The sequence below is a fragment of the Gordonia sp. BP-119 genome (genome assembly GCF_016924115.1).
GTDB lineage: Bacteria > Actinomycetota > Actinomycetes > Mycobacteriales > Mycobacteriaceae > Gordonia > Gordonia hongkongensis.
Window position 1 is genome coordinate 1 of the sequence record NZ_JAFFZF010000031.1, and the last position, 57,671, is coordinate 57,671.

A 57,671-nucleotide genomic window follows, 5' to 3' on the forward strand; every position below is an offset into this window, starting at 1 on the left:
CCACCCACGACCAAGGAACCCCAGTGAAAAGGCTGACACAGGTCAGCGAATACCACACGCCCACAACACAATCAGGCGATCACGCGCCCCAACCCCACCCCACCTGAACTCCTTCCACGGATCCAGGCTCAGGGACCAGGGGTTTGCGGTTCTTTCGGATCAGGAAGCATGCGTACGCTTCCCGCACCTCGGACGCGCAGGCGTCTTGTCGTGCACCTCGGTCGCAAGGGTTTGTCGCTTAGGGCGGCTGGATGTGTGTGAGATGCTCACCGATCGGGGGTGTGAAGAGATGACGAACAGCAACACAGCGCGGTCGGGTGGCGATGACGCCGGTGACGAGACACCGTTGAGACTCTTCGGTTTCGAGTACGACGGGGCCGGCTACCGCGCGGAGGTCCTCGACTACTCCGGATGTGATGTGACGACGGTGATCTCGGACGCCGATTACTTCTTCACCGATCAGGGCAAGTTGTGGTCGCTCGCTGTCGTCGTCGACGATCGAGCCGACCATGAGCGATTGGTGTGGCTGTCGGGGTACGACTATCGGGAGCCCGCTCGAACACGGGTCGAGCGGGCAGGGCGAGCCGAGATGCAGCTGCGATATCTCGCCTCCCGCTCCGCACAATCCCGACCTGTGGTGCTTCCCGACGGCCTGCGGCTCATCCGCATGTTCCCCGAGTGGAGCGCCGGACCACTCTGGGAGAGCTTCACCGAGAACTACCCCGCCGACCCATTGCGCCTGGGCCTCGACCCCGAGCTGGCAGCGGAGCTCACCGAGTGGAACGACGTGTGGAACGCGCGTCCACACGACGCCGACCTCGACGACGAACCCGGATGGACAGCCGCCGGAGTCGCGCTACACGCTCGCGTCCAGTCCGCGCTGGCCGGTGTCGCCGAGGTGGCCGCGCAGTTCGTGTTCTAGGCAACTTCCCACGGACGCGACCAGCGAAACCCCACGCCACAAGCACATCGCGCCGGATTCGTATGCATCCGGCGGGAGTTTTCCTCTCGGAGAGGAAAACTCTGGTCGCCGGGGTTCGCGATGTCTAGACATGCACGGTGACCTTGTTTGTGGACATCACCCCGGACGAAGCGGGTGGTGGGGCGGAGCGCACGTCGTCCGGCGGTTCGTCTCGCGCGCGATCACTGTTGACCCGGGTGGGACTCCCGTTGCTCTCGGTGGTGCTGTTCGCCGCGGTGTGGCAGGTCGTCGCCGTCAGCGGGATCTGGAGTGAGACCTTCGTGCCGCGCCTGGGCACCGTGTGGCAGGCCTTCGTCGACATGTCCACGACGCACGACGGAATCCGCGGCTATGCCGACTATTACTGGTGGGAACACCTGTACATGACGCTACGCCGGGTCTTCGCAGGTGTGGCGATCGGCGTGATCCTCGGCGTGCTGCTCGGTCTGGCGATGGGAACGGTGGGGTGGTTCCGACGCCTGCTCGAACCGTGGCTGACGTTCCTGCGCGCTCTACCGCCGCTGGCCTACTTCTTCCTGTTGGTCATCTGGCTCGGCATCGACGAGGCGCCGAAGATCACGCTGCTGGCATTGGCCGCGCTACCGCCCGCGGCGGTGGCGACCACCGCCGCCGTCAGTGCCGCGCCGGTGAGTCTCATCGAGGCGGCGCGCGCGCTCGGGGCCTCGCGGTCCGAGGTGATCCGCGACGTCGTCGTACCGTCGGCGCTGCCCGAGACCTTCACCGGCGTACGGCTTTCGGTCGGCATCGCGTATTCCTCCGTGGTCGCGGCCGAGCTGTTCAACGGCATCCCCGGAATCGGTGGCGTGGTCAAGGACGCCAGCAACTACAACAACACCCCCGTCGTCCTGGTCGGCATCATCGCCATCGGTCTGTCCGGACTGATCATCGACGGGCTCCTACGAACAATCGAGCACCGAGTGGTGCCGTGGCGCGGAAAGGCCTGAAAGACATGACAATCACACGCAAGAGGGCCGGTTCGTACCGGCTGCGCCGGTCGCGCTTCGGTGCGGTGCTCGGGATGATCGCCGCAGTGGCGCTGGTGCTCGCCGGTTGCTCGGTCGACAACTCCGGGGACGACAGCAAGCCGACGATCCGGCTCGCCTACCAGTCGTTCCCGAGCGGCGACCTGATCGTCAAGAACAACGGGTGGCTCGAAGAAGCGCTGCCGGACTACAACATCAAGTGGACCAAGTTCGACTCCGGTGCCGACATCAACACCGCGTTCGTCGCCAAAGAGGTCGACTTCGCCGCCATCGGCTCCAGCCCCGTGGCCCGTGGACTGTCCGCGCCGCTGAACATCCCGTACCAGGTGGCTTTCGTGCTCGACGTCGCCGGCGACAACGAGGCCCTTGTCGCGCGCAACGGAACCGGCATCGAGACCGTCGCCGATCTCAAGGGCAAGCGGGTGGCGACAGCGTTCGCCTCGACCGCCCACTACAGCCTGCTGGCCGCGCTGAACCAGGCCGGCGTGAACCCGAAGGACGTGAACCTGATCGATCTGCAGCCGCAGGCCTCGCTGGCGGCCTGGCAGCGCGGCGACGTCGACGCGGTCTACACCTGGCTGCCCACGCTCGACGAATTGCGCCAGGACGGAACGACTCTCATCGCCAGCCGGCAATTGGCCACCGCTGGCAAGCCCACGCTCGACCTCGGTGTGGTCTCCAGTGAATTCGCGACGGCGAACCCTGAGGTCGTGAACACCTGGCGGCAGGTCCAGGCCCGCGCGCTCACCCTCATCAAGGACGACCCGCAGGCCGCTGCCGACGCCGTCGCCGCACAGCTGGGCACGACCCCGGAGGATGCGGCCAACCAGTTGAAGCAGGGCACCTTCCTCACCGTCGCGGAGCTGACCAGTCCGACGTGGCTCGGTACCCAGGGCAACCCGGGCAATCTCTCCGAGAACCTACACAGCGCGGCGGTGTTCCTCGCCGAGCAGCAGCAGATCCCGGCCGCACCGCCGATCGAGACCTTCCGCGAGGCCATCTACACAGAGGGATTGCCGGGTGTCCTCGAACAGCAGTAGTCCGCCGGACCGACCCGAGGGGCGACGCGTCTCGATCCGTCTGCACAACGTGTCCCAGAGGTACGGGACAGGTGCGGACGCCGTGACCGCGGTCGGCCCGGTCGACCTGGACGTCCCGCCGGGCGAGTTCCTGGTGCTGGTGGGTGCGTCCGGATGCGGCAAGTCCACCCTCCTGCGACTCATCGCCGGGTTCGAACCCGCGACGGTGGGGAGGGTGGAGGTGTCGGGAGGCGCCCCGGTACCCGGGGTGACCTCCGGAGTCGTCTTCCAGCAACCGCGCCTGTTCCCGTGGAAGACGGTGGGCGGCAACGTCGATCTCGCGCTCAAGTACGCGAAGGTCCCCAAATCCGAACGGGTGGCACGCCGCGCCGAACTCCTCGAACGCGTCGGTCTGGACGACACCGCCGGCCGGCGCATCTGGGAGATCTCCGGCGGGCAACAGCAGCGGGTGGCCATCGCCCGTGCGCTGGCGGCCGATACGCCGTTGCTGCTGCTCGACGAGCCGTTCGCGGCGCTGGACGCCCTCACGCGGGAACGGTTGCAGGAGGATGTGCGGGCGGTGAGCGCGGACAGCGGACGCACCAACGTCTTCGTCACCCACAGCGCCGACGAGGCAGCGTTCCTGGGAAGTCGGATCATCGTGCTCACCAAACGACCGGGACAGGTCGCACTGGACCTCACCTCGACGTTGCCGCGCACCGGCGTCGAACCCGACGAACTACGCGGTTCACCCGAATACGCCGCCCTGCGCGCCGAGATCGGTGCCGCGGTGAAGGAGGCCGCCGTGAAAGATGCTGAGGTGAAGGATGCCGCGGTCGCATGAGCGGCCGGGCCTTTTCCTCAGCGTGGGCTCAACCCTGTGCGGTGGCGCGGCGTCCGGTTAGGAAGTGGGGGTGTCCTCCGTTCCAGCGTCGTCCGCCACCGCAGTGGCTTCGACTCGGCTCGTCGACCTCGACGCGCTCCTTCGTCGCTTGCTCGGCCCGGCGGCTCCGCTCCTCGCCGGCTCAACCAGCGGAAATACGCGAGGCGCGTTCGGCTCGATCAGCGCACACCAGGGCACCCTCCACTCGATGAACTGGGCGGACGGATCGCACCACGGTTCGCCGCCGGCGCACCCCGCTCCGACCCCCGCCTTCATCGACCTGGAGAACAATCCTCATGACCACCACCTCTCACCCCGTCGCCACCACGCACCGTCCTGACGCCGGAACCATCTCCGGCGGAGTCGAATTCGACATCGACGAGTTCGGCCCGAGTTTCGGTGCCGAGATCCGCGGCGTCGATGTCGCATCCGCCACCGACGCACAGGTGTCCGCGTTGCGCCGGGCGCTGATCGACTACAAGGTCATCGTCCTGCGCGATCAGCACCTCGACGACGAGGCGCACATCCGGTTCGGAAATCGGCTGGGAGACCTGACCTTCGGGCATCCGGTGTGGAACAGCGGCGACGTCCCCGGCGAGGTCTACTCGCTCGACAGCGCCGACAACGGCTTCGCCGACGTGTGGCACACCGATGTCACCTTCATGCCGCGTCCGCCGATGGGCTCGATCCTGCGTCCGGTTGTGTTGCCGCGCAACGGCGGTGACACCAACTGGGCGGACGCCGAGCTCGCGTACCAGTCGCTGTCGGAACCGGTTCGGCGGATGATCGACGGACTCAGCGCGGTACACGACGGCAACCGCGAATTCGGTTACTACCTCAAGCAACGACGCAACGGCCGCGGCAACACCTGGGACGGTGAGGAGGTCACCGAGCTGGTGCCGGTCACCCATCCGGTGGTGCGCATCCATCCCGAGACGGGCCGGAAGTCGTTGTTCGTCAATCCCGGTTTCACGTCGCACATCGACGGCGTCTCCGAGGCGGAGAGCCGCGGCATCCTGGACCTGCTCTACGCACACCTCACCAAGCCCGAACACATCGTCCGGCACCGTTGGCGTCTCGGCGATCTCGTCCTCTGGGACAACCGGAACACGCTGCACTACGCGAACCGCGACTACGGCGACGCCCGCCGGGTGATGCACCGGATCACCCTGCGCGGCGAGGCGCCCATCGGACCTGCCTGACCGCGACGTCCCGACGATCCCGAACTCCCACCATCGGCCACCCGGCCGGCGGTGGGAGTTCTCGTATGCCACTCAGTGCGTCGTACACGAGCCGGGACCAGCTTATTCAACCGAGGGGTTGACAAGGTCGACGATCCGGCGCACCATCGTATTCAACCAAACGGTTGAGGAGGTCGGATGGCAGACGAGTTGTCCAAGGTGTTCGCCGCACTCGCGGACCCGACGCGGCGCGACATGGTTGCGCGGCTGGCGGTCTCGGATGCGACGGTCAGCCAACTCGCCGAACCGTACGACGTCAGCATCCAGGCCATCTCGAAGCACCTGAAGGTGCTGCAGGACGCCGGCCTGGTGACCCGAACCCGGGAGGCCCAAACCCGTCCGGTCCATCTGGAAGCAGAGGTGTTCGACCTCATGACCAAATGGATCGAGCGGTACCGGAAGCGGGCGGAGGAGCGCTACCAGCGCCTCGACGCGTTGCTCGCCGAGATGAACGACGGCCCCGAGGCCCAGCATCCGACGGTGTCGGACCCCGAGGTCGAACAACCACTCCACAAGGAAGGAAAGGTGTCATGACCGCAACCCAGACCCGCTATCCCGAGGCCGCCATCGAAGCCGATCAGGAGGTGCCGCTGATCCGGATCACCCGCGACTTCCGCGGGACGCCCGCGCAGCTGATGAAGGCCCACACCGACCCCGAACTCTTCGTCCGGTGGGTCGGGCCGGACGCGATCAGCAGCCGGGTCATCGAGTGGGACGTCCGCGACGGCGGCAGCTGGAGCTATGTCTCCACCCACGAGGGGCAGGAGTTCGGATTCCGCGGGTGCTTCCACACTGTGGGCGAAGACAAGATCGTGCAGACGTTCACCTTCCTCGGCATGCCCGATGCGGTGTCGCTGGAGACCCTGTGGTTCGAGGATCTGGGCGACGGCACGACGCGGCTCCACGCCCAATCGCTGTGCGACAGCTTCGAAGCGCGCGACGGTTGGCTCGCCTCGGGCATGGAGGTCGGCGTGAACGAGGGATACGCCGCACTCGACCGCATGCTCACCGAGGGCGAGATCTGATCGTGTCTGGCGTGACCCTGCCGGAACTGGGTGCATCGTCGCGTCACCGAGAGGTGGCCTCCGACTTCGCGGAGGCCATCGCCGACGTCCGCGACTGGGAGGTGCCGACGCCGGTCGACGGGTGGGTGGTACGCGACGTCGTGGCCCACCTCGTCGACTGGTTCACCGGCTTCCTCGCCGCCGGTGGGGTGGCCCTGCCCGCGGGACCCGCTGTCGCCGACGATCCGGCCGGGGCGTGGTCACAGCACGCCGCCTCGGTGCAGGCACTCCTCGACGGACCGACCGCCGAGGACACGTTCACCCACCCGATGGCGGGCGAGCATCGACTTTTCGAGGCAATCGACCGGTTCTACACCGCCGACGTGTACATGCACACGTGGGATCTCGCCCGATCCCAGGGCGTCACCCCCGACCTCGACCCCGGATTCGCCGGACAACTGCTCGAGGGCATGGCGTCCATCGACGACATCCTCCGCAGTTCGGGTCAGTACGGTCCGAAGGTCGAGGTGGACGCCGATGCCGACCCGGTGAGTCGCCTCATGGGATTCATCGGCCGGGACCCGCGGTGGACGCCGGCGACGAGGAGTGATGACGAGCACGCGCTCGACAACGCGGAGTAGCCTCGATGAGGTGCCAGACGACAACTTCACCACGCATGGCTCCCAGTTGACCGAAACCCGGCATCCGTCACCCCGAACCCTGGGTGAACTGCGTGCCAGTGGTCACGTGCAGCGCAGTGTGCGCGACGAGATCCGCAACAACCTCCTGTCCGCACTCCGCGAGGGGCGCGACCCCTGGCCGGGCATCGTGGGCTTCGAGGCGACGGTCATCCCGCAGTTGGAACGGGCCCTGATCGCCGGCCACGACGTCGTCATGCTCGGCGAGCGCGGCCAGGGCAAGACCCGCATCCTGCGCACCCTCGTCGGGCTCCTCGACGAGTGGACGCCGGTCATCGCGGGTTCCGAGCTGGCCGAGCATCCCTACGAACCCATCACCCCCGGGTCGATTCGGAAGGCCGCCAACCTGCTCGATGATCTGCCGATCGAGTGGCGTCACCGTTCGCAGCGCTACAGCGAGAAGCTGGCCACGCCGGACACCTCCGTGGCCGACCTCGTCGGTGACATCGACCCGATGAAGGTCGCCGAGGGTCGCAGCCTCGGCGACCCGGAGACGATCCACTTCGGGCTCATCCCGCGCTCGCACCGCGGCATCGTGGCCATCAACGAGCTGCCCGACCTCGCCGAGCGCATCCAGGTGTCGATGCTGAACGTGATGGAGGAGCGCGACATCCAGGTCCGCGGGTACACCCTGCGACTGCCGCTCGACGTCCTGGTGATGGCCAGTGCCAACCCCGAGGACTACACCAACCGCGGCCGGATCATCACCCCGCTCAAGGATCGCTTCGGCGCCGAGATCCGGACGCACTACCCGCTCGAGCTCGACGACGAGGTGTCGGTGATCGAGCAGGAGGCGGATCTGACCGCCAGCGTCCCGACCTTCATCACCGAGATCCTGGCGCGGTTCACCCGCTACGCCCGTGACCACCCGTCGATCGACCAGCGATCGGGAGTTTCCGCCCGCTTCTCGATCGCCGGTGCCGAAACCGTTGCGGCCGCGGCGCTTCACCGGGCGACGGTGACGGGCGAGGACCAGGCGGTGGCACGCGTGGTCGATCTCGAGTCGGTGATCGAGGTGCTGCGCGGCAAGATCGAGTTCGAGTCCGGCGAAGAGGGCCGGGAACTCGAGATCCTCGAGCACCTGATGCGCAAGTCCATCGCCGACGCGGTGCGTGCCCACCTCGGCGGCGTCGACATGGCGCCGCTCGTCGCCGCCCTCGAGAACGGCGAGCCGGTGGTCACCGGTGACCGGGTGCGTGCCGACGACCTGCTGGGTTCCATCCCGTCGCCGGACACCACCTCCGGCGTTCTGGACCAGATCGCCGAGCGCCTCGAAGCGGACTCGGACGGGGAGCGTGCCAGTGCGGTCGAGCTCGCGCTCGAGGGACTCTTCCTCGCCCGTCGGATCGGCAAGGAGGCCGACGAGACCGGGCAGACCATCTACGGGTGACCCTTCGTGGCTCGCTTCGCTCGCACCTCAGGGGGCAGGGGCTCGCTGCGAGAGCGAGAGTGCAGGAACCGCCTTTGCTCCCTGAGGTGCGAGGAGCGTTAGCGACGAGCCACGAAGGGTTCGCGACAAACGAGGAGAACACATGGCGCGCAAGAGCTTCCACCGTTCGCGCTACCAGCGGTACAGCGGCGGACCCGATCCGCTCGCGCCGCCGGTCGATCTGCGCGAGGCGTTGGAGACGATCGGCGACGATGTCATGGCCGGCGCGTCGCCGCAGCGGGCGCTCCGAGAGATGCTGCGTCGCGGGACACCGAACATGCGCGGACTCGACAAGTTGCGCGAGCAGATCAACCGTCGCCGGCAGGAACTGCTGAAGAAGCGCAACCTCGACGGCACCTTCGCCGAGATCCGTGAACTCCTCGACCGTGCGGTACTCGAGGAGCGCAAGCAACTCGCCCGCGATCTCGACGACGACGCCCGCTTCGCCGAGATGCAGATCGGAAGTCTGCCGCCGTCGACCGCCCAGGCCGTCGAAGAGCTGTCGGAGTACAACTGGCGCAGTCCGCAGGCGCGTGAGGACTACGACAAGATCAAGGACCTGCTCGGCCGGGAGTTGCTCGACCAGCGCTTCGCCGGCATGAAGGAAGCGCTCGAGGGGGCGAACGAGCAGGATCGGCAACGGATCTCGGAGATGCTCGGCGACCTCAACGAGCTCCTCGCCGCGCACAACCGGGGCGAGGACACCACCGAGGCATTCGACGAGTTCATGGCCAAGCACGGTGAGTTCTTCCCGGAGAACCCGCGCAACACCGAGGAACTCATCGATTCCCTCGCCCAGCGCGCGGCCGCGGCCCAACAGTTCTACAACTCGCTGACCCCTGAGCAGCGCGCCGAGCTCGACCAGCTGGCGCAGCAGGCGTTCGGGTCGCCGGACCTCATGAACCAACTGGCGCAGATGGATTCGCAGCTCCGGGCGGCTCGACCGGGTCTGGACTGGGACGACGCGCAGTCGTTCTCCGGCGACCAGCCGATGGGACTGGGCGAGGGGGCCGCGGCACTACGCGACATCTCCGAACTCGAGGCGCTCTCCGAGCAGCTGTCACAGCAGTATGCCGGCGCGCAGATGGACGACATCGATCTCGACGCGCTCGCCCGGCAGCTCGGCGACGACGCGGCGGTCGACGCGAGAATGCTGGCCGAGCTCGAGAAGGCGCTGTCCGAGCAAGGCTTCTTCGACCGCACCGCAGACGGTCAGCTCCGGCTGAGTCCGAAAGCGATGCGCCAGCTCGGTCAGTCGATCTTCCGCGACATCGCCGAGCAGCTGTCGGGCCGCCGGGGCGATCGCCAGACCCGCCAGACCGGACTGCTCGGCGAGCCTACCGGCGCTTCCCGGGAGTGGGAATTCGGCGACACCGACCCCTGGGACGTCACCCGGACCGTGTCGAATGCGGTGCTGCGCACCGTGTCCGAGACACACGAACCGTCGCTCGCGACGTCGGAGATGGCGCGATCGGGAGTGCGTATCGACGTCCGCGACGTCGAGGTCTCGGAGACCGAGAGCCGTACGCAGGCAGCGGTGGTCCTGCTCGTGGACACGTCCTTCTCGATGGAGATGGAGGGCCGGTGGACGCCGATGAAGCGCACCGCGATCGCCCTGAATCATCTGATCTCCACGCGCTTCCGCAGCGACGAACTCCACCTCATCGCGTTCGGAAGATACGCGCGGTCGATCGACATCGCCGAGCTCACCGGTCTGCAACCGCGGATGGAGCAGGGGACCAACCTGCATCACGCACTGTTGCTCGCCCAGCGGCACCTCCGGCGGTTCCCGAATGCGCAGCCGGTGGTCCTGGTGGTCACCGACGGAGAGCCGACCGCGCATCTCGATCCGAGTGGGGAACCGTTCTTCTTCTATCCGCCGCACCCGCAGACCATCGCGCTGACGGTTCGGGAACTCGACCATGTCGCGCGAATCGGCGCCCAGGTCACGTTCTTCCGTCTCGGCGAGGATCCCGGGCTGGCCCACTTCATGGATCAGATCGCCCGCCGGATCGGCGGACGCGTGGTGGCGCCGGACGTCGACGGTCTCGGTGCCGCCGTGGTCGGCGACTATCTGCGGGCCCGGAAGGGGCGTCGGCGCGGCTGATCGACGCCCCGTCGATGAGCGCCGCGGCGACGTCGGCGCGAATGTGTCGGCGCGAGAATGTCAGACGGTCTTCGGCTTTCGGCCGGCGATGATCCAGAGCACGATGCCCACCAGTGCGAGCAGGCCGCCGAAACCGCCGCCGACAACGGCCAGCAGCACGCCGCCGACGCCGCGGAGGATGCCGGACGCGTCGATGGATGCGACGACGGCCGGCGAATCGCACTGGAACGAGTAGGTGCCGGATTCCACGACCTCGAACGAATCGAACGATTCGACCCCGGAACCGTCGAAGGTGAACTCGGTCGTCGAGTTCGTACCCGACGCCAGCGCAGCGGGACCGGTGATCTCGCAGGCGGGTACGCCGTTCGTGCTGCTGCTGCTGAACAACTGGAACTCGTCACCGGCGTCGTAGTACTGCTCGGCGGTGGGGTTGACCTCGAACGCCTTGTCGGCCACGTTCCCGATACCGGCGATCGCCATGACCACCCCGACGGTGACCGACAGGACCAGGATCAGCACACCGAGCAGGGTCAGGATCTTGCCCCACCGTCGCATCCCGGCGCGGTCCTTGCGCGGGGGAGGGGGCGGTGGATACCCGCCGTACGCGGCGGGTTGTCCGAAGCCGCCCGACGGCGCGTACCCGCTGTCCGGGTAGGGCGGCTGCTGGGGATGCGATTGGCCGTACGGCGACTGGTAACCCGAGGGCGTCGGTCCCGGTCGGCCGTCGCCGGGCTGCCCGGGATCGTAGGGCTGGCTCATCTTCGCCTCCGATGTACGCCGGTCGGCCGTCCCGCCCGGACTCGTTGAATTATGCCGCTCGGCCGGGTCTTTCGTCGGGCAGTTGGCCAGAGGGGTCGTCGATGCGAGGTACCGGCCCGACGACTCCTCGGGGTCGTCTCCGGGGAAAGATCAGGGTGGTCGTGCCGGACTCGGGCAACTAGGGTTTCCAGACGTGACCCAACCCGGCGATTCACCGATGCCCGACGACCGGCGTGCCCGACTCCGCGCCGCGGATGCGGACCGCGAACTGGTCCACGAGATCCTCTCCGCCGCCATGGCGCACGGCAGCCTGTCCCCGGTCGAGTACGAGGAGCGGGCCGGAAAAGCGGTCCTCGCGAAGACCTTTGGTGACCTCGACGCCCTGACCGACGACCTCCCGGTGGCACAACTCGGCGTCGCGATGCCTGCGGCCAGCCTGTCTCCGGGCCCGCGGGTGACGGGCGGCAGCGCGGACACGGCCGTCCGCCACCGGTTGGCCATCATGTCCGGGAGCGAGCTGTCCGGGACGGCGGTGGTCGCCGATCAACTCACCGCCACCGCCATCATGGGCGGGGTCGAACTGGACCTTCGCGAGGTGGAGTTCACCGCGCCGGTGCTGACGGTCCAGTGCGTGGCGATCATGGGCGGGGTCGAGATCAAGATGCCCGACGGAGTGACCGTCGAGATCGGGGGACTGGGCATCATGGGCGGATTCAGCGGCCGGTCGCGAAAGGCGTCCCGGCCCGGCGCGCCAGTGGTACGGGTGACCGGACTGGCGCTGATGGGCGGCGTCGACGTCAAGTACGTGCCCCGGGAGGAGCCCGACGACTGAGGAAGTTCAGGCGAGCAGCAGGGCGATGATCATGATGGTGGGTATCGACGTGAGCGTCGTGATCAGTGCCGTGTCCCGGGCGAGGATCTGGCCGCGCCGGTAACGGGTCGCGTACACCAGGACATTCTGCGCGGTCGGCAACGCCGCGATGATCACCTGCGCGAACAACGCCTCACCGGTCTGCCCGAATCCCCAACGGGCGATGGCGTAGACGGCCAGCGGCATGACGATCATCTTCAGCACGCTTGCCAGTGCGATGTCGCGGCGGGGGCTCGCACCCTTCTTGAACACCGCGACGCCGGTGAGCGACAGGCCGAATGCCAGCAGCGCCGCCGGCACGGAGGCGTCACCGAGCATCTTCACCGGGGACATCACGGCCGCGGGCGGGCTCCAGCCGATCAGCGAGACCGACAGACCGGCGAGTCCGCCGACGACGATCGGATTGGTGATCGGCGCGACGAGCGAGTCCCGCAGCAGCGATCTTCCCGAATCCCGGTCCAGCGCGGTGAGATCCAGCGCGAGCAACGCGATCGGTGAGTAGATCAGGATCTGGAACAGCAGCAGCGGCGCGATGAACGACGCGTCGTCGAGAACGAAGATCGCGATCGGAAGACCCAGATTGACGCTGTTGACATACGACGACGACAGGCCGCCGATCACGAGTTCGGGAACCGCGCGTCGAAACCACAGTTTGGCGACGACGACGTACAGCGCACCGATCAGAAACGCGCTGCCGCCCGCGATCACCAGCGTCGACGAGAAGACAACCGACAGATCGGAGGTGACCATGGAGTGGAACAGCAGCGCCGGTGTGAAGACGAAGAACACCAGGCGGGAAAGGACTTCGTGGGCGTGGTCGCCGATGACACGCGTGCGCCCGAGGAGATATCCCACCCCGACTACAATGAAGATCACCGTGAAGCCGGAGATGACGCCAGACACCGGTTGAGTCTAATCGTTAGGCTGGTGAACACATCGTGTCGGATCTACATGGGGGTTGTGCGTGAGTTATCCACCGGGACAGGGCTCGGGCCAGGGCCAGGACGACTGGGGTACGGTGCCGAGCTCGGGGTCCTCGGGCAACTCGGGTCCCAACCTCTCCAAGGGTGACCAGGGCCAGGGTGCCGCACCCGAGTACGCGCCGACCGAGTACGGCCAGACCTACCAGCCGGGTCCGTCGTCGGACCCCTACGGCCAGAACGTCTACGGGCAGAACGTCTACGGGCAGAACCCGTATGGTCAGGAGCAGTACGGCCAGAGTCCGTACGGATCGCCGGCCGGCAACCAGGGCTACGGGACGCCGAGCCAGGATCCCTACGCACAGCCGCCGGGTGGGTCCTACGGTCAGGTCAACGATCCCTACCAGGCGCCGGCGTACGGCGGCGCGTACGGGTCGCAGAACCCCTACGGCGCGGCACCCTACGGCGGCGGTTACGGATACGCGCCGCCGCAGAAGACCAACGGCAAGGCGATCGCGGCCTTGATCTGTGGCATCGTCGGCGTCGTCTCGCTGATCGCCTGCTTGTTCTTCTCGTTCTTCCTGTCGATACCGGTCGGCATCGCGGCCGTCGTGCTGGGGTTCATGGCGCGACGTGACATCGAACAGTCCGGTGGCACGCAGAGTGGTTCGGGGATGGGCCTGGCGGGGATCATCACCGGCGCGCTCGCCATCGTCGGTGGCGTGGTGTGGACCGTTCTGTTCATCGTCCTGATCGTCGCCGGCGACACGAGCTCCTCCACCTACTACTACTGAACGAATTTCGGGCCGATCCGGGGTCGTGTTCATCGACTCCGGCCCAGTTCGGAGCCCTTTCTCACTAAGCTGTGCGTGATGCACGGCCGGTTGGTCGTGCACGCATCTCCCCGCGTTGTCCCGCTGCGGCACAGCTTGTGAAAGGCATCCGATGACCACTCCGACCGGGGGTAGCGATCCGACGGATCCGGCCCAGGCACCGCAATCCCCACCGTCCGGCCCACCTTCGGACACCTCGGCAACCGACCCGTCGCCGTGGGAACCGACCCAGAAGGCGGCGGTCCCCGACGAGGTGCCGGACTCGGTGCCGGTGACCTCGACACCCGGGACCGGACCGGATGACACGGAGATTCCCGAGTCGCACAGTCCGGCCGACGGTGTCACCCGGGTCATCCGCACCGGTGGACCGTCGAATCCGTCCGCTGCACAGCCGGTTCCGCCGCCACCCGCGCCCAGTGGCCCCGGGGACCCGGGTCCGGGTGGCCCGGCCCCGTCCGGTTACGACGCCACGCGCGTGATCTCGACGCGGTCCCCGGCGGGACCGCCACCGGGACAAGCCCCACCACCTCCCCGGCCGGGCTTCGGTCAGCAGCAGGGCTTCGGTCAGCAGCAGGGATACGGACAGCAGGGATACGGACAGCAGGGATACGGACAGCCGCAGGGTTACGGACCGCCGGGTCAGGGGCAACCCGGACCCGGCCGGCCGGGATATGGACCCCCGCCGGGGTACGGTCAGCCTCCGCAGGGTCCGCCCCCGGGTCGGTCCGGGCAACCGTTCGCCACGCTCGGTGATGCCCGATCCGCGGAATCGGCCTCCGCCGACTCCCGCCCCGCAGGCGGCCGGCCCGTCGACGCCGATGGCCCGTCGACCAACAAACTGGCCGTGGCCGCCCTGGCGGCCTCACTGCTGGGTCTCCTGTGCGTCGGGGTCGGCGGCATCGTCGGGCTGGTGCTCGGCATCGTCGCGCGGAGACAGATCGCGGCGTCGGGTGGCAGGCAGACCGGTGATGGGGTGGCGCTCACCGCGGTCATCATCGGGGCGTTCATCATCGTCGTGTGGGTTGCATACTGGGTGGCCATCGCGTTGACCGACCTCCGATCGCCGTGGGGCTACCTCTGAAGTAGGCGACCCCGGGCGCGTGCGGATCGGCCATTTTGGAATCGGGCGTCCTCGCCAGGTAGTCTGGTCGGGTTGTGTGCCGCGGCCGCGCCGGGTCGAGGGGTGCACTGATGGGGCCGATCCAGTGATGCCAGGCGTCACCACCGGCCACGCAGACCACAGTAGGAGAAGGGCTCAACCATGGCTGTACCGAAGCGCCGGATGTCGCGGGCGAACACCCGTAGCCGTCGTTCGCAGTGGAAGGCGGAAAACCCCGCACTGCAAGAAGAGAAGGTGAACGGCGTCCCCGTGCGGATTCCGCGTCGCCTGGTCAAGGCGGCTCGCGCCGGTCTCATCGACCTGGATCGTCGCTAGCCTCGTTCGGTCGCCGTACCGGCGCCGCACTGTCATACCGATGACCGCCCCTGGCTCGCCCGGGGCGGTCATTCGCGTGCTGACCGACTGGCCTGTCCCTGGATATTGAGGTGATCTCGTGGTGTTCGACGTGCTCAACTTCGCGGGTATCGCGGTGTTCGCGGCGTCGGGGGCGATGCTCGGGGTCCGCAAGGACTTCGACATGTGGGGGATCATCACCGTCGGCGTGCTCACCGGGGTCGGCGGCGGCGTATTGCGCGACGTCCTGCTGGGGATCACCCCGCCCGCGTCGATCAGCGGGTGGGGTCCCATCGTCACCGCAACTGTCGCCGGCCTCGTCGTCTTCTTCTTCCATCCCGCCTTCACGGCACTGCACCGGTCGATACTCGTGCTCGACGCATTCGGGATGGGGCTCTTCGCGGCCACGGGTGCGAGCATCGCCCTCGACGTCGGGGCGAGCCCGTTCGCCGCGACGACCGTCGGGCTCCTCACCGCGGTGGGTGGCGGCGTGCTCCGCGACATGATCTCGAACGAGATCCCGCTCCTCCTCACACCCGCCGACCTCTACGCCGTACCCGCGGTACTCGGTGCCGCCATCGTCGCGGTCGGCGCGACGTACACCTCGGCGGCACACTGGATCTGGCTCGTCGTCGGATCTGTCTTCGCGACCGCGCTGCGCCTGGTGAGCCTTCGGTTCGCGCTGCGGCTCCCGACCGCACGACGCTGACCTTGCCGCAAACCCACCCTTTCTCCGTGAACCCACCCGGTCCGAGCGCGGTGGATCTACGGAAAAGGGGTGGGTTTACGGATCACTCGACGCCGCCGAGTCGAAGTGCTTTCTTGATCTGCGCGTAGAAGCGCGCCTTGTCGGCGAGGTCCGGCCATGTCCACCGCACGACGGTGTACCCCTGCGCGCGCAGCCTGTCCTCACGCGCCTTCTCTTCGACCACCGTCTGCCACGCGGGCTCGTCGCCGAGGCCGCCGCTGTACTTGATCATGCCGTCGAATTCGCCTATCACCCTGTTCGCCAGCAGGAAGTCGACGCGAGCGATGAACACGCCGTGGTCGTCGAAGATCTTGACCTGCTGTCGTGGTATCGGCAGGTCGGGTAACTCGAGCATGACTGCGCGACTGAGGGATTCGCCGATGCTCTCCGACGATGCGTTCGCGTGTGCCAGCGCGCGGCGGAGCATCTCGACCCCCTTGAATCCTCGGCACGAGTCGAGGATCTGTCTCATTCGGTCCGGATCGGCGTCACGTCGAAGCGCGGCGTCGAGCACCGCGAGGGCCTGCCGGTTGGTTCCCAGTCGGGCGACATCACATGCCGTGCGCTCGATGGATGTCACCGTGACCCCGTCGATGACGTCGATGTCCTGCGGCTTGACGGTGGCCTGATGTCTGACGATGTGCTTGGCCCGTTTTCCGACTTTCGGCGACGTCACATGGACCTGCGACAGGTCGGGCCACAGCATCGGCAGCCTGTGCATGGCAGCTGACGAAGTGTGACTGAAGATCCGACCGGGTCGTCCAGCCCTTGCCGCAGCAATGACGGTCAAGCGGTGCTTCTCGACTGCCTGGAGTTCGCTGACCGCGGTGAAGTCGGCCAACGCGCCCGGCCAGAGCCGCACGAGGGTCTTGTTGCCGACCATGTGCTGCAACTGTTCATCGCTGATGTGGGTGCCGGCGGCTTCTTTGCGGAGAATCAGGCCATGCGGATCGGTGGGTAGGTCCATACGAATCAGACGCATGAATGCGCCGTCCGGACCCACGTTCCGACAAACCCACCCCTTCTCCGTAAACCCACCCGGTCCGAGCGCGGTGGATCTACGGAAAAGGGGTGGGTTTGCGAGTGGGGGTGGACTACTGCGCGATGTACTTGTTGACTGCCCGGTTCAGGAAGTTCGGGATGAACTTGGCGGCGTTCTGCAGGAACAGGGTCTGCGCGCCGACGGAGTAGCTGGTGCGGTGGAGCAGTTTGTCCTGACGGGTCGGGTGCACCGACTCCCAGATCTTCTCGGCGACCTGTTCGGGAGTGATCCGGATGCCCAGGGTCTTCGTCGACTTGGCGCCGCCGGTGGCGAGGGCGGTCTTCGCCCAGAGGGGCCAGATGCTGACGACGCGGATGTCGTCGTGCTCCCATTCCAGTTCGAGCGCCTCGGTCAGGCCCGCCACGAAGAACTTGGTCGCCGAGTAGACCGCGATGCCGGGCTGGCCGTAGATCGCCGACGCCGATCCGATGTTCACCAGGTGCGCGCCCGGCGTCTTCTTCAGGTACGGGTATGCGGCCTGGGCGCCGAGCGCGACGCCGAGGGCGTCGATGTCGATCTGCCGCTTGATCTGGTCCGGCGTGATGTGGTCGATCTGGCCCTCGTGGAGGATGCCGGCATTGTTGTCGAGGACGTCGAGTGTGCCGCCGGTGTGCGAGGTGAACTCGGCGAGAGCATCGGCCCACTGCTCCGGCTCGCGGACGTCGAGGGTGCCGGTGATGAAGTCGGGATGCTCGGCCTTCACCTACGCCAGCGCGTCCGCATCGACGTCGTAGACGCCGACTGTCCACCCGTCGCGGCCGAAACGCTCCGCGGTGGCGAGACCGATTCCGGCAGCGCCGCCGGTGATGAAGATGGAGGGCATGGAGAACTCCTTGCAACTGAACGGACGGCTTCGACGCCGCTGACCTGCGAGGACGATCCTCGGCGCTGAACTTACCGGTGAGTATATTCGTCGATTCGTTTACTCGGTCACACGGCGGTGCTATCTTGACAACACGCATTGTCATTACATCGATCATTGTCACGATCGACGACGACCGGGAAGTGAGTTCTCCATGACCGCCGCGATGGAACGATCCGAGAATGTCATCAGTCTCCGGGACCAGGGCACCGAAGAGGTCTCGGCACGGCTGTTGGCGTCGGCCGCCCGGCTGTCGCGCAACGCGATGACCGAGATCGACTGGTCGAAGCCGATGGACCCCACCAAGTTCGGGTGCAGTCCGGAATGGTCGTCGCTGTACGGGACCGCGTACTGGGACGAGCTCACCGAGGAACAGCGGATCTCGGTGACGCGCCACGAGTTCGCCTCGATCATGAACATCGGGATCTGGTTCGAGATGATCCTGCAGGAGATGGTCATCCGCGACCAGTACCTCGGCGACTACCACGGTTCGGAATTCCAGTTCGCGCTCACCGAGGTCGCCGACGAGTGCCGACACTCGCTGATGTTCGCCAAGGCGTCGGAGAAGATGGTCGGTGCCTCCTACCACCCGTCGAAAAAGGTCTCGCGCCTCGGCAAGATCTTCATGCAGACCGCGAAGAACGAGGTCGCCTACGCCGGCATCCTGGTCGCCGAAGAGGTCCTGGACGTCTTCCAGCGCGGCTGCATGCGCGACGACCGCGTGCTCGACTTCATCCGCACGGTCAACGAGATCCATGTGCTCGAGGAATCGCGCCACATGAAGTTCGCGCGCGAAGAGGTGCGTGACTCCCTGGAGGGCGTCAGCTGGGCGCGCCGCCAGTTCAGTGCGTTCGCGGTCGCCGTCGGTGCCTACTTCATCGTGACGAGTCTGGTGCAGCCCAAGGCCTTTGCCGACGCCGGGCTCGACGTCGACCGCGCGGTCCGAGAGATGCGCAGCAACTCGCACTTCCACTCGATGATCCGCAGCAGCTGCGCGCACCTCATGGAATTCCTCGACGAGGTCGGACTGTTGACCAAGCCCGCCATGCGGTACTACCGGAAAGCGCACATGCTCTGATGTTCGTCATCACCCAATCGTGTTGCAGTGACGCAGCATGCGTCGCCGTGTGCCCGGTCAACTGCATCCATCCGACACCCGAGGAGCGCGGCTTCGGCAGCTCCGACATCCTGCACATCGACCCCGAGGCGTGCATCGATTGCGGCGCATGCGCCGATGCCTGCCCCGTCGACGCCATCTACCCGGCGGACAAACTCGGCACCCGGGACAAGGTCTTCATCGACATCAACGCGGACTACTACAAGTCCAACCCGGAGGTCCGCTCGGGATGGGCGCCCATCGGTGACGACTCCGCGTCGTCGATCACCTATCCCGAGGTGCCGAAACTGCCTGCGGGACTTCGCGTCGCGCTGGTCGGAACGGGTCCCTCCGGCGGGTACGCCCTGCGCACGCTGCTCGACCGCACCGAGGCGCAGGTCACCGTCATCGACAAACTCCCCACTCCCGGCGGGCTCGTGCGCGCCGGCGTCGCCCCGGACCACCCGGGCACCAAGGGCGTGCTCCGCGGGTTCGACCTGCTCTACCGCGACCCGCGCGTCACGATGCTGACCAACGTGACCATCGGGGACGGGCCCGACCAGGTGACGCCAGCCGAACTGGCCGAGCATTTCGACGCGGTGTTCTACGCGGTCGGTGCCAGTGAGTCACGGCGCCTGGGTATCCCGGGTGAGGACCTTCCGGGGTCGACGTCGGCCACCGATCTCGTCGCCTGGTACAACGGCGTGCCCGGTGTCGATGCCGGGCCACCGCTGCGCCGCGGAACCGCCGACGAGCCGGCGACGGGTCGAGCGGTCGTGGTCGGTACGGGCAACGTGGCCCTCGATGTCGCGCGAATCCTCGTGTCCCCGCCGGATTTGTTGGCCACCACCGACATCGCCGACCGTGCGCTCGAACTGCTCGCCGAGCAGAACGTACACGAAGTGGTGCTGCTGGGCCGTCGTGCCCAGGCGTCCGCGGCGTACACCGCGGCCGAATACCGTGCGCTGTCGGAGATCCCGGGTGTCGAGGTCGAGGTGATCGAGGACGCCGAAGGTGCCGATCTCGCCCGGTTCCGTCAACCCGCCGACCCGAAGCGCCGTCGGATCGTGTTCCTGTTCCACAGCAGTCCCGAAGAGATCGCCGGTGATTCGCAGGTCGAGTCGATCACGGTGCGCACGGGGGAGGGGCGCCACCACGTCGCCACCGATCTCGTGGTGCGCTCGATCGGCTATCGCTCCACCCCGATCCCCGGCCTCACGTTCGACGACGCGCGCGGCGTCTTCAGCAACGTCGACGGTCGCCTCGTCGACGAGACAGGTGCGATCGTGCCGGGCGGATATGTGCTCGGCTGGGCCAAGCGCGGACCCAGCGGCGGCATCGGCGCCAACAAGATGTGTGCGACGCGGACTGTCGAGGACTTCATCGCCGACGCCGCGGCAGGCCGGCTGCCCCGGACCGAACGCGAGCCCGGAGCCTTCGGTGCGTTGGTGCGCGCACGCGTCCGGACGGTGATCGGCTACCGCGGGATGCGGGCCATCGACCGTCGCGAACGGCGTCGCGGCCTCGAACAGGGCCGGCCCCGTGTGAAGTTCACCCAGGTCGCCGAGATGGTGGGCGCCGCGGGATGGCGTCGGACCTGACGGCCACCGCTCCGGTTTCGGGCCGGGGTGCTGCTCTGCCGTGCCACCATCGAGGTTCCGACACGTCGAGGAGGGCCTGATGACCACCGATTCCGACCAGAAGTGGCGAGAGCGATCGCTGTTCGTCGTCTTCCTGTCCGCGCTGGTCACGCAGAACGCCACCGCGATCCCCTACGTACGACAGAACGGGCCGGGGTCGGTCAAGGACTTCTTCGTGGGGGACATCCTGAAGACGACGCCCGGACGGTTCGCGATGGTCGACCTGACGTTCGTCGTCATCGGCTTCCACGTGTGGGCCCTCGCGGAGGCCCGCCGCCTGCGCATCCTGCCGTGGTGGCTGGCGTCGGTCGTGCTGACCTTCGGCGTCGGCATCGCCACCGCGATCCCGTTCTTCTTCCTCGCCCGGGAGCGTGCGCGGGGGTCGCGGTAGCGGAACCGCGCGCTCGGTGGCGCTCTCGTGGGCGGGCCGGGCCGGTGAGAACCAGACAACGTCGCCGTAACACCGAGGCAAGTCGCATTTCATGCGCCTCGCGGATAGTGGCGGAATGTCGAGCACTCCACAATTCCTGCAGGGTGTCTACGCGTTCTCCGGTTCGGGCCTGTCGAAGCCAGGGCCGATCGATGCGTCGCTGACCTTCGTCGTCCCGCCCGGGATGACTGCTCAGCCGTTGTACTTTCGCGGCGGCAACAGCTCCGACGAACTCATCTGCGTGACCCTGGTTCGCGACGGCACGCCGATGCGGATGTTCCCGATGGGCGCGAGGTCGTCGGTCAACGTGCCGTTGCGGGTCGTCGAAGACGTGGAACCCGACACCACGCTGGAGCTCCTCCTCGCCGCGCCGGAGGGCACGAGCGGGGAGGTCGTCGTCGACTTCGGGATGGTCATCTTCTGATGGGGGACGAGCACGTGACGCCACCGGTTCCCACGCGTCGGCTGGTCGTGGTCGGCAACGGCATGGCCGGCGCGCGCACCGTGGAGGAGATCATCTCCCGCGGCGGCCGGGAACAGTTCGCCATCACCATGATCGGCGACGAGCCGTACGGAAACTACAACCGGATCATGCTCAGTCATGTGCTGGCCGGGGAGACCGCGGTCGACGACGACGACCTGATGCTCAACCCGATGGCGTGGTACCGCGAGAACGACGTCACGCTCCACTCCGGTGATCGCGCCGAGTCGATCGACCGGTTCGCCAAGACGGTGAGCTGCGCGAGCGGGCGGATCATCGAATTCGACGTGCTGATCATCGCGACCGGGTCCCACACGTTCTTCCCCAACATGGACGGACTCCGCGAGTCCGACGGCAGGCTCGCACGCGGCGTGTTCGGCTTCCGCACCATCGAGGACACGAACGGCATGCTGCAGATGGCCGCGTCGCGCGACAACGTGCGCGCGGTGGTGATCGGCGGCGGGTTGCTCGGACTCGAAGCCGCGTACGGACTGCAAACCCAGGGTGTGGCCGTCGACGTCGTGCACTCGCCCGGGCACCTGATGAACCAGCAACTCGACGAGCGCGGTGGCAAGGTGCTGCGCAACCAGATCGAGGCGCTGGGGGTCGGTGTCCACACCGGCAAGCGGACGACGGCGGTGTTGCGCAACGACGACGGGACCGTCGCAGGAGTCGGTTTCACCGACGGGGATTCGCTGCCCGCCGACATGATCGTGGTGACGGCCGGCATCCGTCCCAACGTCGAGATCGCCCGCGGCGCAGGTCTGGTCGTCGAGCGCGGCATCGTCGTCGACGACCAGATGCGTTGCGAGGACGAGGCATTCATCTACGCGGTCGGGGAGTGCGCGCAGCACCGCAGCGAGGTGTACGGTCTCGTCGCACCGCTGTGGGAGCAGGCGGTCGTGCTCGCCGACGTCCTCACCGGCGCGAATCCGGCTGCCGAATACCACGGTTCGCGACTGACCACCAAGCTGAAGGTCGCCGGTGTCGACGTCGCGGCCATGGGGGTCAAGGGACCGGAACGCGAGGACGACGAATTCGTCCAGTTCTACGAACCACGCAACGGCGTCTACAAGAGCGTCGTGGTCCGTGACAACAAGCTCATCGGAGCGATGCTGCTGGGCGACATCTCGAAGGTCAACTTCCTCACGCAGGCCTTCGACGACAAGGTACCGCTCCCCGACGAACGCATCTCGATGCTGTTCGACCTGGGCACCCCCAGCGCCGAGACCGGGGCGGCCGAGCTCGCCGACGACGTGCAGGTGTGCAACTGCAACGGGGTCACCAAGGGCGACATCGTGGCCTGCGTGGCGTCGGGGTGCACGAGCGTCGGCGAGGTGTGCGCGAAGACCCGCGCCGGCAAGGGATGTGGTTCCTGCAAGGGGCTCGTCGCCGACATCGTCGAACTCGCAGCGGGGGACGAGCTCACCGCCGACGCGTCCGCCGATTGGTACGTCCCGGCCATCCCACTGACGAAACCCGAACTGATAGACGCCATCCGACGGCAGGACCTGCGGTCGGTCAGCGAGGTGTTCGACAAACTCGCGCCCGGCGGCGAGGACGCGACCGCCAAGATGCCGCTCGCCTCACTGTTACGGATCATCTGGGGTTCGGAGTGGAAACGCGAACCCGGTGCACTGTTTGTCAATGACCGAGTGCACGCGAACATCCAGCGTGACGGCACCTTCTCGGTGGTGCCGCAGATGAAGGGCGGGGTGACCTCACCCGAGCAGTTGCGCAAGATCGCCGACGTCGCGGAGAAGTACTCGATCCCGATGATCAAGGCGACCGGTGGGCAGCGACTGGATCTGCTCGGCGTGAAGAAAGAAGACCTGCCAAAGGTCTGGGAAGATCTCGGCATGCCGTCGGGGTACGCGTACGGCAAGAGCTTCCGGACGGTCAAAACCTGTGTCGGCACCGACTATTGCCGATTCGGTCTCGGCGACTCGACGCAGCTCGGCATCGACATCGAGACGCGCTACCAGGGTCTGGAGTCACCGGCGAAGCTGAAGCTCGCGGTGACCGGGTGTCCGCGCAATTGCGCCGAGGCGCTGTGCAAGGACTTCGGCGTGGTCGCGATCGGTGACGGCAAGTGGGAGATCTACGTCGGTGGCGCCGCCGGCGCGCACATCCGCAAGGGCGACCTGCTGGCCACCGTGGATTCGGCCGACGAGGTGATCCGGTTGTGCGGCATCTTCATCCAGTACTACCGCGAGCAGGGCAAGTGGCTGGAGCGGACGTACGCATTCGTACCGCGCATCGGCATCGAGGAACTCCGCGCGATCATCGTCGACGACCGTGACGGACTGGTCGCCGGGTTGCAGGAGGGGATCGACGCCGCGGTCGAGGCCTACGTCGATCCCTGGCTGGACCGCGCCGAACCCAAATCGCCCGCGCAGTTCACCTCGGCGCTTCCGCTGCTGCCGCTGCCCCGGGTGCCGGTCCGATGACCAGCGTGTCGGCGGACGCCGGCGTCGTCGTGGGGCAACTGGACGACCTGCAGGTCGGCGAGAGCCGCGCATATGCGATGCAAGACAGGCAGATCGCGGTGTTCCGCCTGACCGACGGGACCCTGCGCGCCACCGACGCCGTCTGCCCGCACCGCGGGGGACCGCTCGCCGACGGCCAGTTCGATCTGGGCAAGGTCGTCTGTCCGTTGCACCAGTACGCCTTCGAACTGGCCGATGGCCGATGCACCTCGGACGGTATCGACTCCATCGGCGTCTACCGCGTCGAGGACCGAGACGGGGACATCGTCGTCTGGTTGGGTGCTCCTGCGGGCGTTAGCGACAAACGAATGCTCCCTGAGGTGTGAGGAGCGATAGCGACGAGCCACGAAGGGCCTGGTGAGACGCGTTGCGGAGCCCTTCGTGGCTCGCTTCGCTCGCACCTCAGGAACATGGGTTCAGGCGCCCAGGAGTGGTCTTTCGTGGCCCACGACGGCCGTCAGGCCGGAGACCCTGATCTGTGAGGAGCGATCGCTACGAGCCACGGAGGGCTGGTGACGGCACTGAAAGTCCTCCTGCACGTTTGTTCACGAAGCCTCGTGTCAATGTCAGCGTGGTCGACCGCCCCTGCGCCCTGCCCGGGCGCGCAGTAGATCGATATCGCCGTCGATCAGTGCCTTCTTCTTCGCACGAGACCAGCCGTGAATTCGTCGCTCGATCGCGTAGGCGTCGTCCAGTGACAGTTCAACCGACCACGCCAGCCTCACCGGCTGGCGGTGAGCAGTGAAACCAACCTGCGCCGAGCTGTGTTGGCGTAACCGATTGTCGAGGTTTCGCGTGCTTCCGACGTAGTACTTCCCGTCCGCGCACTCGAGGATGTATACCCATGCCATCGCAGTATCGTCGAGGGTTCTGGCAGCCCATGGAACGTATGTACCCTTGCCTGTGGAGAGTTCGCGGCAGTTCGCGTCGCCTGTTTACTCCGACTTGCGGTGCCCTTCGTGGCTCGTCGCTTGCGCTCCTCGCACCTCAGGGAGCATGGGGAATCAGTACACGTCCCGCACATAGCGTTTGTCGGCTGCGAGGGCCTTGACGTACGACTCGGCGCTCGCGGGGGAGCGGCGACCGTACTGCGCGACAATGCCTTTCAGTGTCGCGTCGACGTCCTTGGCCATCCGTGTCGCATCGCCGCAAACGTAGACGTGAGCGCCGTCGTGCAGCCACTGGTAGAGCTCTTCACCGTGTTCGCGCATCCGGTCCTGGACGTAGATCTTGCGATCCTGATCGCGCGAGAACGCGACGTCGAGGCGGGTGAGCAGGCCGTCGCCGAGCATGGTCGTCAACTCGTCGCGATAGTAGAAATCGGTCGCCGAGTACTGCTCGCCGAAGAACAGCCAGTTCTTCCCGGTGTGCCCCAGGGCCTCGCGTTCGCGGAGGAAACCGCGGAACGGGGCGATGCCGGTGCCGGGGCCGATCATGATCATCGGGGTGTCGGGATCGGCCGGCGGCCGGAAGTGGCTCGTGGAGGTGACGAACACGCCGATCTCCTCGTCGGCGCGGTCGGCCAGGAAGGTCGAGCAGACTCCACCGCGCGGCGTGCCGAACAGGTTGTAGCGCACGGCCGACACCGTCAGTTGGATCTCGTCAGGACTCTCCAGGGGGCTCGATGAGATCGAATACGACCGGGGGGCCATCGATTTGAGGACCTGCATCCACTCCGCGGCGTCAGCGCTGACGGGATGATCGGCCAGGACATCGACCGACTGTCGCCCCCATGCCCAGTCGTTGAACTGCTGTTTGTTCCCGGGTGCGATGAGCGTCTTGAGGTCGGCGGAACCGGTACGGTCGGCGACGAAACGGACGAGATCCGGTGTCACGCGCGCGAATTCGATGCGGTCGCGCAGGGCGGTGTGCAACGCGACCTCATCGCCGCCCACGGTCACCGACGCGTCGGCGTCGAGGCCGGTACGGTCGAGGAACTCCTCGACGAGCGTTGGGTCGTTGCGCGGCCAGACCCCCAGCGCGTCCCCGGCCTGGTACGACATCGTGCCGGCGGGCAGGTGGAACCCGAAGTTGCGCACGTCCTTACCGGACCCCTCGGAGTTGAGCTTGACGTTCCGCACGAGCGAGGTGAGCAGCGGCTTCTTCCGCGAATAGGCCGGCGCGGAACGTACCGAGGGTGCCGCCGCGGAGTCGGCCGGTTCACTGACCACGGTCACCCGGTCGCCGGTCACCCCCGAGGTGGGTGCCCGGTTCGACATGCTGATCGCCCGGATGACCTCGGTCAGCCAGCCGCCCGCCGTCTCCTCGAAGTCGGGTTCGCAGTCGACGCGCTCGAGTAGGCGACGGCCACCCAGTTCGCCGATGCGCGTGTCGAGTTTGCGTCCGTGGCCGCAGAAGTCGTCGTAGTTGGAGTCGCCGAGCGCCAGCACCGCGTAGTCGACGCCGGACAGGTCGGGTGCGTCGTCGGAGTTCAGCGCATCCCAGAACGATGTACCGTTGTCCGGCGGATCGCCGTCCCCGGTGGTCGAGGTGACGAACAGGGCCGTGCCCTTCAGTTCGCCGACCTCGACATCGTCCATCGACCGGGCGTCGACCCGGAGGCCGCTGGCCTTGACGCGCTCGGCTGCTTCTGCGGCGAGCTCCTCGGCGTTGCCCATCTGCGAGGCCCAGAGCACCGTCACCGTGTCGGTGTCCGGTTCCGACGACGATGAGTCCGACCGGGGGACAGCGGGATCGGGTGCGGCGGCCGCGCGGGAGTACAGGCCGGCGAGAACACCCGACACCCAGATGCGGAGCTCGGCCCCCAGCGGCGCATCGGCCGGGACGACCGGACTGCCCACGGGCGAATCGCCCACGCCGACCACGAGACCGGCCAGGTAGAGGCGCTCGGCGGGGGTCATCGCAGGCGCCTCGACACCCGAGACCCCCAGTGCGACGCCGAGGTCCGTCGAACCCGCGGCGACGACCGGCGCATCGTCGACGTCACCGCGCGAGCCGGGCACCCGGATCAGGGTCACCGCACAGACTTTCAGCTCCGGTTGCTGCGACAACGGATCCACCGCGTCGGAGGTGACGGCGTTGATCGCCAGGTGTTCGCCGAAGACGTCGTTCCAGTGAAACGGTACGAAGCAGTTGCCGGGTCGCACGCGGTCGGAGATCCGCGCGGGCAACACCGCCCGGCCGCGACGGGACGCCACCTCGACCTTGTCCGCGGCGGTGATGCCCAACCGGTCGGCATCGTCGGGATGTATCTCGACGAAGGGCTCCGGGTTGAGTTTGTTGAGCTTGGCCACCCGGCCGGTCTTGGTCATGGTGTGCCACTGATGGGGCAACCGGCCCGTGTTCAGCAAGAAGGGGTAGTCGTCGTCGGGCATCTCGGCCGGGTCGAGGTGGGGACGGGCGAAGAACTGGGCGCGGCGGCTGGGGGTGGCGAACGCGAGGCGCGGTGTCGACCCGTCGTCGAGGCGGTGGAGCGTCTGACTGCGACCGTCGTTGAGATATCGGATCGGGTTGCGGGCACCGGTGTCCACCGGATCGGGCTCGCTGTCGTCGGCCGGCGGGCACGGCCATTGCATCGGAGTGCGGCGGAGCCGGTCGTAGGTAACCCCGCGCAGGTCGTAACCGGTGTTCGGGTTCGCGAACCGTTTGATCTCCTCGAACACCTCCTCGGCGCTCGCATAGTCGAAGGCGTCGGCGTACCCCATCTCGGCGGCGATGCGCGCGATGAGCTGCCAGTCCGGGATCGCCTGTCCGGGGGCGTCGAGCGCGGGTTCGAACAGGGTGAGGTTGCGTTCGGAGTTGACCATCACACCGGTCGACTCCGACCACAGCGTCGCGGGCAGCACCACGTCGGCGTACTGGTTGGTCTCGGTGTCGACGAAGGTGTCCTGGGTGATCACGAGCTCGGCGCGCTCGAGTCCCTCGATGACGGTCTTGCGATTCGCCACCGAGGCAACGGGATTGGTGCAGATGATCCAGCACGCCTTGATCTCGCCGTCGGCCATCCGACGGAACATGTCGATGGTGCCGCCGCCCACGTCGGTGCGCAGGGTCCCGGCCGGAACACCCCAGACACCTTCCACGAACTCACGGTCCGCCGCGGACACGACAGCGCGCTGGCCGGGCAGTCCCGGGCCCATGTAACCCATCTCGCGCCCGCCCATGGCGTTCGGCTGTCCGGTCAGTGAGAACGGTCCGCTGCCGAGCCGGCAGATCGCGCCGGTGGCGAGGTGGAGGTTGATGAGCGCGTTGGTGTTCCAGGTCCCGTGGGTGGACTGGTTGAGGCCCATCGTCCAGCAACTCATCCAGTTGGCTGCGTTGCCGACGAGCTCGGCCGCGGCCCGCAGGTCCGACGCCGCGATCCCGGTGATCGATTCGACGACATCCGGCGGGTACTGGGCGGCGAAGTCGGGGATCTGGTCGAAGCCGTCGGTGAACGACTCGATGAACTCGGTGTCGGTGTGGCCGTTCTCGATGAGCAGGTGCAGCAGGCCGTTGAGGAAGGCGAGGTCGGTCCCGGACCGGATCTGCAGGAACAGGTCGGCCTTGTCGGCCGTCGCCGTGCGTCGAGGATCGACGACGATCAGCTTCGCCCCGGCCTTGACCCGGTCCATCATGCGCAGGAACAGGATCGGGTGACAGTCGGCCATGTTGGCACCGATGACCAGGAAGACGTCGGCGTGGTCGAAGTCCTGGTACGACCCGGGCGGCCCGTCGGATCCGAGCGACAGTTTGTATCCGGTCCCGGCGCTCGCCATGCACAGCCGCGAGTTCGACTCGATCTGATTGGTGCGCAGGAATCCCTTGGCCAGCTTGTTCGCCAGGTACTGCGCCTCCAGCGACATCTGGCCCGACACATACAGGGCCACCGCGTCGGGCCCGTGCTCGTCGACGATGTCGCGCAGGCGTCGCGCGGTGTCGGTGACGACGGCGTCGAGTGCGGCGGGCCGGAGCTGGCCGCCCCGATCGTCTCGGACCAGCGCGGTGGACAGGCGCCCGCCGGCGGCGAGCATGTCCGCGGTGGTGGACCCCTTGGTGCACAGTCGCCCGAAGTTCGTCGGATGATCGGGCCGGCCGATCGTCCTGGTGACGCGGTCGGAATCGTCGTCGAGCTTCATCTCCATGCCGCAACCGACACCGCAATAGGCGCACAGCGACATCACCGATCGGGACACGACAGATCGAGTCGGGGCAGACAGGGTCACGGGTTCCAGCGTCGGAGGTCGATGTTTCGCGACCCGAAGCCCGGCGTTACGCATCCATCAACTTGACCTCACAGAACTCGGTCCCCGATGTGAAAGGCCGCCGGAACCGCAGGTGAACGCCGACTCCGGCACTTGAACGGGTGGGTTTCGGCGTTGCTCAGCCGGATCTCAGCCGGGGTGGATAAGACTGTAGCCATGCGCATCCTCGTGGTCGATGACGATCGGGCCGTCCGGGAGTCGTTGCGACGGTCGCTCACCTTCAACGGCTACAGCGTCGAGACCGCGGGCGACGGCATCGAGGCACTCGAGAAGATCCTGGCCGACCGGCCGGACGTGGCGATCCTCGACGTGATGATGCCCAGGCTCGACGGCCTCGAGGTGTGCCGCCGACTCCGCTCCGCCGGTGACGACCTCCCCATCCTGGTGCTGACCGCACGCGACTCAGTGTCCGAGCGGGTGTCCGGGCTCGACGCCGGAGCCGACGACTACCTGCCCAAGCCGTTCGCCCTCGAGGAACTCCTCGCCCGGTTGCGGGCGCTGTTGCGCCGTGCCTCGCCGGACGAGGACGCGGATTCGGAGACCCTGACGTTCGCGGATCTGTCGCTCGATCCCGTCACCCGCGATGTCACCCGCGGCGAGCGCTCGATCAGTCTGACGCGCACCGAGTTCGCCCTGCTCGAGATGCTCATGGCCAATCCGCGCCGGGTGTTGTCGCGCAGCCGCATCCTCGAAGAGGTCTGGGGCTACGACTTCCCGACGTCGGGTAATGCGCTCGAGGTGTACGTCGGCTATCTCCGGCGTAAGACCGAGGCCGACGGCGAACCGCGACTGATCCACACCGTGCGCGGGGTCGGGTACGTCCTGCGGGAGACGCCGCCCTAGTGATCGGCAAGTCGTCGAACTCGACGTCGCGACACCCGAAGACCCGGGATCTCCTCCGCGACCGCCTCACCCGGGCGATCACGGGGCACACCACCGGTGTCGGGTCGGACGAGAAGGAGATGCGGGCGCCGATGCCGCTGATGCGCGCGGTGTCGCTGCGTACCCGCGTGACGATCCTGTCGGCGACCGTCGTGCTGGTCTCGGTGAGTCTGATGGCCGCGGCCGCGTATTTCGTCGTGTATCGCGCGATGTACAACGATGTCGACCAGCAGCTCGAGAGTCGCGCCGACGGGATGGCCGCGCTCGCCCGCGCGGGGGTCCTGCGTACGCAACCCGAGCAGCTGGTGGCCGGAACGGTGTTCTCCACCAACATCTCCATCGCGCTGGTGACCCCCAGCGGCGAGACGTATCTCATCGGTCAGGTGCCGTTCGACGACGTCGAGCGCGGCATCGTCCGGTCGCCGTCCGTGCCCGGTTCCACGCAGCAGGGCCTGCGCACCACGCGCAATCAGCGTGTCCTGACCCGCAAACTCGACGACGGCAACACCCTCGTGCTCGCACAGAGCCTCATCCAGACCGACCGGGTGCTCAAGCGTCTGGCCTGGGTGCTCTTCGTGGTCGGTTGCGGCGGGGTCGCCCTCGCCGCCCTGGCCGGGACGACGGTGGCGCGCGCCGGGTTGCGGCCGGTCTCGCGTCTCAACCGCGCCGTGGAGCGGGTCGCGCGGACCAACGACCTGACGCCCATCCCGGTGACCGGCAACGACGAACTCGCCAAGCTCACGGTCAGTTTCAACGCGATGCTGCGCGCCCTCGACGAGTCCCGGGATCGGCAGGCACGTCTGGTCGCCGACGCCGGACACGAGCTGCGGACCCCGTTGACCTCGTTGCGGACCAATCTGGAGTTGCTGATCGCCGCGAGTCGTCCCGGGGCGCGGGCGGTGCCGGAGGAGGACATGGTCGATCTCCGTGCCGATGTGATGGCGCAGATCGAGGAATTGTCCACGCTCGTGGGCGATCTCGTCGACCTCGCCCGCGAGGACGCGCCGGAAGTGGTCTACGAGGAGGTCGATCTCGCCGAGATCGTGGAGCAGGCCCTCGAACGAGTTCGACGCCGCCGCAACGACGTCGAGTTCGAGGTCGACCTCGCCCCGTGGTTCGTGTTCGGCGAGGCACATGGACTGTCGCGCGCGGTGCTGAACGTGCTCGACAACGCGGCGAAGTGGAGTCCTCCCGGCCGCACGGTGCGCGTCGGCCTGACCCAGATCGGGATGTCGACCGCGGAGCTCACCGTTGCCGATGCCGGTCCCGGAATTCCCGAGGAGGACCGAGGTCTCGTCTTCGAGCGGTTCTACCGGTCGACGCAGTCGCGGTCGATGCCGGGATCGGGTCTGGGACTGGCAATCGTGCGTCAGGTGGTCGAACGACACGGCGGCACCGTGGTCGCCGACACGTCGCCGGTCGGGGGAGCGCTGATCCGGATGACCCTGCCGGGCCGGGCAACTGCGGCGGAACCATCCCCGCAGGTGATTCGTCAGTAGAGGAGAAGCGGGTGGCGCCGGGCCGACGACTCGGTTGTCGACGACTGCGAACAGCCTTGAACTCGCCCGGTGTGACCTGGTCTCGGATCACCTAGGGTTGACCGAAGGCGCAGTTCGGGTACGACGATGCCGAGGTGTTGCGGTCCCGGCCCGGCCACTGACAACAAGCACCGGCGCATGGCCGGGCCGACGAGGAAGAGACGAAGATGACGACTGGCGGTTCGCACGGTGACAGCTCCTACGGGGGCGGTCAGCACGGCGGTGGTCAACACGGTGGTGGTCAACACGGTGGGGGCCAGCCGGGCGGGGGCCACCGAGCGGCCTCCGGCAACGAGGCGTCGGGACAGGGCGGGCCGTTCGGTCCGCCGTCGGGCTCCTTCCCCGCGCCGGGCGGCCAGGGCTACCCGGGTACCAACGCGCCGACATCGTCGTATGGCAGGCCCGGGACGAGTCCGTTCCCGCCACAGGGCAACTACGGTCCGGGTCCCGCGTACGGACAGTCGGGCCAGCCGCCGTTCGTCTCCCAGCCCGGCTTCGGGAACCAGGGCCCGGACGGCCCCTCGGCCGCACCCGCCAAGAAGAAGAGTGGCGGACGCCTCGTGGCGCTGGGGGTGGCCGGACTCGTCCTGGCGTTGGTCGCGGGCGGTGTGGGTGGCGTGGCCGGATACAACCTCGCCGAGTCCGACGGTGGTTCCAGCTCCAGCAACGGTCCGCTGGGCGGCGATCCCGGCAACGACAACACCACGCCGGTCGCCGCGCCGGCCGGTTCCGTGCAGGAGGTCGCCGCCCGGGTCACCCCGTCGGTGGTCTCCATCGAGGTGGCGTCCGGCGGGGCGATGGGTTCCGGCTCGGGTGTCGTCCTCAGCGAGGACGGCGTCATCATGACGAACAACCACGTCGTCAGCGCCGGCGGCAACGGCCCGGCGTCGAGGGTCGCGGTCAACTTCGCCGACGGTTCGCGGGCCGAGGCCCGTGTCCTGGGGGCCGACCCGATCTCCGACATCGCAGTCATCAAGGTCGACCGCGACGACGTCACACCGATCACCGTGGGCAACTCGAACAACCTGGCCGTCGGGCAGGACGTGATCGCAATCGGTTCACCGCTGGGACTCGCGGGCACCGTCACCACCGGCATCATCAGCGCGCTCAACCGTCCCGTGCTGACCTCGCGTGACCCCGGGACCAACACCACGTCGGTCATCGACGCCATCCAGACGGACGCGGCGATCAACCCGGGCAACTCCGGCGGTGCCCTGGTGAACGCCCGGGGCGCGCTGATCGGGATCAACACCGCGATCGCCACCCTCGGTGGGGGTGAGCAACAGGCCGGTGGCAGCATCGGACTCGGGTTCGCGATCCCGATCGATCAGGCCATCCGGGTGGCCAGGGAACTCGAGGCCACCGGCAAGGCCAGCCACGCCAACATCGGTGTGTCGGTACGGCCGAGCGGCGCGTCCGACGCACCCGGGGCCGTCGTCACCGCGGTGACGCCCGGCGGTCCGGCTGCGAACGCGGGCATCCCCGAGGATGCGGTCATCACGAAGGTCGACGACCGCGTCATCTCCTCCGGGGACGCCCTCGTCGCCGCGGTCCGGTCGCACGCCCCGGGCGACACGGTCACCGTGACCTACGTGGACAACGGCGCCACCAAGACCGCCCAGGTGAAGCTCGGCACGCTCGCGGCCGGCTGACCGACCACCACAACTGCATCGAGGAGGCTGTTCCGGCGCCCACCGCGGGCGCCGGCACAGCGCAGCACGAACGACCGTTTCGACGGTCCCACCCATCAAGAAAGGGCCTGTCATGTCCGACGCTGCTCCGCGCAACCCGGGTACCACCGCCGTCTCCGCCGAGACCGATCTCGACGAGAACTCATTGGACGTCCGCCTGGCGGGCGGGCCGGGTCCGGTCGACCCCGCCGACGTGGTCGCGGCCGACGCCGCGGCACGGGAGTTCGTTGCGCGCCACGAACAGGCCGCTCACCGCCCGCAGGGCGAAGAGATCGGTCGTGCGCTGGTCGTCGTCGTCGACGACGAAGCAGCCCATGGTGAGGACCAGCGCCTGCTCGGGCCACTCGTGAGCGAACTGCTGGCCGAGGCGGGGTTCCACGTGGACGCGGCCGTCGTCGTCTCCGGCGACGAGGTGGAGATCCGCAACGCGATCAACACCGCGGTGATCGGAGGCGTCGATCTCGTGGTGTCGGTGGGCGGGGTGGGCGTCGGTGCCCGGGATGTGACGCCGGAGGCCACCGAACCCCTCCTGGATCGGCGTCTGCGCGGTATCGAAGAGGCTGTCCGCAGCTCGGGTCTGGCCGCGGGAGCCACTGACGGCGGACTTTCGCGCGGGCTGGCTGGAATCTCCGGACAGACGCTCGTGGTGAACCTGGCCAACTCGCGGGCTGCGGTGCGCGACGGCATGGCGACTGCCGCTCCCCTCGCCAAGTACGTGATCGAGTCGATCAGCGAGTTCTGAGCCGGTCGCTCCGCGAGGCCCACGAGCGGCCCCGAAACCTGTTCAGCAATACAAAGAAAACTCCTGGTTAACAGGGTGACGGGCCACTTTCGATTGGATATCCGACCGGTGGGAACAGAGTCTCCGGAACCCCGGAAATCGCCGATGAGCAGCGATGATGACGCCGCGCAGCACCGAGCGGCGCGGCGTCGTCGTCTCGATGCGGTGTTCGGAGACGCTCTGCCTGAACTGACTTCAGACGAGAGTGACGAACATCACACAGGACGCTCTAAGGATTGGTACGAGGCTCAACGGCCGCCGCATCACGTGTGATTTCGCTCTTCACGCACGTAGTCACATCAGCGTGTTTTCCTGTCGTTAACTTTCACCGTTCTATCGTTGGCGAATCCGAGATTCACGGTGGTGCGTGTCCTCTTCGTGACACGCTCGAGTCCTCCTGTTGCCCGACTTGAGACCCCTCCGATAACGTTCGGCTCGACGACACGCCGGTCCCCAGAGTGGGGGGCCGGGGGTAGTCCTGCGATCTGTCGCGAGTGACGACGCAGCAGTGACCAGGAATTCGATGGATTCTTAACGGACGCCAAGACATGCATAAGAGCCTGCTTGGTGGTTACTGTGAGGAAGCCTTCGAACGTCGTGGGTCATGACTTGCGGGTGTGAGTGCATTCCGCGGGGTAACAGCCGAATCCTGTGAGAGGGAACGAATGAGCAAGTTCAGCAAGCTTGGGCCGCGCCGCGCCGCGGGCGCGGCCGCGATCGCCTCGGCCGCGGTCGTGGGCCTGGCCGGCATGGGCGTCGGCGAAGCGGCAGGTGCGCCGCTGCCGAACGGGTACAAGAACGCCACCGGCATCGACGGCGAGTCCATCCAGACGTGGCGGACCGGCGAGAACGCCTACCCGATCCCCACTGTGGCAAACAACCCCGCGTCGCGTGGCTTCGTGATTTCGGGTACCTACAGCGCGAAGGCCTCGGCCGGCGTCGGCGGCAAGCTCGCCGTCAAGTACCTCGTCGGGTGTCAGGTTGATGTCAGCGACATCGAGCTCGACATCTCTGGTGCTATCACTGCCACAGCGGCCACGCTTTCGGGCTCGCTCAGCCTCCCGTTGAAGCCCGGTCAGGTGGCAATCGTCGACATCACCGACAAGGACTTCTCCGACTCGGGTGTCGCCGCAGTCCAGCTGTCGCAGCTCTCGTTCAACCTCAACCAGTGCGGCGGCTTCGCCTCGGCCCGCTCGGCCGTCAAGACCATCGGCGCCAAGGGCTACAGCACCGACGACGGCAAGCTGAGCGGCGAGGGCACCCTCATCCAGTCGACCCTGTACGGCAAGCCCTTCAGCATCGGCTGACTCGGGCGCAGATAACAAGCTCTACCTGACTTATCTGCCCTGAGCAGATCGATATTCCACGAAGGGGAATCATGAAGAAGAACATCACGCGTCGCGTGGTTGCGGCGGCCGGTCTCGCCGGTGCCGTCGCGATGGGCCTCACCAGCCTCGGTGCCGGTGGCGCCGCTGCCGGCCCGCTGCCGGGCGGCACCATCACCAAGACCCTGGTCGACGGCACCCCCGTCACCGTCCAGCTGTTCGACGAGTACGTCAACGTGCAGCGGCCGATCAGCAACGTCCCCACCACCCGTGAGGTGTGGCTGTCGGGCAAGGTCCGCGTGACCGTCGGCGGCAAGGCCGAGGGCGGCTCGGTCAAGGTCGGCTACGACGTCGGCTGCCAGGTCAACTTCGGCGGCGGAGACGCCATCGTCCCGGGTGTTGGCGGCGGTGTCAACTACGCTGACCCGAACAACATCGCAATCGGCGGAGGTCTGAGGCCGGACGATGACGGTAACTATGGTGGCGGTGGCTTCTCCCTCGGCCCGGGTGAGGTCAAGCGTCAGTGGCTCATCAACGAGACCTCCGGCTCGGATAAGTCGTACACCGACTACGAGCTGAGTGCCTACACGTTCAAGGGCAATCGGGGCGGCGTCGCCTACAGCCAGGAGCAGTTCAAGGTCGAGAGCTGCGCCGGTTACGCCGCTGCTCGCGCCTTCGTCCAGGTGACGGTCAGCACCGACGCCGTCAAGGGTGTCGTGGTGCTCAACGGAAAGCACTTCAGCCTCGGCTGATCGACTCGTCCATCACGCCGCGGGGCGGGAATCCGAGAGGATTCCCGCCCCGCGGTCGTTGTGGGGTCGGCACGCTATGAGTCTGCTGTATTCGGCTGTCTGACAGTGAAACTCATCAGTCCTCGGTCATAGTCTCGGTGCCGGCGGTGCTCATCCCGCCGGGAGGAGCCGTCGACATGTCCACCGCCACCGAACCGAGACCGGTTGACGATCCGAGCGTGGGCGACGTGGGCCCGCGCGTCCCGACGTCAGAGGCCCTACCGGTCACTCTCTCGGTGCCAGCGACCGTCCACCGTTTCGCGCCCCTGGTCGTCGGGCTGCGATGGCGTCTCGCGGTCGCTGTCATCTGCCACATTGTGCAGGTCGGCACCACGGTGGTCACCGTCGCGCTCTTCGCGCACATCGTCGACGACGTGCTGGTGACCGGCGATCTGAGCGCGCTGTCCACCCCGATGATGATCTGGGTGGCCGTCTCGCTGGTCGGCGCCGTGTCGTCGTATGCGGGCGGTATCCTGACCGCAGGAGTGACCGAGACGGTACTGCTGCGTCTCCGGGGTCAGCTGTACGCGCACATCCAGCGACTCGCGCCGCACACGCCGGACCGGTTCGGTGACGGAGACCTGGTGTCGCGCACCACCGCCGACGTCGAGGCGGTCGACAGTCTCGTGTCGTCGGGTGTGGTCTCTGGCGTCGTCGCCACCGTGAGCCTCCTCGTCTACGGTACCGCCGCCTTCGCGACCAGCTGGCAGATGGCCATCGTCGCCGCTGTTCTCGCTCCGCTGCTCTGGGCGACGGCCCGCCGATTCGGCGCTGTGGTCAAACGTGCGTCGCGTCGCGAGCGGCAAGCTGCCGGCCGAATCGCACTGGTCGCCGAGGGGATCGGCAACATGATGGCGTTACAGGCCGACAATCAGACCTCGCACCACCGGACCCGGGTCCTGGAGCAGAACCGCCGTTGGCGAGAGGCCCGGATGTCGGAGTCCCGCGCCGGGGCGGCGTTCGCCGAGGGGGTCATGGTCGTCGAAGTGCCTGCATGATCGTCGTCATCGCCTTCGGGGCGTGGCTCATCGCCGGCGGTGATGCGCAACTGGGCACGCTCATCGCTCTCACCGGATATCTCGGGTACCACTACCCGCAGATCCAGACACTCGGCGGTCTGCTCGTCGAAGTCACGTCCGCGACCGCGAGTGCCGAACGGGTGGCCGAGGTCCTCGACGCGCCGTTCGGGTGTCGCCGAACCGATTGCGCCCAAGTCGGTGCGTCCGAACCAGCGGCCATCGACCCGATTCCGGCCCGTCGTCCGGTCGTGCCCGTATCGGTGAGTCTGTCGTTGACCGGGGTGTCCTTCGCATACCCGGACCACGGGTCCCGAGTCCTCGAGGACGCCCACCTGAAGATCCGTGCGGGCGAGACAGTGGCGGTGACGGGTCCCAGTGGTGCCGGCAAGAGCCCTGACCCGTCTGCTGCTGCGTCTGTACGACCCCGACGCGGGCACGATCTGGTTGAACGGCACCGACATTCGCCACCTCGACGTGAGCGATCTGAGAGAGCACCTGTCGGTGTTGCATCAACGGCCGGCGTCGATGCGTGGCACGATCGCGGCCAACATCCGTTTCGGCTGCACCACGGCGACCAGAGCGGCCATCGCCGCTGCCGCGCGGGCCGCCGAATTCATCTCGCGGACGAACGGCGGCCCCGACGCCGAGGTCGTCGGATGTGGGGAGAACCTGTCCGGCGGTCAGCGGCAGCGAATCCCGTTGGCGCGCACGATCCTTCGGAATCGCCCGGCCCTCGTCCTCGACGAACCGACCACGGTCCTCGACGACGCGATCGTCAGCGGGGTCCTCGAACCACTCGCCGGGGTCGCGTCACTGCGGACGACGATGCTCGTCACCCATGATCCGCGTGTGCTCGAGCTCGCCGACCGAACAGTCGAGTTACGCGACGGACGGTTCACCTATACGGCTCCGGTGGCGCCGCGGTCAGGCGAGGGCGCGCTCGTAGAACGACCACGAACGGTGCAGCTGGTCCTGCCAGTACAGCCATGAATGGGTTCCCGCCGGCGGGAGGTCCACCGTCGCCGGGATGTTCAACTGCCCGAGACGATTCAGGAGCTGGACGGTGCAGCCCAGGGTGGCGCCCTCGATGACTCCGCCCACGACGATCTGGTCGGCCAGGGTGTCCAGGTCCTTTACGTAGCGAGGATTGTCGTACTGCCCGGGTAGACCGCCGGCGTTGGAGATGTAGAGCTTCTGGCCACGCAGCTTGGCGGCGTTGACCACGGGATCGTGGGCGCGCCAGCCGGAGCCGCCGTACGGACCCCACATGTTCGTGGCGTCGCCCTCCCCGCGGATCTCCACGACGAGTCGGATGTACTCCTGACCGAACGGATCGGACGTCGTCGGACATCCGCTGTAGGAGCCGACGGCCTCGTAGAGCTCGGGGTGTTCGATCGCGAGATTGAGCACCGACGTCGCCGACGAGGAGATCCCGCCGATGGCGTTGCGGCCGGAGGTGTTGTAGGTGGCATCGACGACCGCGGGGAGTTCCTTGCCCAGGAACGTCGACCACTTGTGCACGCCGAGAACCGGATCGGGCTTCTGCCAGTCGGTGTAGTAGCTGTACTGGCCGGCGTTGGGGATGACCACGTACAGGTTCTTGTTACGCGTGAACTCGACGATATCGGTCTTCTCCAGCCAGTTGGCGCGATCCTCGCCGCCGCCGGCACCGTTGAGGAGGTAGAGCACCCCGCGCGGCTTGGACTCGTCGGCCGGCTTGATCACGGTCAGCGGTACATCACGGTTCATGGCGTCGGAATGCACGACGATGTCGGTCACGCGCCCGGGCGATCCGGCGTCGACGAGTCGTGGTGCGGCGCTCGCCCCGCCGGTCATCGGAGCGACGAGGGAGACACTGAGGGCGACCGCCGCTGCCATCCCGAGTTTGCGCAAACCTCTGTACACGTTTCCTCCTGATCGGGAGACGACGGGCCGGTGCTCCGACTCGTGCTGGCTCCTGCCTTCTGTCACGGGTCCGACCTCGCGTCCGGACCGTTCGGACTGCTGCCGCTCACGCTCTCGTCGTCGCCGGCCGCGGCGTCCGCCGGCGCCGGTCCGCACCGTCGGGCATAGATCCCGCCCGCGGCGAGCAACTCCTGGTGGGTCCCTGCTTCGGCAATCACCCTATCGTCGAGGACGACGATCTGGTCGGCCAACGCCGCGGTCGCCATGCGGTGGGTGATCAGCAGGGTGGTGGTCCCCGCGCGCAGACGGTGCAGGGCACGTTGCACGAGCAACTCGGTGCGCGGGTCGGCGGCGCTCGTCGCCTCGTCGAGAATGAGGATCTTGGGCGACGCGGCGATCGCGCGCGCGACGGTGACCAGCTGTTTCTCGCCGGCGCTGAGGTTCTCGGATTCCTGGCCGATCACAGTGTCGATGCCCTCGGGGAGTGCTGCGACGATCTGCGCGACGTGACTGTCCGTGAGAGCCGCATCGACCGCACGGCCGTCCTCGATGCCGAAGGCGATGTTCTCGCGGACTGTCCCGGTGAACAGCCACGGCTCCTGGGTGACGACGGCCATGTCCTGCCGCACCCGATGCGGTCCGAGTTCGGCGAGTTCGACGCCGTCGATGGTGATCGAGCCGCGGGTGGGTTCGTAGAACGCCTGCAGGAGATTGGTCAGCGTGGTCTTGCCCGACCCGGTGGTCCCCACCACGGCGGTGGTCGTACCGGGCGCCATCCGGAAGCTCACCGAGTCGAGAACGGGATTGTCCTCTTCATAGGCGAAGCCCACGTCGTGGAAGACGATCTCGGGTGGGAGCTGGTGCCGGCCGGACGAGACGGGCACCGGCGAGCCGGTGTCGGCGCCGGCGTCCTCGGGAGCTTCAAGCACCTCGCGGACCTTGCTCGCCGACACGGTGCCGGACTGCACCTTGGTGACGAACCCGGCGAGTTCGCGGACCGCGCTCGTCAGCTGCTGTGCGAACACCACCACCACCTGAGCCGCCCCGAGACTGAGGTGCCCGTCGACCACCATGATCCCGCCCAGGACCGCCAGGATCAGGAACACAAGGGCGTTGACCGCGGTGAGGACCGAGGGCAGGGAACCGCCGATCCACTGGGCAGAGCGGACCGAAGAGAAGAGTTTGTCGTTGAGGTCGTCGAAGCGGCGCGCGGCGGTCGGTTCGGCGTTGTACGCCTGCAGCATCCGGCGCGCGCTGAGTTCCTCCTCGATGTGCCCCGTGAGGGCGGCGGTGGTCGTCCAGCGGGACTCGAGATGCGGTCGTGCCCGGCGGGCGAGCAGGACCGCGGCCACCGCCGACACGGGTGCTGCGACTAGGGCGACACAGGCCAGTACCGGGGAGATGACGAACAGTACAGCGGTGACGACGACGAGTGTCAAAGCGTTCGTCGGAACGGTCACCAGCACCGGTGCGATCACCGTCGCGGCGTTGTCGGTGTGGGCGGTCAGCTTGCTGACCAGCACACCGCGTGTGGTGTTCTCGAAGTAGCGCAACGGAAGACGGTGGATCTTGTCCTCGATGCGTGCGCGCAACCCGGCCACCGACCGCTGCACGGCGACCGTCAGCAGCCGGCCCTGGGCGAGGCTGCAGACGGCGGCCGCCACGAACACCCCGACCTGGATCGCCAGCAGGGTCCAGAGCAGTCCCCAGTTCATCGTCGCGTCGCCGACCGTGCCGTCGACGATCACGTTGGTGACGGCACCGAACAGGATCGGCGCGACGACACCGCCGACCGCGGCGAGGATCGCGAAGAGGGAGATGGCCGCCCCGCGCCCTCTGCTCAGGTCGAGCTGCCGGACGATCCAGCGCAGCGACCCATCGTTCCGTCGCGTCGCCATTCGGCCCGCCGACGCCTGGTTCCCCCTCGGCCCGACCGCCGGCGCCTGCGATCTCTGGTCAAGCATTGGTCACTGCCTGCGCGTAGGCGATCTCCCGATAGATGTCGCTGCGTGACCGCAACTCCGAATCTGTTCCGAGGCCGACGATCCGTCCCGCGTCGAGCACCGCGATGACGTCCGCGTACTGGACCGACGACACACGCTGCGCGGCGATCAGGACCGTCGCATCCGGATCGGTCCGGCGCAACCGTCTGATGATCTGGGCCTCGGTGTCGACGTCGAGAGCGCTGAACGGGTCGTCGAGGACGTACAGCGCGGGCCGGCGGAGCACGGCACGCGCGAGTGCGAGCCGCTGGCGCTGGCCTCCGGAGAAGTTGCGACCCTCCTGCGCCACCGTGGCGTCGAGAGCGCCGGGGCGAGCCGAGATGAAGTCGGCCGCGGCGGCGACCTCCAGGGCGTCCCACAGCTCGTCGTCGGTGGCGGTCGGTCGGGCGATCCGGAGGTTGTCGGCGACCGTCCCGGTGATGAGCTCCGCACCCTGACCCACGAAGGCACTGCGTGCGCGAACCCAGGCGGGCGCCAGGGCGGTCACGTCGGCGGCATCCCATCGGAGCACGCCCGACGTGGGGTCGGCGAACCGCAAGGGTAGGGACAGCAGCGTCGACTTGCCGCTTCCGGTTCCGCCGAGGACGCCGGTCACCGTGCCGGGTGCGCAAAACAGGGAGACCTGGTCGACGGTGGGAGACTCGGCGCCCGGATAGGCGACCGACACCGCGTCGAAGACGATCGCGGGCGGTGAGGGCGCCCGGCCGTCACCGGGGTCGCCGGGGTCGAGCGGCTCGGTGTCGAGTACCTCGGTGATTCGTCCGGCGCTGGTCACCGCACGCGGGATGACCCCGGCGATCATGGTCAGCAGCGACACCGCCAGCAGGATCTGGGCGAGATAGCCGACCGTCGCGGTGATCTGGCCGATCTGCATCTCACCGCGGTCGACGAAGATCGCACCCAGTGCGGTCACCGCGACCACGGCGAGGTTCGAGACCACGGTGACCAACGGCAGCATCAGGACCTGCAGTCGGCCGAGGCGCAGGGCCACGTGGGTGAGTTCGTCGTTCTCCACCGCGAACCGGGCGCGTTCCCGGTCCTCTCGTCGAAAGGTGCGGATGATCGCGATCCCACGCAGCTGCTCGCGCAGCACCCGGTTCACGACGTCGAGACGACGCTGCAACTGCGCAGCCCACGGCACCAGGCGCCGGACGAGGACGGCGACCAGGACGACCAGCACGGCCCCGGCGACCACCAGCACGGGCGCCATCCGCCAGCCCTGCGCCAGCGACAGCACCAGCGCACTTAACAGCATCAACGGCGCGGTCACCACGACGGTCAGGCTGATGAAGAGGAACCCCTGGATCTGGCCCACATCTCCGGTGGAGCGCGTCAGCAGACTCGAGAGGCCGATTGAGTGGACCTGCGGATCGCTGAACGCACTGATCCGACCGTGCACGCGCGCGCGGAGGTCGCGCGCCGCGGTCGCCGAGATGTGGGAGGCGAGGTAGGTGGCACCGATCGACACCACCAGGTTGACCACGGCCACCACGACCATGAGCACGCCGACGCGCTTGATAGTCGCCACGTCACCGCGCAGGATTCCGTCGTCGATGATCGCGGCGTTGAGAGCGGGCTGGGCGAGCGTGGTGAACACCGACGCGAGCTGGAAGACGACGAAACCGGCGCAGGCCCAACGGGTTGTCCGGAGCGCGTCGAACAGGAGCGCGAGTAACGCGCGTACCTCATCCTTGCTCAACGAGCGGGTGACGGGCATCTGGTGAGGCTACTCCGGGTCGGGGGAAGCGATTGCCCGAAGGCTACACTGTGCATTCGAACAAGCGTGGGTCCACTTCCGAATCTCCGTGAATCGAGATTAGTCATCCGGGTTCGGCGGCTGATGCCCACTATGGAGTGAAATAAAATTCGATTAGGGGACAGCCTCGTAGCCCCACATGCCGGGGCATTGCAATGAGGCTGGCATCACGATCCAACGTCGCAGTAGCCCGAAGCGGCTGCTTTCAAATCCGCTACTAATGACAGTAGGTAAAGACGTGTGAATCGGTTGATTCTCATGGCTAGATTCCTGTTTTGCATCAGTTCGCCCCTGGACTGGGTTGAGTAAGGCGCACGTTCGGGTGAACCACCAGTCTTCGGACAAACAAGTTGAGCGCAATGGGGTCGACCGTGGTTATCACGACAATCAGAGTACTTATGACAATAACTGAACCGCCCCTGAGCTCAACTCGGGGGCGGTTCGGCGATAGCGCAGAATTTAGTCTGCGTCAGTCTCGTCCGACTGGCTGTTCAGCTGGCGGAAAATCTCGCTCAAATTGATTTCGATTCCGGTGGCCATTTTGTCTCCTTGGGTCAGATCTGTTGAGTCGCGGATGTTCAGGACAGGGCAAGCGGTCTTAGGCGGTCTGTCCGCGACCGTTAAGGGCTCCGTCCCTGCCCGCCTGGAAGTGATCGGGCAGGGCCTGTCGTATTTTTGCTCAGTAACGCGACCTGTCGTCGAGGCCGTCAGCAGGATGTGAATCGGCGCTGTGACGCTGGATTTAGTCTTCTTCCGGCACTTCCGGCTCCACGGAACCGGTCAGTAAGGAAGTGATGGCTTCTTGGATTGATCCTCCAACAATTTCACCCATTGGGACTCCTTCGATTGGTATTGGTGGGCGGGTCCTAGCCTCGAGTGGAGACCATGACACCCCAGGGGGCAGTGGCGCGCAGATCAACCTCGGAGTCGCCACTATACGATTACTAAGTTCGCCGAGGTTCGAGACTCGCCTAAGCTGCGGGCGTTGTCGTGGGAGGCTCGGGCTCAACCGAACCGTCCACGATCTCCTGGATGTACAGGCGGATGTAGTCGATGGTGATGGCTTCGGCCATGAGGATCTCCTAGGTCTAGGGAATCATTCTGTGCTGCGTTCCGTCCAGGGACGGCAACGCGGCTGACACTACCGCAGACCACCAGGTGTGTCTCGACCAGAACCAGTTGAATTCTGAGTGAACTCACGCCCCGCCGTATTCCCCATCGGGGTGTGACCAGTTGCGGCCCCGTCGGCGTCATAGATGTGCTGGGATGGAGTGGTGACGCGACGAGTGGATGTACATGGGACGACGACCCGGCCGCTGATCGACTCCGACCTCTACAATGCACTCGACTTGCTCGAGAAAGGCCTACGTGAGGTCCCGGTCTATCGGTGGCTCATCGGTGCCGACGCTCCGCCGGAAGCGTACCGCTGGTATGGCGAAATCCTGTTCGTAGAGTACTTGCACGGTCTGACCGGTGTATTCGATGAGATTGGAACCCTGATCGCGTTGATCGCAGTGTCGGCAACGACCGACGAGGCCGGCCGCGCTGACGAAGATCTCAGGGCGCGCACGCGAGAGCGGGTGCAGACACTGGACGGCTTCATCCACCGGTTCACCGAGTTGCAGCAGAAGTCTGCAGAGGCGCAGGTTGCCGAGAATCCTCTGAAGGTGATCTTCGCCCTGGTCCACCCGAATCATCGCCGTGGGGGCACGTTGGTCGGGCTCGTCGACCCGGTCGTCGAGCGCGGACGGCGTGAAGGGCTGCCGGTCACATGTAGTACGAGCGACCCACAACTCTCGGCCCTGTACGCCCGCAGATGGGATGCGCACGTACGCGCGGAGTTCACCCTGACCGACGGCCCCACGGTGTGGGTTCAGCGGGTTGATCCTCCCGTCTAGTCCTCTATGAGTTGGCGGACCACCTCGCGGAACGGGCAGTCCGCCCCGATCTCATGTTCACCCGAACGGGTGATCCTTTCTTGAGCGATTCGAAGTACTGTCCGCGGCATGTCATTTCGGCGCCCCACGACAGGCGCGATTGCACGTCACGCCAAGACCGCCCGCGCGGCTTTACTCATCGCAGTCGCGATGGCCACGTGCCTGATCGTCGTCGGGTGCGGTTCGTCGACTCCGTCGGACGACGGCGTCGAAAGCGCACGACCGTCTGTGACGCTGCCGGAGAAGTTGCCGCCGACGGTGCTCGTGCTCGATGCGTCGGACTCGATGCTCATCGAGGATGCGCCAGGTCAGCGATTCGCTGCTGCTCGTCAAGCAGCGATCACACTCGTCGAGGCCCTGCCCGACTCCACCGAGCTGGCCGTGGTGGCCTACGGAACCGGCACGTCCAACCGGCCGCAGGACTTTGTCGCCGGGTGTCGCGATGTCCGCACCCTCGCGCCGATGGAACCCGTCAACGCGGCCGCGGTGCGGGCCGTGCTGGATTCGACGCACCCGCGCGGTTTCACCCCGATCGCCGCATCGCTACGCCACGCCGCGGCGCTTCTGCCCGCCGACGAGAGAGCTGCGATCGTGCTCGTCTCCGACGGCGAAGACACCTGCGGGCAGCCGCCCTGCCCGGTTGCCGGAGAGTTGAAGCGTGCGAATCCGCAGCTGGAGATCTCAACCATCGGCTTCAAAACCGACGGCGCGGCGTCGAGTGATCTTCGGTGCATCGCAGAGGTGACGGAGGGTCTGTTCGTCACTGCTGCCAACGACGCCCAACTTCGGGCTCGGCTGCTGGCCGCGCAGGATACCGAGCAGAGCCGAAACACCGTGAACGGTGCGGGGCTCATGGGCATCACGCTGGGGGAGTCTCTCGTCGACATCCGTGAACGCACAGACGGTTTCCCGGCCGGTGGTCGCCGGGACGGGAACACCACGATCATCGTGTGGGCGAATTGCGAATGGGTCTTCGGGCCGGATGGAACTCTCGCCGAGATACGCCCGATGCGTGGCGTCCGCACCATTGATGGTCTGGATATCGGTAGCACGGTGGCTGAGATGGTCGCACTGTACGGGGAACCACTCGAGGACAGCGGGAGCGCGGGTGGCGCACGGACCCTTCTGTTCGCGCCGGATCCGGCGACCACCACTGGCTATCGGGTCGAGGCCGACGGTCCCGGCGTCGATGCGCGCATCACGAGGATCGTCGTGTGTGACTGTGCACCCCGGCGTGCGATCGGCGGCGGAAAGCCGAAACAGACAGTGCTACAACCGTTCACGAGCGCCGGTCGAACCACCGCGGGATGGCTCAAAGACACCACCCGGGCCGGCGGCTACTTCGGTTGTCGCACCGAGTCCATACCCGGAGTCCTCGACGACGGCCTCTACTGGTGTTCGGGCTCTTCGGGGATGAACCAGGGTGTCTGCGCTCCGGCCGCTCAACAGCGATTCCTGCTGTGCGTCACAGATCCATTCACCAAGAAGCTCCTTCTCCTCGCGCCGTCTGAGCCGATACCTACGTCCGTTCAACCGATGTCGCCAGCCGTGCCGTTCGGCTTGATACTGGCTGACGGCACCCGTTGCACGTATCGAGGAATCAGTGGTTCGTCACCGCCGAACAGCTCCGCCCCGGCGGCACACCCGCGTTACACGTGCGGTAACGGACCCGACGCTCCGCTCGTGTGGTCCGATGGAACGGCAACAGACCCGATCGACCGGACAGGACCGTCGTGGACTGTGCGCGTGGGCCCTCCGGGCGGTAGCCCGTTGGGGACCGAGGCTGTTGCGGAGGTGCTTTTTGTCGGCATCGACAGGTGATCCACTCGAAACTCGCAATCCGAAGGAGGCTGCTGCCGCATGAAGTCCAAGCTCGCCAGAGCCGTGTCCACGATCCTTGCCGCGATGGTCGCTCTCGGAGTTCTGGCCGCGTGTTCGGACGGTGAATCCGAACCTCTGTCAGATGGGTTCTCGAGCGCGTCGGGTGATCCGGCGCCCCGAAGTGACACGCCCGCAGGGCCCGTCGACGTGTGCGCGAATACGCAGCCGGCCTGTATGCATGTCGCTGACGCCGACATCGACGGGGACGGAACCCTGGATCAGGTCGGTATCGCGACCTCAGGGGATCAGGTCTCGACCATCGTCGGTATCAACGGAGCGCGCCACGAGGTCAAGATGGAGGTGCCGGTGTCCAATAGGTACGCGGAGCCGGCCGACATCTATCGCGGCGCCTTCTTGATGTCGCGGGCCGTAGGTGCAGATATAGCACTTCATCTCGCCCCCGGTCAGGGGAATGCTGAGCAGTTCGCCGTCATCAGCTGGGATGGGGCGCAGTTGGTCGCTCTGCCACAGCCACCGACGGCCGATCGCACCGGTGTTCAGAAACCCGGGGTGTGGTACCTGGGGTCATCTCATGGCAAACGCGATTCGATCAAGTGCGGCGATCCTGGTGAGATCGTCGTGGTGAGACTGACGGCGGCCAGGTCCGAAGGACAGCCGATACCGGGCGGCGGTCGACGCGAGGAGAACTCGTACACGTTCGTCGGTAATGCGTGGCAGCCGGCGGGCTCGAACAATCAGGCCGACACCAGTTTCTCCTACAATTGGGACGCCCACCAGAGTGCCTTCCAGTGCGACGACCAAGGAACTATGGCGTGACCGTTCCGCGCAGCTGAGTGGGCCTCCATCGACAAGCTGGCTCGGCGTCTGTCCGGCCGAGCCCCTGTCGCGGTGCGCGACAGGGGCTCGAGATCGGTGAGATTCAGCTACCGAAGAACCACGGGAACGTCCTGGGGCGGGCCTGCGCACGCGGTTGGGTGCGCTGCTGCGGACGCGCCGGACGCCGGTTCTGGTTCTGCGACTGACGGTTCGGTGCGGGCTTGTTCGGCATTCGTTCATCCTGTTCTCGTTCGGTCGCACCGGTCTTTCAGGTCCGGTGCGGTCGCACGTTCCGGCGACGAATCCCAAAGTAGGGGGCCGACCTTCGGGTTCGGATGGCTCCCGCTGTCAGCTTCCTGGGAGACGGGGCCCGCGTGTCAGCGAGAGTGACGCCCCGGCGCGTCCGGGCCCTCACCCGGGAAGTCGCCCGGGTATTGCTCACCGGGATAACCGCTTCCGGGGCCGGGAGGCGGGTAGTTGCCGGGGCCCGGGTAGTTCCCGGGCGGCGGGTAGCTACCGGGTGCCGGCTGCGGCGTCGGATACGGCTGGCCCGACGGGCTTCCCGGCGGCGGGCCCTGCGGAGGACGATTCTGCGGGACGGACTGGGACGGAACGTTCTGCGGGGGAACCGATTGCGGGGGAGTGGGGTGCGACGGCGGGTCCTGCGGTGCCGGCGGAGTCGAGATGCGTTGCGTCGTATTGGCTCCGGCGGGTGCTTCGTACGGGGCGAAGGAGCCCGACGGCGGACCGTAGGAGTCGCCGACCGGACCGGACGGATCGGAGAGATGCGCCGGCAGATCACTCTCGGCCTCTGCCTTGGCCTTCGAGGTGCCGTCGGGGTCCAGCAAATCGCGGATCTCGGACAGCAGGGCGATCTCGGTGACCTCCGCCTTCTTGCCGAAACCGCCCAGCTCGGCCAGCTTGTTGTACGGCAGGATGATGATGAAGTACACCACCGCCGCGATGATCAGGAAGTTGATCACCGCGGTGATGACACTGCCGAGGTCGACGAATGTCGATGGGTTGTCGGTGATCTGGAAGCCGAGTCCCTGTGCTGCGTCGGAGCCGACCGGGATCGAATTGATGATCGGCTGGACGATGCCGTCGGTGAACGCGGTGACGATCGCGGTGAACGCGGCGCCGATGATGACCGCTGTCGCCAACTCGACGACATTGCCCTTGAGTATGAAATCCCTGAATCCCTTGAGCACGGTGTACGGCCTCTTTTCGGTGATGTCCTGCTCTTGTCCGGTGATTCTGCGCATGATCGGAGCAAATCCGACATGCGGTGCCTGAGCTCGTACTACCCTATCCACGATCGTGAACGAACCGATCCATTTGACTTGATTCGTCCGCTTGTGTCGTGATGCCGTTACCCGCCCGTTCGTCAGTGCAGGACCACCGCGAGCGCCGTATCGAGCCCCGCCGCGGCGACCCGATGAGCGGATGCGGCGTCCATCGCGAGCAGCACCGGGGCGGCCGCGGTCCCGCCGGGAGCGATACCACCCGACTGTGATTCGGTAGCGTGAAGTGCGACGACGGCGCGGCGGGCCAGCACTTCCGCCTCTTCGGTCAACACGTCGACAACGTCGCCGGGTCGCAGCAGTGCGGTCACGGCCGCGTCCGACAGTCGTATCGGTACGAGCCGGGCATCGTCGTCCCCGGTCAGGTCGGCGGGTAGACGTGACGACAGCAGGCGCGTGTCCGTCATGATCTCGCCCCGGCGGACATGCCCGGTCACGGTCTTTCCGATGGCCGGACCGGCATCGGCCAGGGCGCCGCCGGGAACTGTGCCTGCCACAATCCGCCGCGACTGCAGATCACTGACGTCGACCACCTGACCCGGCCGCAGTTCATGTGCGGCCACCATGACCTCGACATCGCCGTCGGCGCGTGTCCCGGTCACCCCGACGACGACAGCCACGATGACGAGCGCCGCCGCGACGACGCGTCGGACCAGGAGGCTGCGCGTCCATCCCGGCCGTAATGCGGCGCCCAGCCGGTCGCGGAGCCGGGGAGCGAGGGAGTCGCGGTAGCGGTGCGTCGACGCCGGAGACATGTGGCGAACGGTAGGTCGGTGGTCGACGGCCGACGGCCATCCGCGCCGCCTGTGGACAGAGCCGGGCCGCACGGCCGGCCCTGGGGAGAGCGGTGCCGCGGACGGGGTGCGGTGGTGTGCCGCGACGTGGTGGGGGAGAATCGTTCCCCGGTGTGCCGGGAAGTCTGGTCGGCCGTCGCCCGTGCGGGTGGCGCGACGATGACTTGTCCACTCGATCCAGAGGAGCGCGATGACCGACCAGACTCCAGGCGATGTCACCGACGGCCCGGCACCGGCGAGCGGACGGACAGACCGCCTACGGAAATGGGCCGCCCTCGACACGACGAGTGGAGCGTTGCTGCTCGTGGCTGCGGCGGTCGCGGTGCTCTGGGCCAACTCGCCCTGGCGGGAGGCCTACGACTCGCTGCTCCACATCGAGGTGGGGCCCGAGGCCCTCCATCTCCATCTGTCGCTCGCGCACTGGGCCTCCGACGGGCTGCTGGCGATCTTCTTCTTCGTCGTCGGTGTCGAACTCAAACACGAGTTCGTCGCCGGGAGCCTCCGCGATCTCAAACTCGCCGGTGTTCCCATTGCGGCCGCGGTGGGTGGCATGGTCACGCCCGCGCTCTGTTACGTCGTCGTGGTGGCGATCGGCGACCCGGACGGGCTGCACGGCTGGGCGATCCCCACCGCCACCGACATCGCCTTCGCTCTCGCAGTTCTCGCGATCTTCGGCCGCGGTCTCCCGCTCGCCCTGCGGACGTTCCTGCTGACGCTCGCAGTGGTCGACGACCTGCTCGGGATCATCGTCATCGCGACGTTCTACACCGAGAAGATCGACTTCGTCATGCTGGTGGCCGCCCTTGCCGCGGTGGCGCTCTTCGCCGTGCTGGTGCGGCAGGCGTGGCGGTGGTGGCCGGTCCTCATCCCGGTCGCCGTCGTCGCGTGGGGTCTGATGCACGCGTCCGGGGTGCACGCGACCGTTGCAGGCGTACTCCTCGGGTTCGTGGTGCCGGCCGTTGCGATCCGTGGTGAGGAGGAGCCGCGCACCGAGCGACTCGACGACGCGGTCCGCCCGTACTCCTCGGCGCTCGCCCTGCCGGTGTTCGCCTTCGCGGCCGCGGGCGTCACCGTCGTGGGTGGTGATGGTTCGATCGTCCAACCGGTGTCGATCGGAATCGTCGTCGGTCTCGTCGTCGGCAAGGTCGTGGGTGTGATGGGTTCGACGTGGCTGATGACCCGGTTCACGCCGTTGCGCCTACCAGACGCGATCGGCATCCGCGATCTGCTGCCCGTCGGATTCCTCACCGGAGTCGGTTTCACCGTCGCGTTGCTGATCGCCGAGTTGAGCTTCGAGGGCGGCTCCGACGACCACGCCGCCGCGGCCAAGGCGGCCATCCTCGTCGGATCTGTCGTCTCGGCAGTGCTCGCCGCGTTCCTGCTGCGGTGGGACGCTCGACAGGCCCGCGATCCGGACATGAACCGCGACAACATCCCCGACATCGACAAGGACGTCATCGGGGGATGAACCCGCAGGCCTCGGTCCGAGGCCCGCGGGTCGCGTGTCGACGGTCCTACTTCGCGACCGTGACCTCGTCGGTGCGTTCGTCGGCCCGGCCGTAGGACTCCCAGAACGTCGCTCCGACGATGCCGAGAGCGATCGGGTCGAAGATCGGGTCCTTGCCCTCTTTCTTCTGCTTCTCGTAGTCGCGCAGCGCCTTGAACGCGGGTTGCTGCAGGACGATGATGCCGACGATGTTCAGCCACGCCATCAGCCCGACTCCGATGTCGCCGAGGGTCCACGCCTCGCTGGCGGTCGAGACGCATCCGATGGCCACCGATACGAGGATCAGTGCCTGCAGGAGCATCGTGAGGTTCGAGCCCAGCGTGCTGCGCAGCGGACCGATGTAGATGGTCGCCGCCTTCCCCATCAGGAACCGCAGGTTGGTCTCGGCCATGTAGTAGTAGGCGATGATCGTGGTCAGGCAGAAGAACATCAGAGACACCGCGACGAAGGTCGACCCGGCGCCGCTCCACATGCTGTCGAAGCCGATCTGGACGAAGGTGGGTCCGACGTCGGTGGCCGTCGGCAGCAGTCCGCCGTCGGCGATCACCGCGCCGTCGGCACTCTCGCCCTCGAACACCCGGTACGCACCGGTCGAGATGATGAGGAAGCCGGTGGCCGAGCACACGAAGAGGGTGTCGATGTAGACGGCGAACGCCTGCACGAAGCCCTGCTTCGCCGGATGCGAGACCTCGGCGGCCGCGGCTGCGTGCGGTCCGGTGCCCTGGCCGGCTTCATTCGAGTAGATGCCGCGCTTGACGCCCCACATGACCGCAGCGCCGACCACCGAACCGAAGACGGAGTCGATCCCGAAGGCGCTGGCGAAGATCATCCGGAGGACTTCGGGAATCTCGGACGCGTTGAGGAATACCACCACCAGCGCGAAGAGGATGTAGAGGACCGCCATGAACGGCACGACAACGGTGGCGAAGGTAGCGATGCGCTTGACCCCGCCGATGATGACGAAGGCGAGCACGATGACGACGCCGATCGCGACGGCCCAGTCCGCGATACCCCACGCCTGGTTCATCGCCAGGGCCATGGAGTTGGACTGCACGCTCGGGAGCAGCAGGCCGCAGGCGAGGACGGTCACGGCGGCGAAGATCAGCCCGTAGACCTTGAAGAACGGCGCCGCCTTGGTGTGGGCCAGCGCCTTGCTGAAGTAGTACGCCGGGCCGCCGCGGTACTCGTTGGTCAGCGGATCGCGGGTCTTGTAGATCTGGCCGAGCGTGCACTCGACGAACGACGTCGACGCCCCGAGGAAGGCCATCGCCCACATCCAGAACAGGGCGCCGGGACCGCCGAAGGCGATCGCCGTGGCCACACCGGCGATGTTGCCGGTGCCGACCCGGCCGGCCAGCGAGATCATCAACGCCTGGAAGGACGAGACGCCATCGGGCGAACTCTGACCGTGGCGCATCACCCGGATCATCTCCGGTATGTGCCGGATCTGCAGGAACCGCGAGCGGATGGAGAAGTACACCCCCACTCCGAGGCATAGGTACACCAACGGATTGCTCCAGATGATGCTGTTCAGGTCGTTGAGGAAGTCGGTCATGGCGGCTCCAGCGATGGTGGGATCGGCCGCTCGTGGCGGTCCGACCCGGTGATCGAGCGGTGAACTGGTTGCTTCAGCTAGGGGAACACTTTGCACGACTGCACTCGGCGGTGCGCGCCAAGGTGCGAAATCCGTTGACGGGAACCGGGCCGAACCTGCGCTTAGCACTCGGAATGAGGGAGTGCCAAAGTCGGTTACACTGGTCATCGTTTACTGACATTCGGAGGTTTCGCGGTGCCCACCTACTCGTATGCCTGCACGGAGTGCGACAACAAGTTCGACATCGTCCAGTCCTTCTCCGACGACTCGCTGACCGAGTGCCCGCAGTGCGCAGGCCGCCTGCGCAAGCTGTTCAACTCGGTCGGCATCGTGTTCAAGGGCAGCGGTTTCTACCGCACGGACTCGCGTCCCGGCTCGTCCTCGGACACCTCGACGCCCTCGTCGGACAGCTCGTCGTCGTCGGGCTCCTCGTCGTCGGACAGCTCGTCGAGCAGCTCCAAGTCGGACTCCGCGAGTTCGGCGTCGTCGACCAAGAGCGAGACCAAGGCCGCGACTCCCGCCTGACCGGCGTCCCGCCACGACAACGTCATAGGCCGAACCCGGGCCGGTGTCACCCGACACCGCCCGGGTTCCGCTGTACCCGGGTCAGCCGAGTCGGCGGAACCCGTCTCCGGGAGTGAGAGTCCAACCGACCGGGACATCGTGGTCACCGGACGGCAGTGAGTCGACGACCTCGTCGTCATAGACCACGCCGACGAGGTCGGCCGACAAACCGTGCAGGGTCCGGTCGTAGTATCCGGCGCCGCGTCCGAGCCGCACACCGCTCTTGTCGATCGCGAGCGCCGGGACCAGGATCACCGACGCCGCGCGGATCGCGGTCACCCCGACGCGGTCGGTGGTCGGTTCGAGAAGTCCCCAGCGTCCGGGAGCCAGCGAGTCCGGCCCCGTGTACGGCGCCCAGTCCATCGGTGCGGGATCGCCGGCGGGGACCACCGGGACCAGAACCGACACGCCTCGGTCGACGAGCGCGTCGAGCATCGAATTCGAGCCGGGTTCGTTGCCGACGGGGACATGCGCGGCGACCGTGACGTCGTATTCGAGCCGGAAGGGGCAGGAGTACATCCATTCGGCGAGGGCCGCGGCGGACCGGTCCCGCTCGTCGGCGGACCGACGCGATCGTCGATCCTCGATCTCTTGTCGCAGTTGCTGTTTCAGCGTTGTCAAGACCCGACCGTCCTTCGCGTCGTCTCGAGACCGGTGGCATGTGCGCCCCGGCCGGGACAGCCGGGACGCCCGCACTGTATCCGACCGTCGGAACGAGCGTGGTGAGGTCCCGGTCACCGCCGTCTGTCCGGCCGAGAACCGGCACCTGTCCTAGGGTGGATTCATGAGTGCGACGGATAAAGCTGGTTTCAGTGAGTACGAAGGTGTACCCAACACTCCGCCGATCCCGCGTACCGCGGTCGTCCCGGCAGCCGGGTTGGGCACGAGGTTCCTGCCGGCGACCAAGACGGTGCCCAAGGAATTGCTGCCGGTGGTCGACACCCCCGGCATCGAGCTCGTCGCCGAAGAGGCCAAGGCGGCCGGCGCCGATCGTCTCCTGATCGTCACCTCTCCGGGCAAGGACGGCGTGGTCGCCCACTTCGTCGAGGACCTCGTGCTCGAGAACACCCTCGCCACGCGTGGCAAGGAGTCGATGCTGGCCAAGGTGCGCAAGGCGCCCAACCTGCTCGAGGTCGCGTCGGTCGTGCAGGAGAAGCCGCTCGGCCTCGGGCACGCGGTCGGTTGCGTCGAGAGCTACCTCGACGACGACGAGGACGCCGTGGCAGTTCTGCTGCCCGACGACCTGGTGCTACCCGGAGGTGTCCTGGAGGTCATGGCGCGCACCCGTCAGCGCCGGGGCGGCTCGGTGCTGTGTGCCATCGAGGTCCCCGAAGATCGCATCAGCGCCTACGGCGTCTTCGACGTCGAGCCGCTTCCCGATGCCAACAACCCGAACGTCATGCGCCTCAAGGGCATGGTCGAGAAGCCCGAACCGCAGGATGCGCCGTCGAATCTGGCCGCCGCGGGTCGCTACATCCTCGACCGCAAGATCTTCGACGCGCTGCGCCGCATCGAACCCGGCGCCGGTGGCGAACTGCAGCTCACCGACGCCATCGCGCTTCTCATCGAGGAGGGCGAGCCGGTCCACGTCGTCGTCCACCACGGCACCCGACACGATCTCGGCAACCCCGGCGGCTATCTCAAGGCCGCCGTCGACTTCGCGCTCGACCGCGACGACTACGGTCCCGATCTGCGCGAATGGCTCGAGAAGCGTCTCGCCGACGGCTGATTTCCGCACGGGCGATCACCGGTCGCATCCGCGCGCCTCGCACGCTGCCGCGGGCGCGCTCGATAACGTTCTCCTGTGTTGTATCGAGTGCACGACGTGCCGAGCGCTGTCGGCCGCACGTCCCGGTGCACTGACCGGTTGAGACGGGAAGAGCGGTGAGATGCGGTCTGTCGAAGATCATCTGACGCTGGTGACCGCGGCGGCAGTGGCGCCGCGTCCGGTGCGCGTCGCGATCTCCGAGGCGCAGGGCCTGATGTGCGCCGAGGAGGTCGTCACCGAGCACCCGATGCCCGGCTTCGACCAGGCGGCCATCGACGGCTACGCGGTGCGTGCGGTCGACGTCGGTCTGGCCGGGGTGCTCGCACCCGAAGACCTGGAGGACTTCGACGCCAACGGCGCCGAGCTCGTCGACCTCGAACCGGGCGAACCGATGATCGTGTCCCTGCCGGTGGTCGGCGAGGTCGGGCCGGGCTCGCGGACACCGACGCGGCTGCAACCGCGTCAGGCGGTGCGCGTCGAGACCGGGGCCCCGATGCCGACGCTCGCCGACGCCGTGGTCCCGTTGCGCTGGACCGACGGTGGCGACCAGAAGGTCAAGATCGGACACGGCGTCGAGAGCGGCAACTACGTCCGGCGGGTCGGCGACGACGTGCAGCCGGGCGATGTCGCGGTCCGCGCGGGCTCGATCATCGGCCCGGCCCAGGTCGGGCTGCTCGCCGCGGTCGGTCAGGCACGCGTGATGGTGCACCCGCGCCCGCGCCTGTCGGTCATCTCGGTGGGCAGTGAGCTCGTCGACATCGACCGCACACCCGGTCCCGGTCAGATCTACGACGTCAACAGCTACGCGCTGGCCGCTGCCGCCCGCGACGCCGGCGCCGACGTGAACCGCGTCGGCATCGCCGAGCGCGAGGCGTCGCGGATGCGGGAGGTCGTCGAGGCGCAGCTCATCCGCTCCGAGATCGTGGTGATCTGCGGTGCGGTGGGGGGAAGTGCGTCGACCGCTGTTGCCGACGCCCTCGCCGACCTCGGCGACCTGGAGATCGTGCGGGTGGCGATGCACCCGGGGTCGGTCCAGGGCTTCGGGCGCCTCGGACGCGACGAGGTGCCGACGTTCCTGCTCCCCGCCAACCCGGTGAGCGCTCTGGTGACCTTCGAGGTGATGGTCCGGCCGCTCATCCGGATCGCGCTGGGCAAACGGCAACCGATGCGGCGGATCATCAAGGCGCGCACCATCGGACCGATCGCGTCGGTGCGCGGCCGCAAGGGTTACCTGCGTGGGCAGCTGATGCGGGACGAACGGTCGGGGGACTACCTGGTGCAGGTGCTCGGCGCCTCACCGACCGGGTCGTCGCACCTGCTCGCCGAACTCGCCGAGGCGAACTGCCTGATCATGGTCGACCCCGATGTCGAGGAGATGGGCACGGGCGACGAGGTCGAAGTGGCGTTCCTCGCGCAGCGCGGGTGACCCCTGCTGAGCAAGCAACGAACGAGCGCGTCGAGGTCGAGGCGCCTCCACCCCCGCTGGTTGAGCCGGCACCGAGCGGAGCGAGGCGCCGAGTCGAAACCACCACCCCGACGCGAGATCCAGGTCTCACGCCGTGGGCGCTGTGACAGCGCATAAACTTCTTCTCGTGTTCAGGTGGTTGAGCGGCAGTCAGGGAAGTCCGGGATGGCCGGCCACCCTCGGGCCGCTGCGCACCCGGACCGGCACGGTCACCCTGCGGCCCGTGAAGGTGCGGGATGCCAAGACGTGGAGCGAGTTGCGGATCCGCAACCAGAACGCCCTGTTGCCCTGGGAACCGACGGGTGTCGGAAGCTGGGCTGAACGCCATCAGCCCGGGTCGTGGCCGCCGCTGTTCGCGGTGCTGAAGTCGGAGGCCAAACGAGGTGCGCTGCTCCCGTTCGTGATCGAACTCGACGGCCGCTACGTCGGGCAGCTGACGGTGGGCAACATCCAGCGCGGTGCCGTCCGGACGGCGTGGATCGGCTACTGGGTGGACGCGGCGTACGCCGGGAACGGCATCGCGACCGCCGCGGTGGCGCTCGGGGTGGACCACTGCTTCGGTCCGGTGGGCCTGCACCGGCTCGACGCGACGGTGCAGCCGACCAACGAGGCATCGCGGAAGGTGTTGACCAACATCGGGTTTCGGCAAGAGGGTCTCCTGCTGCGCTATATGGACGTGAACAAGCGCTGGCGCGACCACATGCTGTTCGCGCTCACGGCCGAGGAAGTGGTCGGCAGCGCCGCCGAGGCACTGGTCCGGGCGGGCCGGGCGTCGTTCCAGTGAGTCGGGGCGTCGAGGTCACCGCGTGATCACCACGACCGGCTCGCGCCGTCTCACGCTGACCGTGGCGGCCGCGTTCTTCGCCACGGGGTGCGCGATCCACGAGACCGGACGCGCCGTGAACGGCGTGCCGGTCTCCGAGCAGGTCGCGACCGGCAGCGACACGGACCCCTGCGACGTGCCTCGAAATGTTCTGGAAGAACTCGGTGTACAGGACATGCCTTTGCAGCGGGCCGCGGTGTCCCGACCGACGTGCGCCTGGGAGATCGGTGCCTACCGGGACCCGAGTATGTACTACTGGGTGTCGGGTCCCACCGAACCCGACCACCTCAACGACACCGTGGTTCTCGCCGGCACACGGGCCGAGATCTTCTATGAGTCAGAGGGACTGGCGCGCTACATCGTGCGCCTGGACCGCCACACGTTCGATGTGG

General features: G+C 67.2%; 51 protein-coding genes and 1 pseudogene (1 of these 52 running past the window's edge). 38 read left to right on the forward strand and 14 right to left on the reverse strand.

The window, feature by feature from the left end; all coding sequences use genetic code 11:
* Positions 1–289 precede the first annotated feature (289 nt).
* From JW364_RS17030 to JW364_RS17075, 10 genes are all read left to right on the forward strand, one after another.
* Complete coding sequence (locus JW364_RS17030; RefSeq protein ID WP_078112197.1) at positions 290–922, forward strand: hypothetical protein; 633 nt, start codon at positions 290–292, stop codon at positions 920–922.
* A gap of 137 nt (positions 923–1,059) precedes the next feature.
* Positions 1,060–1,926, forward strand: a complete 867-nt coding sequence (locus tag JW364_RS17035; protein ID WP_205333046.1) for an ABC transporter permease — start codon at positions 1,060–1,062, stop codon at positions 1,924–1,926.
* Between the two features lie 5 nt (positions 1,927–1,931).
* Positions 1,932–3,005 carry an ABC transporter substrate-binding protein gene (locus JW364_RS17040; protein ID WP_078112224.1) on the forward strand — a complete coding sequence of 358 codons (1,074 nt, stop codon included), beginning with the start codon at positions 1,932–1,934 and terminating at the stop codon, positions 3,003–3,005.
* Positions 2,986–3,828 (forward strand): ABC transporter ATP-binding protein, encoded by an 843-nt coding sequence (locus JW364_RS17045; RefSeq protein WP_078112195.1) that lies wholly within the window; start codon positions 2,986–2,988, stop codon positions 3,826–3,828. Before JW364_RS17040 ends, JW364_RS17045 begins: the two co-directional genes overlap by 20 nt.
* Positions 3,829–4,163: 335 nt before the next feature.
* Positions 4,164–5,069, forward strand: coding sequence for a TauD/TfdA family dioxygenase (locus JW364_RS17050; RefSeq protein ID WP_058251518.1), 906 nt, complete (start codon positions 4,164–4,166; stop codon positions 5,067–5,069).
* A gap of 177 nt (positions 5,070–5,246) precedes the next feature.
* Complete coding sequence (locus JW364_RS17055; RefSeq protein WP_078112193.1) at positions 5,247–5,642, forward strand: helix-turn-helix transcriptional regulator; 396 nt, start codon at positions 5,247–5,249, stop codon at positions 5,640–5,642.
* The gene (locus JW364_RS17060) at positions 5,639–6,133 is read left to right on the forward strand and encodes an SRPBCC domain-containing protein (protein WP_058251516.1); all 495 of its coding nucleotides are present in this window, start codon (positions 5,639–5,641) and stop codon (positions 6,131–6,133) included. The genes JW364_RS17055 and JW364_RS17060 overlap by 4 nt, the downstream gene beginning before the upstream one ends.
* Before the next feature lie 11 nt (positions 6,134–6,144).
* Complete coding sequence (locus tag JW364_RS17065; protein WP_078112192.1) at positions 6,145–6,753, forward strand: maleylpyruvate isomerase N-terminal domain-containing protein; 609 nt, start codon at positions 6,145–6,147, stop codon at positions 6,751–6,753.
* Positions 6,722–8,200: a sigma 54-interacting transcriptional regulator gene (locus JW364_RS17070; RefSeq protein ID WP_078112191.1), complete on the forward strand. Its 1,479-nt coding sequence runs from the start codon at positions 6,722–6,724 to the stop codon at positions 8,198–8,200. The genes JW364_RS17065 and JW364_RS17070 overlap by 32 nt, the downstream gene beginning before the upstream one ends.
* A gap of 142 nt (positions 8,201–8,342) precedes the next feature.
* Positions 8,343–10,346 carry a VWA domain-containing protein gene (locus JW364_RS17075; protein WP_058251514.1) on the forward strand — a complete coding sequence of 668 codons (2,004 nt, stop codon included), beginning with the start codon at positions 8,343–8,345 and terminating at the stop codon, positions 10,344–10,346.
* 60 nt (positions 10,347–10,406) lie between these two features.
* Here the strand turns inward: JW364_RS17075 and JW364_RS17080 are convergent, their stop codons facing one another.
* Positions 10,407–11,105: a hypothetical protein gene (locus JW364_RS17080; RefSeq protein WP_058251513.1), complete on the reverse strand. Its 699-nt coding sequence runs from the start codon at positions 11,103–11,105 to the stop codon at positions 10,407–10,409.
* A 193-nt stretch (positions 11,106–11,298) separates the two neighbouring features.
* Here JW364_RS17080 and JW364_RS17085 point away from each other — a divergent pair, with 193 nt between their 5' ends.
* On the forward strand, positions 11,299–11,937 hold the full coding sequence (locus tag JW364_RS17085) for a DUF1707 domain-containing protein (protein ID WP_175404315.1): 639 nt from the start codon (positions 11,299–11,301) through the stop codon (positions 11,935–11,937).
* A 6-nt stretch (positions 11,938–11,943) separates the two neighbouring features.
* On the opposite strand, the gene JW364_RS17090 is transcribed toward JW364_RS17085, so the two are convergent.
* The gene (locus JW364_RS17090; RefSeq protein ID WP_058251512.1) at positions 11,944–12,879 is read right to left on the reverse strand and encodes an AEC family transporter; all 936 of its coding nucleotides are present in this window, start codon (positions 12,877–12,879) and stop codon (positions 11,944–11,946) included.
* Between the two features lie 61 nt (positions 12,880–12,940).
* Between JW364_RS17090 and JW364_RS17095 the strand changes: the two genes are divergently transcribed.
* The 4 genes from JW364_RS17095 to JW364_RS17110 all read left to right on the forward strand — a co-directional run bounded on the left by JW364_RS17095 (position 12,941) and on the right by JW364_RS17110 (position 15,891).
* Entirely contained in the window at positions 12,941–13,690 is a 750-nt protein-coding gene (locus tag JW364_RS17095; RefSeq protein ID WP_205333047.1) for a DUF4190 domain-containing protein, read from the forward strand.
* Between the two features lie 151 nt (positions 13,691–13,841).
* On the forward strand, positions 13,842–14,810 hold the full coding sequence (locus JW364_RS17100; protein WP_205333048.1) for a DUF4190 domain-containing protein: 969 nt from the start codon (positions 13,842–13,844) through the stop codon (positions 14,808–14,810).
* Positions 14,811–14,990: 180 nt separating this feature from the next.
* Positions 14,991–15,164: a 50S ribosomal protein L32 gene (gene rpmF / locus JW364_RS17105; protein WP_004020060.1), complete on the forward strand. Its 174-nt coding sequence runs from the start codon at positions 14,991–14,993 to the stop codon at positions 15,162–15,164.
* 118 nt (positions 15,165–15,282) lie between these two features.
* On the forward strand, positions 15,283–15,891 hold the full coding sequence (locus JW364_RS17110; protein WP_078112190.1) for a trimeric intracellular cation channel family protein: 609 nt from the start codon (positions 15,283–15,285) through the stop codon (positions 15,889–15,891).
* 82 nt (positions 15,892–15,973) lie between these two features.
* On the opposite strand, the gene JW364_RS17115 is transcribed toward JW364_RS17110, so the two are convergent.
* Positions 15,974–16,912 (reverse strand): hypothetical protein, encoded by a 939-nt coding sequence (locus JW364_RS17115; RefSeq protein ID WP_240199224.1) that lies wholly within the window; start codon positions 16,910–16,912, stop codon positions 15,974–15,976.
* A 112-nt stretch (positions 16,913–17,024) separates the two neighbouring features.
* Positions 17,025–17,795 (reverse strand): annotated as a pseudogene (locus JW364_RS17120) (SDR family oxidoreductase).
* 193 nt (positions 17,796–17,988) lie between these two features.
* Between JW364_RS17120 and JW364_RS17125 the strand changes: the two are divergent.
* From JW364_RS17125 to JW364_RS17150, 6 genes are all read left to right on the forward strand, one after another.
* On the forward strand, positions 17,989–18,912 hold the full coding sequence (locus tag JW364_RS17125) for a diiron oxygenase (RefSeq protein WP_205333049.1): 924 nt from the start codon (positions 17,989–17,991) through the stop codon (positions 18,910–18,912).
* Positions 18,912–20,531: an FAD-dependent oxidoreductase gene (locus JW364_RS17130; protein ID WP_205333050.1), complete on the forward strand. Its 1,620-nt coding sequence runs from the start codon at positions 18,912–18,914 to the stop codon at positions 20,529–20,531. The genes JW364_RS17125 and JW364_RS17130 overlap by 1 nt, the downstream gene beginning before the upstream one ends.
* A gap of 79 nt (positions 20,532–20,610) precedes the next feature.
* Complete coding sequence (locus JW364_RS17135) at positions 20,611–20,961, forward strand: DUF2834 domain-containing protein (protein ID WP_205333051.1); 351 nt, start codon at positions 20,611–20,613, stop codon at positions 20,959–20,961.
* A gap of 115 nt (positions 20,962–21,076) precedes the next feature.
* On the forward strand, positions 21,077–21,424 hold the full coding sequence (locus JW364_RS17140; RefSeq protein WP_205333052.1) for a molybdopterin oxidoreductase: 348 nt from the start codon (positions 21,077–21,079) through the stop codon (positions 21,422–21,424).
* On the forward strand, positions 21,424–23,931 hold the full coding sequence (gene nirB, locus JW364_RS17145; protein ID WP_205333053.1) for a nitrite reductase large subunit NirB: 2,508 nt from the start codon (positions 21,424–21,426) through the stop codon (positions 23,929–23,931). The genes JW364_RS17140 and nirB overlap by 1 nt, the downstream gene beginning before the upstream one ends.
* Positions 23,928–24,296, forward strand: a complete 369-nt coding sequence (locus tag JW364_RS17150) for a Rieske (2Fe-2S) protein (protein ID WP_058251504.1) — start codon at positions 23,928–23,930, stop codon at positions 24,294–24,296. The genes nirB and JW364_RS17150 overlap by 4 nt, the downstream gene beginning before the upstream one ends.
* 240 nt (positions 24,297–24,536) lie before the next feature.
* On the opposite strand, the gene JW364_RS17155 is transcribed toward JW364_RS17150, so the two are convergent.
* Positions 24,537–24,821, reverse strand: a complete 285-nt coding sequence (locus tag JW364_RS17155) for a GIY-YIG nuclease family protein (protein WP_058251503.1) — start codon at positions 24,819–24,821, stop codon at positions 24,537–24,539.
* A 153-nt stretch (positions 24,822–24,974) separates the two neighbouring features.
* Positions 24,975–29,090: a bifunctional nitrate reductase/sulfite reductase flavoprotein subunit alpha gene (locus tag JW364_RS17160; protein WP_205333110.1), complete on the reverse strand. Its 4,116-nt coding sequence runs from the start codon at positions 29,088–29,090 to the stop codon at positions 24,975–24,977.
* A 240-nt stretch (positions 29,091–29,330) separates the two neighbouring features.
* Here JW364_RS17160 and JW364_RS17165 point away from each other — a divergent pair, with 240 nt between their 5' ends.
* From JW364_RS17165 to JW364_RS24260, 8 genes are all read left to right on the forward strand, one after another.
* Positions 29,331–30,017, forward strand: coding sequence for a response regulator transcription factor (locus JW364_RS17165; protein WP_058251501.1), 687 nt, complete (start codon positions 29,331–29,333; stop codon positions 30,015–30,017).
* Positions 30,017–31,555 (forward strand): HAMP domain-containing sensor histidine kinase, encoded by a 1,539-nt coding sequence (locus JW364_RS17170; RefSeq protein ID WP_205333054.1) that lies wholly within the window; start codon positions 30,017–30,019, stop codon positions 31,553–31,555. The genes JW364_RS17165 and JW364_RS17170 overlap by 1 nt, the downstream gene beginning before the upstream one ends.
* Before the next feature lie 206 nt (positions 31,556–31,761).
* Positions 31,762–33,246 carry a S1C family serine protease gene (locus tag JW364_RS17175; protein ID WP_205333055.1) on the forward strand — a complete coding sequence of 495 codons (1,485 nt, stop codon included), beginning with the start codon at positions 31,762–31,764 and terminating at the stop codon, positions 33,244–33,246.
* A gap of 112 nt (positions 33,247–33,358) precedes the next feature.
* A complete protein-coding gene (locus tag JW364_RS17180; protein WP_205333056.1) occupies positions 33,359–34,027 on the forward strand; it encodes a molybdenum cofactor biosynthesis protein B in 669 nt (222 codons plus the stop codon).
* Positions 34,028–34,731: 704 nt separating this feature from the next.
* Complete coding sequence (locus tag JW364_RS17185; protein ID WP_205333057.1) at positions 34,732–35,373, forward strand: MspA family porin; 642 nt, start codon at positions 34,732–34,734, stop codon at positions 35,371–35,373.
* 71 nt (positions 35,374–35,444) lie between these two features.
* Entirely contained in the window at positions 35,445–36,143 is a 699-nt protein-coding gene (locus JW364_RS17190) for an MspA family porin (RefSeq protein WP_205333058.1), read from the forward strand.
* A gap of 176 nt (positions 36,144–36,319) precedes the next feature.
* Positions 36,320–37,180, forward strand: a complete 861-nt coding sequence (locus JW364_RS24255) for an ABC transporter transmembrane domain-containing protein (protein WP_240199225.1) — start codon at positions 36,320–36,322, stop codon at positions 37,178–37,180.
* Between the two features lie 399 nt (positions 37,181–37,579).
* Positions 37,580–38,191: an ATP-binding cassette domain-containing protein gene (locus JW364_RS24260; RefSeq protein ID WP_307814802.1), complete on the forward strand. Its 612-nt coding sequence runs from the start codon at positions 37,580–37,582 to the stop codon at positions 38,189–38,191.
* On the opposite strand, the gene JW364_RS17200 is transcribed toward JW364_RS24260, so the two are convergent.
* The 3 genes from JW364_RS17200 to JW364_RS17210 form a co-directional block, all read right to left on the reverse strand.
* The gene (locus tag JW364_RS17200; RefSeq protein ID WP_240199233.1) at positions 38,126–39,079 is read right to left on the reverse strand and encodes an alpha/beta hydrolase family protein; all 954 of its coding nucleotides are present in this window, start codon (positions 39,077–39,079) and stop codon (positions 38,126–38,128) included. The two genes, JW364_RS24260 and JW364_RS17200, sit on opposite strands and share 66 nt — an antisense overlap.
* A gap of 89 nt (positions 39,080–39,168) precedes the next feature.
* Positions 39,169–41,070, reverse strand: a complete 1,902-nt coding sequence (locus JW364_RS17205; protein WP_205333060.1) for an ABC transporter ATP-binding protein — start codon at positions 41,068–41,070, stop codon at positions 39,169–39,171.
* Positions 41,063–42,826 carry an ABC transporter ATP-binding protein gene (locus tag JW364_RS17210; RefSeq protein WP_205333061.1) on the reverse strand — a complete coding sequence of 588 codons (1,764 nt, stop codon included), beginning with the start codon at positions 42,824–42,826 and terminating at the stop codon, positions 41,063–41,065. Before JW364_RS17210 ends, JW364_RS17205 begins: the two co-directional genes overlap by 8 nt.
* A 1,295-nt stretch (positions 42,827–44,121) precedes the next feature.
* Between JW364_RS17210 and JW364_RS17215 the strand changes: the two genes are divergently transcribed.
* From JW364_RS17215 to JW364_RS17225, 3 genes are all read left to right on the forward strand, one after another.
* Complete coding sequence (locus JW364_RS17215) at positions 44,122–44,763, forward strand: hypothetical protein (protein WP_205333062.1); 642 nt, start codon at positions 44,122–44,124, stop codon at positions 44,761–44,763.
* Between the two features lie 108 nt (positions 44,764–44,871).
* Positions 44,872–46,623 carry a VWA domain-containing protein gene (locus tag JW364_RS17220; RefSeq protein ID WP_205333063.1) on the forward strand — a complete coding sequence of 584 codons (1,752 nt, stop codon included), beginning with the start codon at positions 44,872–44,874 and terminating at the stop codon, positions 46,621–46,623.
* A 39-nt stretch (positions 46,624–46,662) separates the two neighbouring features.
* On the forward strand, positions 46,663–47,460 hold the full coding sequence (locus JW364_RS17225; RefSeq protein WP_205333064.1) for a hypothetical protein: 798 nt from the start codon (positions 46,663–46,665) through the stop codon (positions 47,458–47,460).
* Between the two features lie 103 nt (positions 47,461–47,563).
* On the opposite strand, the gene JW364_RS24455 is transcribed toward JW364_RS17225, so the two are convergent.
* The 3 genes from JW364_RS24455 to JW364_RS17235 form a co-directional block, all read right to left on the reverse strand.
* On the reverse strand, positions 47,564–47,692 hold the full coding sequence (locus tag JW364_RS24455) for a hypothetical protein (protein ID WP_275892322.1): 129 nt from the start codon (positions 47,690–47,692) through the stop codon (positions 47,564–47,566).
* Between the two features lie 145 nt (positions 47,693–47,837).
* Positions 47,838–48,671: a large conductance mechanosensitive channel protein MscL gene (mscL, locus tag JW364_RS17230; protein WP_205333111.1), complete on the reverse strand. Its 834-nt coding sequence runs from the start codon at positions 48,669–48,671 to the stop codon at positions 47,838–47,840.
* A 176-nt stretch (positions 48,672–48,847) separates the two neighbouring features.
* Entirely contained in the window at positions 48,848–49,519 is a 672-nt protein-coding gene (locus JW364_RS17235) for an SAF domain-containing protein (RefSeq protein ID WP_205333065.1), read from the reverse strand.
* Positions 49,520–49,748: 229 nt separating this feature from the next.
* On the opposite strand from JW364_RS17235, the gene nhaA reads away from it, so the two are divergent.
* Positions 49,749–51,026: a Na+/H+ antiporter NhaA gene (gene nhaA, locus JW364_RS17240; protein ID WP_205333066.1), complete on the forward strand. Its 1,278-nt coding sequence runs from the start codon at positions 49,749–49,751 to the stop codon at positions 51,024–51,026.
* A gap of 46 nt (positions 51,027–51,072) precedes the next feature.
* Here nhaA and JW364_RS17245 read toward each other — a convergent pair whose 3' ends face one another.
* Positions 51,073–52,620, reverse strand: coding sequence for a sodium:alanine symporter family protein (locus JW364_RS17245; protein ID WP_205333067.1), 1,548 nt, complete (start codon positions 52,618–52,620; stop codon positions 51,073–51,075).
* Between the two features lie 234 nt (positions 52,621–52,854).
* Here JW364_RS17245 and JW364_RS17250 point away from each other — a divergent pair, with 234 nt between their 5' ends.
* Positions 52,855–53,184 carry an FmdB family zinc ribbon protein gene (locus JW364_RS17250; RefSeq protein ID WP_078112178.1) on the forward strand — a complete coding sequence of 110 codons (330 nt, stop codon included), beginning with the start codon at positions 52,855–52,857 and terminating at the stop codon, positions 53,182–53,184.
* A gap of 81 nt (positions 53,185–53,265) precedes the next feature.
* Here JW364_RS17250 and JW364_RS17255 read toward each other — a convergent pair whose 3' ends face one another.
* On the reverse strand, positions 53,266–53,844 hold the full coding sequence (locus JW364_RS17255; protein WP_205333068.1) for a 5-formyltetrahydrofolate cyclo-ligase: 579 nt from the start codon (positions 53,842–53,844) through the stop codon (positions 53,266–53,268).
* Positions 53,845–54,007: 163 nt separating this feature from the next.
* Between JW364_RS17255 and JW364_RS17260 the strand changes: the two genes are divergently transcribed.
* From JW364_RS17260 to JW364_RS17275, 4 genes are all read left to right on the forward strand, one after another.
* A complete protein-coding gene (locus tag JW364_RS17260) occupies positions 54,008–54,952 on the forward strand; it encodes a UTP--glucose-1-phosphate uridylyltransferase (protein ID WP_058251485.1) in 945 nt (314 codons plus the stop codon).
* Between the two features lie 160 nt (positions 54,953–55,112).
* Positions 55,113–56,417 (forward strand): gephyrin-like molybdotransferase Glp, encoded by a 1,305-nt coding sequence (glp, locus tag JW364_RS17265; RefSeq protein ID WP_058251484.1) that lies wholly within the window; start codon positions 55,113–55,115, stop codon positions 56,415–56,417.
* A 166-nt stretch (positions 56,418–56,583) separates the two neighbouring features.
* A complete protein-coding gene (locus JW364_RS17270; protein WP_058251483.1) occupies positions 56,584–57,240 on the forward strand; it encodes a GNAT family N-acetyltransferase in 657 nt (218 codons plus the stop codon).
* A gap of 22 nt (positions 57,241–57,262) precedes the next feature.
* Positions 57,263–57,671, forward strand: partial view of a hypothetical protein gene (locus tag JW364_RS17275; RefSeq protein ID WP_205333069.1) — the 5' portion only. 95 nt of this gene lie beyond the right edge of the window; only the first 409 of its 504 coding nucleotides appear in the window; the start codon lies at positions 57,263–57,265; its stop codon lies off the right edge, out of view.

What these genes read in the sequence shown, in the direction of transcription:
- JW364_RS17185 (WP_205333057.1), top strand. Translation starts at nt 34,732, where the DNA reads ATGAGCAAGTTCAGCAAGCTTGGGCCGCGCCGCGCCGCGGGCGCGGCC.
- JW364_RS17155 (WP_058251503.1), bottom strand. Translation starts at nt 24,821, where the DNA reads ATGGCATGGGTATACATCCTCGAGTGCGCGGACGGGAAGTACTACGTC.
- JW364_RS17100 (WP_205333048.1), top strand. Translation starts at nt 13,842, where the DNA reads ATGACCACTCCGACCGGGGGTAGCGATCCGACGGATCCGGCCCAGGCA.
- nirB (WP_205333053.1), top strand. Translation starts at nt 21,424, where the DNA reads ATGGGGGACGAGCACGTGACGCCACCGGTTCCCACGCGTCGGCTGGTC.
- JW364_RS17075 (WP_058251514.1), top strand. Translation starts at nt 8,343, where the DNA reads ATGGCGCGCAAGAGCTTCCACCGTTCGCGCTACCAGCGGTACAGCGGC.
- JW364_RS17160 (WP_205333110.1), bottom strand. Translation starts at nt 29,090, where the DNA reads ATGTCGCTGTGCGCCTATTGCGGTGTCGGTTGCGGCATGGAGATGAAG.
- JW364_RS17030 (WP_078112197.1), top strand. Translation starts at nt 290, where the DNA reads ATGACGAACAGCAACACAGCGCGGTCGGGTGGCGATGACGCCGGTGAC.
- JW364_RS24455 (WP_275892322.1), bottom strand. Translation starts at nt 47,692, where the DNA reads ATGCCGAACAAGCCCGCACCGAACCGTCAGTCGCAGAACCAGAACCGG.
- rpmF (WP_004020060.1), top strand. Translation starts at nt 14,991, where the DNA reads ATGGCTGTACCGAAGCGCCGGATGTCGCGGGCGAACACCCGTAGCCGT.
- JW364_RS17115 (WP_240199224.1), bottom strand. Translation starts at nt 16,912, where the DNA reads ATGCGTCTGATTCGTATGGACCTACCCACCGATCCGCATGGCCTGATT.
- JW364_RS17205 (WP_205333060.1), bottom strand. Translation starts at nt 41,070, where the DNA reads ATGCTTGACCAGAGATCGCAGGCGCCGGCGGTCGGGCCGAGGGGGAAC.
- JW364_RS17150 (WP_058251504.1), top strand. Translation starts at nt 23,928, where the DNA reads ATGACCAGCGTGTCGGCGGACGCCGGCGTCGTCGTGGGGCAACTGGAC.
- JW364_RS17135 (WP_205333051.1), top strand. Translation starts at nt 20,611, where the DNA reads ATGACCACCGATTCCGACCAGAAGTGGCGAGAGCGATCGCTGTTCGTC.
- JW364_RS17040 (WP_078112224.1), top strand. Translation starts at nt 1,932, where the DNA reads ATGACAATCACACGCAAGAGGGCCGGTTCGTACCGGCTGCGCCGGTCG.
- JW364_RS17125 (WP_205333049.1), top strand. Translation starts at nt 17,989, where the DNA reads ATGACCGCCGCGATGGAACGATCCGAGAATGTCATCAGTCTCCGGGAC.
- JW364_RS17080 (WP_058251513.1), bottom strand. Translation starts at nt 11,105, where the DNA reads ATGAGCCAGCCCTACGATCCCGGGCAGCCCGGCGACGGCCGACCGGGA.
- nhaA (WP_205333066.1), top strand. Translation starts at nt 49,749, where the DNA reads ATGACCGACCAGACTCCAGGCGATGTCACCGACGGCCCGGCACCGGCG.
- JW364_RS17215 (WP_205333062.1), top strand. Translation starts at nt 44,122, where the DNA reads ATGTGCTGGGATGGAGTGGTGACGCGACGAGTGGATGTACATGGGACG.
- JW364_RS17130 (WP_205333050.1), top strand. Translation starts at nt 18,912, where the DNA reads ATGTTCGTCATCACCCAATCGTGTTGCAGTGACGCAGCATGCGTCGCC.
- JW364_RS17245 (WP_205333067.1), bottom strand. Translation starts at nt 52,620, where the DNA reads ATGACCGACTTCCTCAACGACCTGAACAGCATCATCTGGAGCAATCCG.
- JW364_RS17060 (WP_058251516.1), top strand. Translation starts at nt 5,639, where the DNA reads ATGACCGCAACCCAGACCCGCTATCCCGAGGCCGCCATCGAAGCCGAT.
- JW364_RS17050 (WP_058251518.1), top strand. Translation starts at nt 4,164, where the DNA reads ATGACCACCACCTCTCACCCCGTCGCCACCACGCACCGTCCTGACGCC.
- JW364_RS17070 (WP_078112191.1), top strand. Translation starts at nt 6,722, where the DNA reads ATGACGAGCACGCGCTCGACAACGCGGAGTAGCCTCGATGAGGTGCCA.
- JW364_RS17225 (WP_205333064.1), top strand. Translation starts at nt 46,663, where the DNA reads ATGAAGTCCAAGCTCGCCAGAGCCGTGTCCACGATCCTTGCCGCGATG.
- JW364_RS24255 (WP_240199225.1), top strand. Translation starts at nt 36,320, where the DNA reads ATGTCCACCGCCACCGAACCGAGACCGGTTGACGATCCGAGCGTGGGC.
- JW364_RS17165 (WP_058251501.1), top strand. Translation starts at nt 29,331, where the DNA reads ATGCGCATCCTCGTGGTCGATGACGATCGGGCCGTCCGGGAGTCGTTG.
- JW364_RS17180 (WP_205333056.1), top strand. Translation starts at nt 33,359, where the DNA reads ATGTCCGACGCTGCTCCGCGCAACCCGGGTACCACCGCCGTCTCCGCC.
- JW364_RS17220 (WP_205333063.1), top strand. Translation starts at nt 44,872, where the DNA reads ATGTCATTTCGGCGCCCCACGACAGGCGCGATTGCACGTCACGCCAAG.
- JW364_RS17210 (WP_205333061.1), bottom strand. Translation starts at nt 42,826, where the DNA reads ATGCCCGTCACCCGCTCGTTGAGCAAGGATGAGGTACGCGCGTTACTC.
- JW364_RS17200 (WP_240199233.1), bottom strand. Translation starts at nt 39,079, where the DNA reads ATGGCAGCGGCGGTCGCCCTCAGTGTCTCCCTCGTCGCTCCGATGACC.
- JW364_RS17055 (WP_078112193.1), top strand. Translation starts at nt 5,247, where the DNA reads ATGGCAGACGAGTTGTCCAAGGTGTTCGCCGCACTCGCGGACCCGACG.
- glp (WP_058251484.1), top strand. Translation starts at nt 55,113, where the DNA reads ATGCGGTCTGTCGAAGATCATCTGACGCTGGTGACCGCGGCGGCAGTG.
- JW364_RS17175 (WP_205333055.1), top strand. Translation starts at nt 31,762, where the DNA reads ATGACGACTGGCGGTTCGCACGGTGACAGCTCCTACGGGGGCGGTCAG.
- JW364_RS17260 (WP_058251485.1), top strand. Translation starts at nt 54,008, where the DNA reads ATGAGTGCGACGGATAAAGCTGGTTTCAGTGAGTACGAAGGTGTACCC.
- JW364_RS17235 (WP_205333065.1), bottom strand. Translation starts at nt 49,519, where the DNA reads ATGTCTCCGGCGTCGACGCACCGCTACCGCGACTCCCTCGCTCCCCGG.
- JW364_RS17190 (WP_205333058.1), top strand. Translation starts at nt 35,445, where the DNA reads ATGAAGAAGAACATCACGCGTCGCGTGGTTGCGGCGGCCGGTCTCGCC.
- JW364_RS17140 (WP_205333052.1), top strand. Translation starts at nt 21,077, where the DNA reads ATGTCGAGCACTCCACAATTCCTGCAGGGTGTCTACGCGTTCTCCGGT.